Below are 55,603 nucleotides of genomic sequence, written 5' to 3'. Positions count from 1 at the left end.
CGAGAGGGTTGTCTTTTTGTTTTGGGATCAAAGAATCCTGTTTGAAGAGTCCCATAGACTCTTAAATGGGACAAAACGTTAACTCAAATGGCCGGAAATGTCTCATAGACCCCTACTATGGGACATAAATGCAGTTCAAATCAGACGAAATGTCCCATAGACTGCTTCTAAGGGACAAAAAGCCAGCTTAAATCAACGGAAATGTCCCATAGACCCCCCACTATGGGACAAAAAGCCAGTTCAAATCACACGAAATGTCCCATAGTCCAAACCCGACAGTCAAACCCGCTGATCTTGTTAAATCTTCTTAATATCTCAAACACCATCAACCTTTATCGATTCCCGATACCCATTCCCTCATATAAATCCAAAACCTCATCCCAATGCCACTTCTCGTAATACCAGGTTCCTAAAGTAATATCTCTAATCCATAATTCCTCTCCCGAGTTCCTAGAAACGAATACATTAGCCTTTTCCCTATCCGTCCTAACCCAAATAAGAGAACGGTCCAAAAACTGCGGTGCAAAGTCGCCTTCTTTTTTAGAAGGAAAGGTCACTTGCCTTTGTTTTTTAGAAACCTCAAATATACTCGGCAATGGCCGTTCATTAACATCCACTAACTCACTTTCCTTGGAACGTGAAGCATACAAAATATCGTTATTCTTCCATGCGAAATCCCGATCAGCATACCCCTTTGGAGTATGAACTACCCTATGAAAATCTGGCACACAAACTGTCTTCAATTGCTTATTCTTCAATGCCTCTCTGCCTATCCCGCTTATATATCCAAGAGTATGCTTAGCAGGTCCCCATTGAAACCACTCCTCATAATTTAACATCTCATCAACTCTTTTAAAGGCCTGTCCATTTGAAGAAAGAATACAAAGCATATTACTATCAGCAGATAGGGACGCTGTTGGCACCATTAAAAAACTAATCCACTTACGATCATGAGACCATTTAAACTGACTTGTACTAATATAGAGCTCATTTTCCCCAACAGGGACTGTAAAAAAGTGCTTTACCAACGGCTTCTGCCGTCCTAATAAAACCTTGGATAATATGATATCAGAATTTAACTTTTCGCTTTCCTTAGAAGAGGTAAGTAAACCCTTTCCATCAGGCTGCCAAGAAAAATTTTCAATATTCGCGGCTACTTGACTACCCAGAAAAGAGGTAGCTGTATTTAAGACAAATAAGTCTTTCCCCTTAAGAAAACCGATCTTATTTTCCCGAGGGGACCATTGAAAGTCTCTAGTAATATTCGATTTTACCTTAAAGTGTTTGTTTATTTTAATATTGTAAAGCCACAAATCGCCATTATAGGGAGACTCCCCGCCCTTTAGGTAAGCTACCCAGTGACCATCATACGACCACTTTGGATATCTAACATAATTACCGGCAGTAATCCTCTTTTCTTTATCCCCGACCTTAATCCAAAGGTCATTCCCCCGAATGAAAGCTGCCTTTAAAGAGTTTTCAGCATTTACAGGAGAATTGAACGAAATGATAGAAAAAACCAGAAACAAAATTAGAAGAACTTTTTTTAACATAAAAATACCCCCCATTTTATTCATTTAGTATGCCCTCAATGGTAAAGACTAAAGATGAACGGAATGGAAGCAGGTGACATGATGGACAGACTGGATTTTCTGCATCAGTATAAATTAACAAGCATTATATTAGCTGTTGCAATCGCGTGGTTAATTGTTTTTATCATAAATAAAGTGATTCATAATTTTTTTCAAAAAACAAATTTTCTTGAGGAGCGGAAAGAGCAAACGATTGAAAGCATGATTCGTTCCTTTACTAAATACACGGCAACGCTAACGGTCATATTTTTTGCCATATCGCAGTATGTGAATAATTTTGGCAGAGTATTGGCAGGTGCTGGGATTGTCGGGGTTATCGTCGGGTTTGGGGCGCAAAGCCTGATAAAGGATATCTTGTCAGGAATTTTTTTAATTTATGAAAAGCAGCTTCATAAAGGTGATTTTATTACCGTCAATAATACCTTTAATGGGATAGTCGAAGAGATTGGCCTGCGGTTTTTAAAGGTCAGGGAGTGGAGCGGAAAGCTGCTGACAATAAGCAATGGGGAAGTAAAGCAAATTCAAAATTATAATATTGATCAAATGCGTGTTATTGAAAGAGTGGTTGTGAGTTACCGGGAGGACCCAGCCCGAGTAATGGGAATCCTGGAAATTGCTTGTGAAAAAATAAATGAAACAAACGGGCCCTGTTTAAAAAAGGATTCGTCCGATTGTATTGTCGAGCCATTTCAAGTTTATGGGATGACGTCAATCAACGCTAATTTTAGAGGGATTGAATATACGATTACCGGCCTTGTGGATGATACTTTATATTGGAATGCAGCGAAGGAAGCAAGGCGGATCATCGCTCAAACTCTATATGATTTTCAAATCCAACTTGCCGAAGATACGATGGTAGTAAAATCTCAAGTTTCTCCCGCATCAGTGCAAAGGGCTGACCGTTTATAAATTATGTGCTAAAGTATAGTGTGTAAAATGCAAGGGGGGACATCTTATGTTGGAAAATAGTTTACTTATGGTTGCCATTATCCTCGTGATTAATATTGTTTATGTTTCTTTTTTTACAATAAGAATGATTCTGACCTTAAAGGGCCAGCGTTACTTAGCTGCGTTTCTAAGTATGATTGAGGTGGTTATATATGTACTGGGACTCGGCCTTGTCTTAAATAATCTGAATGAAATCCAAAACCTGATTGCCTATGCTGTTGGATATGGCATTGGTGTCATTGTTGGGATGAAAATTGAAGAGAAACTGGCATTGGGGTATATTACTGTTAATGTCATTACAAAGGAATATGATAAAGATTTGCCTAAAATTTTAAGAGAAAAAGGGTACGGTGTGACAAACTGGGAGGCAAATGGTCTTGAGGGCGATCGCATGGCTATGCAAATTCTCACCCCTAGAAAATTTGAATTAAAGCTATATGATACGATTAAAAGCTTGGATCCGAAAGCATTCATTATCTCGTATGAACCGAAAGCGATTCACGGCGGGTTCTGGGTGAAATCTGTGAAAAGAGGGAAATTGTTTTCATGAGTAAAAAGAAGATGCAATTTGAAGTGCAGGAAAATGAAAGTATTGAGGAATGCCTGAATAGAATAAAGCAGCAAGGATACTTTCCTGTCCGGAGAACAGAAAAACCCATTTTTCAAGAAGTAAAAAAAGGAAATGAGACGATTTATGAGCCAATAGGCCGTCAAATAGTCTTTGAAGCGAAAATAATAGAGTAAAACACGAACGTTGTAGAGTCATTTAAAAATAATGTTCGATTTATTGGTTGACAGTCTTAAGGTTGATTGGTAAGATAAAGGCAGATAATCTAACAAAACAACTTATCTTTACCCTCGTATATCCATGGGAATATGGCCCATAAGTTTCTACCCAATAACCGTAAATTATTGGACTATGAGGGAAAGTCAATATGTTCGGCACACAAAATGGGGCTAGTACTTCCGTTTTGTTGACCTTAAATGCTCATGCCCGGACAAATGGCTTTCTCTTCTAGAGATGCCATTTGTGCCGGGTTTTTATTTTGAATCAATGGGGGAATCGGAATGGAAAAGCGCGTCGGTGTCATCATGGGAAGCAAGTCAGATTGGGAAACGATGAAGAACGCTTGTGAAATATTAGATCAATTAGAGATTCCGTATGAAAAAAAGGTTGTTTCAGCCCATCGAACACCGGATTTGATGTTTACATATGCCGAAAAAGCTAGAGAAAGAGGATTAAAGGTTATTATAGCCGGTGCGGGAGGAGCAGCTCATCTGCCTGGTATGGTGGCAGCAAAAACCACGCTGCCAGTTATCGGGGTGCCGGTTCAATCAAAAGCGTTAAATGGCTTAGATTCCTTGCTATCAATCGTGCAGATGCCGGGCGGTGTTCCAGTGGCAACCGTGGCCATTGGAAAAGCCGGAGCTGTAAATGCCGGCCTGCTGGCTGCACAAATTTTAGCAACGGAAGACATAGAACTGGCTAATAGATTAGAAGCTAGACGTGAAACTATGAAACTAGAAGCACTAGAAAGTAGTGATCAACTTGTCTAACAAAACCATTTTACCTGGAGCAACAATTGGAATCATCGGCGGAGGACAGCTTGGCAGAATGATGGCATTGTCCGCTAAAGCACAAGGCTTCCGGATTGCAGTTTTAGAGCCTGCAACCGACTCTCCTTGCGGCCAAGTGGCGGACCTTGAAATCATTGGAGCTTACAATGACCGCGAAGCAATCAGCAGACTAGCCGAGGTCAGCGATGTGATTACTTACGAATTTGAAAATATTGATGCTGAAACATTAGAGTGGATTTGTGAGAAGGCTTATGTCCCGCAAGGTCCAAAGCTCTTAACGATAACGCAGGATCGAATTAAAGAAAAAGCAGCCATCCGAGAGGCTGGAGTAGAGGTTGCCCCTTATGAGGTCATCAACAGCTTAGAAGATCTTTTTTCAAACATAAAACGGATTGGTTACCCAGCTGTATTGAAAACGGCACGAGGCGGCTATGACGGCAAGGGACAACTTGTTTTGAAAAGCGATAAAGATTTACAAAAAGCAGATGCACTCATTAATCATGGAGCGTGTGTACTAGAAAAATGGATTCCTTTTGAAAAAGAAATCTCCGTAATTGTGACGAGGAAACTTGATGGTGAAACGGCATTTTTTCCAGTAGCAGAAAACATTCATCATGAAAATATTTTGCATACAACGATTGCTCCGGCAAGGATATCAGAAACTTTACGAGGCCGTGCCATGGAAAAGGCTAAGCTAATCGCTGATTCACTCGGATTGGTCGGTACACTGGCTGTTGAGATGTTTTTGACGGAGGAAGGAACCATTTACATTAATGAACTGGCTCCAAGACCGCATAATTCCGGGCATTACACGATTGAAGCCTGTGAGACGTCACAATTTGAACAGCATATACGAGCGATTTGTAATTGGCCGTTAGGCAGCACAGAGCTATTAAAACCGGCCGTAATGGTCAATCTATTAGGAGAGCATCTTGAAAAGTTATATCAAGAAATTCCGGCAATGACAGACTGGAAGGTTCATTTATACGGCAAAAAGGAACCAAAATTGAAAAGGAAAATGGGGCATGTTACCATTTTACGAGATGACGTTTCAGCAGCACTTTCAGAAATTGAAGAAAGCAGCATCTGGCGCACAGCAAAAGAACTGATTGGAGGATAAAACATGATTGATCGTTATACTAGACCTGAAATGGGAGCTATTTGGACGGAGGAAAATCGCTTTAATGCCTGGCTGGAGGTTGAAATCCTCGCATGTGAAGCATGGTCCGAGCTTGGAGACATACCAAAGGAAGATGTAAAGAAGTTACGTGAAAATGCTTCTTTCAATATTGACCGTATTAAAGAAATCGAAGAAGAAACAAGACACGACGTTGTGGCCTTTACTCGCGCTGTTTCCGAAACATTAGGCGAGGAGCGCAAGTGGGTCCATTACGGCTTAACTTCTACAGACGTAGTCGATACCGCATTATCGTATGTCTTAAAGCAGGCAAATGCAATTTTACAAAAAGATCTTGAAAACTTTATTGAGATTCTAAAAAACAAAGCACAAGAACATAAATACACGGTCATGATGGGGCGGACGCACGGAGTACATGCTGAACCGACGACATTTGGCTTAAAGCTTGCACTTTGGTATGAAGAGATGAAGCGCAACTTAGAACGGTTTAAGCAGGCTGCAGAAGGAATTGAGTTTGGCAAAATTTCCGGTGCTGTAGGTACTTATGCCAATATCGATCCGTTCGTGGAACAGTACGTGTGTGAAAAGTTAGGGCTGCAAAGAGCGCCAATTTCAACGCAAACCCTGCAGCGCGATCGACATGCTCACTACATGTCTACCATCGCTTTAATCGCAACGTCGATTGAAAAATTTGCCGTTGAAGTACGTGGATTGCAAAAGAGTGAAACGCGTGAGGTTGAGGAATTTTTTGCAAAAGGACAAAAGGGCTCATCAGCAATGCCGCATAAACGCAATCCAATTGGCTCTGAAAACATGACGGGAATTGCCCGCGTGATTCGCGGCTACATGCTGACCGCTTATGAAAATGTACCGCTTTGGCATGAACGCGATATTTCCCATTCATCAGCAGAAAGAATTATTTTGCCGGATGCGACCATCGGCTTGAATTACATGCTGAACCGTTTCGGAAATATTGTGAAAAACTTGACGGTCTATCCAGAAAACATGAAACGCAACATGGATCGTACGCTTGGGTTGATTTACTCACAGCGCGTGCTGCTTGCCTTGATTGACAAGGGATTATCCCGTGAGGAAGCATATGACACGGTACAGCCAAAAGCGATGGAAGCGTGGGAAAAGCAAGTTCCTTTCCGCGGCTTAATTGAAGCAGAAGAAAAAATTACTTCCTTGCTTTCACCGTCCGAAATTGCGGATTGCTTTGATTACAACTACCATCTCCAACATGTTGATACGATTTTTGATCGATTAGGGTTGAACTAAAAAAATAGAGGGGCATTGAAAGTGCCCCTCTTCATATTGAAGATTCCCAATATTGCGAACACAAGGAGTGACCATAATGAGTGAACTACTATACGAGGGCAAAGCTAAACGAATTTACGCAACTAACGATGAACAAGTTGTTTTAGTCGAATACAAGGACTCCGCTACTGCTTTCAACGGGCAAAAGAAGGCAGACATCAATGGCAAGGGCCGTTTAAATAACGAGATTACGAGTTTGCTATTTTTAAAGCTTAAAGAACATGGAATTGACTCACACTTTATCAAAAAGACTTCGGAAACCGAACAGCTAGTGAAAAAAGTCACCATCATCCCGCTCGAAGTGGTCGTTCGCAATGTGGCTGCAGGAAGTCTATCCAAAAGATTGGGAATCGAAGAGGGCAAACAGCTGACAACGCCATTAGTTGAGTTCTACCTCAAAAATGACGAGCTTGGCGACCCGCTAGTAACAGTTGATCACATTCTTGAACTAAAGGCAGCAACAACAGATGAACTCACAGTATTAAAAGAAAAAGCACTTCAAATTAATACAGTTTTATCAAGCTTTTTTAAAGAACTAGGGATTCGCCTTATTGATTTCAAACTAGAGTTTGGGAAAGACAGTGAGGGTCAAATCCTGCTGGCTGATGAAATTTCTCCTGACACCTGCAGACTGTGGGATCAAGAGACAAATGAAAAGCTCGATAAGGATGTATTCCGCCGCGATTTAGGAAGTTTAACAGAAGCCTATGAAAATATCTTAACAAGACTTGGAGGACGTCAGCATGTATAAAGTAAAGGTGTTTGTTACATTAAGAGAAAGTGTCTTAGATCCGCAAGGGAAAGCAGTTACACATTCCTTAAATTCCTTAAACTATAACGAAGTAAAAGACGTCCGCATCGGAAAATATATGGAATTGACTTTAGAAAAATCAGAACGTGATATTCATGAGGTAATCAATGAAATTTGCACAAGTTTACTTGCCAATCCGGTTATCGAAGATTACCGATATGAAGTAGAGGAGTGTGTCGCACAGTGAAGTTTGCGGTCATCGTCTTTCCGGGATCCAATTGTGATGTCGACATGTACCATGCCATCAAAGATGAGCTTGGTGAAGAGGTCGAATATGTGTGGCATGATACTGAGAGCTTAGAAGGATTTGACGGAATTCTTCTTCCTGGCGGCTTTTCCTATGGAGACTACCTCCGCACGGGCGCTATTGCCCGCTTCAGCAAGGTCATGAAAGAAGTCGTCAAAGCGGCTGAAGCTGGCAAGCCTGTTCTCGGCGTGTGCAACGGTTTTCAAATTCTTCTAGAAGCAGGCTTGCTTCCAGGGGCTATGCGCCGCAACGAAAGCCTTTCGTTTATTTGTAAACCAGTGGAATTAAAGGTCGAAACCAATCAATCGATTTTTACTGCCGCATACGAAGAAGGGCAAACGATAACGATTCCTGTTGCCCATGGTGAAGGAAATTATTACTGTGATGAAGAAACGCTGGAAAATTTAAAGGCGAATAACCAAATCGTCTTTACCTATAAGCAAAATCCAAACGGTAGTTTAGAAGATATAGCTGGAATCACCAACGAAAAAGGAAACGTTCTAGGCATGATGCCGCACCCTGAAAGAGCCGTAGATGAACTTTTGGGCGGAGCAGACGGATTAAAGTTATTTCAATCAATTGTAAAGTCATGGAGGGAAGCAAATGTTGTTAAAGCTTGAGCCAAATCCAGAACAAGTGAAAGCAGAGAAATTATATCAGCAAATGGGTTTGTCCGATGAGGAATTTACAATGATTGAAAACATCCTTGGCCGGACTCCGAATTATACGGAAACAGGCTTGTTTTCGGTCATGTGGTCCGAGCACTGCAGCTACAAAAACTCCAAGCCGGTCCTCAGAAAGTTTCCTGTAACGGGTGAGAAAGTCCTTCAAGGCCCTGGAGAGGGTGCGGGAATTGTCGACATTGGTGACGGCCAGGCGGTCGTATTCAAAATTGAAAGCCACAACCATCCATCCGCTATCGAGCCTTATCAAGGCGCAGCTACCGGTGTTGGCGGCATCATCCGCGATGTATTTTCGATGGGTGCCCGTCCAATCGCTCTATTAAACTCACTTCGTTTCGGTGAACTTGATACAGCACGGGTCCGCTACCTATTTAAAGAAGTTGTAGCCGGAATTGCCGGTTACGGAAACTGTATCGGAATTCCAACTGTTGGCGGCGAAATCCAATTTGAACCATGCTATGAAGGGAACCCGCTTGTTAATGCGATGTGTGTCGGTCTCATCGACCATAAAGATATTAAAAAAGGCCAAGCGCACGGAGAAGGAAATACGGTCATGTATGTTGGCGCCAAAACGGGCCGTGATGGCATTCATGGTGCAACCTTTGCTTCCGAAGAATTGACAGAAAACTCAAATGAAGATCGTCCAGCTGTTCAGGTCGGCGACCCGTTTATGGAAAAGCTGCTTTTAGAAGCCTGTCTTGAGTTAATTCACTTCGATGCCCTTGTCGGCATTCAGGATATGGGAGCAGCCGGTCTTACCAGCTCTTCAGCAGAAATGGCGAGCAAGGCCGGAATGGGAATCGAAATGAATCTTGACCTCGTCCCGCAGCGTGAAACGGGAATGACAGCCTATGAAATGATGCTGTCAGAATCACAGGAACGGATGCTGATTGTTGTTAAAAAAGGAAGAGAACAAGAGATCAAGGATCTTTTTGATAAATATGATTTAGAAGCGGTTGCCATCGGTAAGGTTACAGATGATAAAAAGCTGCGCTTAATCCATCAAGGTGAAATCGTTGCCGATGTTCCGGTTGATGCCTTGGCCGAGGATGCGCCGGTTTATCAAAAGCCATCGCAGGAGCCGGCTTATTTCCAAGAGTTCCAAGCGATGGAGAATGAAATTCCGCCAGTTGCTGATTTGAAAGAAACATTAGTGAATATCCTAGCTCAGCCTACCGTTGCCAGCAAAGAATGGGTATATGAGCAATATGACCACATGGTCCGAACAAATACAGTTGTGGCACCAGGGTCGGATGCTTCTGTAGTCAGAATTCGCGGCACCCGCAAGGCCTTAGCGATGACAACTGATTGCAATTCCCGCTATGTGTACTTAGACCCGGAAACCGGCGGAAAAATTGCCGTTGCAGAAGCAGCTCGTAATATTGTCTGCTCTGGTGCAGAACCATTAGCAATTACTGACAACCTTAACTTTGGAAGCCCGGAGAAGCCGGAAGTATTTTGGCAGATTGAAAAAGCAGCCGATGGAATCAGTGAAGCCTGCCGCGTCCTTGAAACACCTGTCATTGGCGGAAACGTATCCCTCTATAATGAAACAAGCGGGACTGCGATTTACCCAACACCGGTGATTGGGATGGTAGGACTTGTTACGGATTTAGACCATATTACGACTCAACACTTCAAAAATGATGGCGACCTTATTTACCTCCTAGGGGAAACAAAAGAAGAGTTCGGGGGCAGCGAATTACAAAAGCTAGTTTACGGCAAGGTATTTGGCAAAGCCCCAGCATTAAATACGACCTTGGAAAAAGAAAGACAAAATCAAGTTTTGGCTGCGATTCGTGCCGGGGTAGTTCAGTCTGCCCATGACCTATCAGAAGGCGGTCTAGCTGTAGCATTAGCAGAATCCTTATTTAACGGTAACGGACTTGGTGCACAAGTGAAAATCGCCGAAAATCCAGTTTCTGCCCTATTTAGTGAAACACAATCACGCTTTTTGTTATCTGTTAAAAAAGAGCACCAAGTAGAGTTTGAAAGTTTAGTTAATGCTCAATTGATCGGAGAAGTAAATCTTTCAGGTACAGTAAAAGTCAAAACGGATAGCGAAACAGTACTTGAGAGCACAGTTGAAGAATTAAAAGCTGCCTGGAAAGGAGCCATCCCATGCTTGCTGAAATCAAGGGATTAAACGAAGAGTGCGGTATCTTTGGCGTTTGGGGTCATCCAGACGCCGCCCAGCTTACTTATTACGGGCTACACAGCCTTCAGCACCGCGGGCAAGAAGGGACGGGTATTGTTGTCTCTGATGGCAAAACCTTAAAAGGGGTTAAGGGCGAAGGGCTGGTAACGGAGATTTTTACAGCAGATGCGATGAAAGAATTAACGGGTACGGCAGCCATCGGCCATGTCCGTTATGCGACAGCAGGGGGCGGCGGTTACGAAAACGTCCAGCCGCTCCTGTTCCATTCGCAAAGCGGCAGTCTGGCGCTTGCACACAATGGGAACCTCGTTAATGCGAATTCCTTAAAACATCAGCTTGAGACCCAGGGAAGTATTTTTCAAACAAGTTCGGATACAGAGGTACTGGCGCATTTAATCAGAAGAAGCGGCTTTGCCAATATGAACGACCGCGTGAAAAATGCCCTTTCAATGTTAAAGGGTGCGTATGCCTATTTAATAATGACGGAAAACGAGTTAATGGTGGCGCTTGACCCTCATGGACTTAGGCCGCTTTCACTCGGGTGTCTCGGCGATGCTTATGTTGTTGCTTCAGAAACATGTGCCTTTGATGTAGTCGGAGTTGAATACATCCGTGATATCATGCCTGGAGAGTTACTAATCATTAACGAGAAGGGGCTGACATCCGAACAATTTGCTGTTAGTTCCACTAAAGCCATGTGCATGATGGAATATGTTTATTTTTCAAGGCCGGATAGTAATATCCAGGGGATTAATGTCCATACGGCCCGTAAAAACATGGGTAAAAGACTAGCAGTAGAAGCGCCGATTGAAGCTGACGTTGTCACAGGTGTTCCTGATTCCAGCATTTCAGCAGCGATCGGTTATGCCGAAGCAGCTGGCATTCCTTATGAAATGGGCTTAGTTAAAAATAAATATGTTGGCAGGACGTTTATCCAGCCTTCACAAGCATTACGTGAGCAGGGAGTAAAAATGAAACTTTCGGCTGTCCGAGGTGTCGTTGAGGGTAAGCGGGTTGTTATGGTAGATGATTCCATTGTCCGCGGTACGACGAGTCGAAGAATTGTTTCACTTCTTAAAGATGCGGGAGCGACAGAGGTACATGTAGTCATCAGTTCTCCACCGATTAAAAACCCGTGTTTTTATGGGATTGATACGGCAACTAAAGAAGAATTAATTGCTTCGGATAAATCGGTAGAGGAAATTAGAGAGCTGATTGGGGCGGATTCATTAACCTTTTTAAGCTTAGATGGTATGGTAAAAGCGCTTGGGCAGGACGGTAATGGTGGTTTTTGTCTTGGCTGCTTTACTGGAAATTATCCGACAGAAATATATCCTGATACACTTCAGTACTATTATCAAAGGGGCTGACGACTTTTGGCAAATGCATACAAACAAGCAGGAGTAAATATCGAAGCAGGCTATGAAGCAGTCGATCGGATGAAAAAGCATGTTCAAAGAACAGCAAGAAACGGTGTATTGGGCAGTCTCGGCGGTTTTGGCGGCATGTTTGATCTTTCTTCGTTAAATTTGAAAGAACCAGTACTGGTGTCAGGCACCGATGGAGTCGGCACGAAACTGAAGATTGCTTTTATGATGGATCAGCACGATACGATTGGTATCGATGCGGTGGCTATGTGTGTGAATGATATTGTGGTGCAAGGGGCAGAACCGTTATACTTCCTCGATTATATCGCTTGCGGGAAAGCTGTTCCTGAAAAAATCGAGGCCATTGTGAAAGGAATCGCGGATGGCTGTGAACAGGCAGGCTGCGCTCTGATTGGAGGGGAAACGGCGGAAATGCCGGGACTTTACCGTGAGGATGAATATGACCTGGCTGGATTTACAGTCGGTGCATGTGAGAAATCACGTCTAATCAACGGAGAAACGATTAAGCCGGGAGATGTGCTGATCGGGCTACCTTCTAGCGGGATCCACAGCAATGGCTACTCTCTCGTCAGGAAAGTGTTTAACAATTGGTCATTAATCGAATTCGTCGACGAACTCGGGTGTACATTAGGGGAAGAATTATTAAAACCAACAAAAATTTATGTAAAGCCGATTTTGTCTGCGCTTGAAAAGTTTAACCTAAAAGGAATGGCCCATATTACGGGGGGCGGATTTATCGAGAACATTCCAAGAATGCTGCCTGCTGGTTTAGGTGCGGAGTTGGATGAAAAACGCTGGCAGATCCCGAATATCTTCAAATTGATTTCTGAGGTTGGACAAATCGATTATAAAGAGATGTATAATATTTTTAACATGGGAATTGGCATGGTCGTTGCTGTGGATCAAGATGATGCGGGGGAACTGTTGGAATATTTCCGTCAATGTGGTGAAACAGCTTATGAAATAGGCGTCGTGACCGATCAAGAAGGTATAGCCATTAAAGGTTTAGGTGGCCGTCGATGAAGAAAATCGCCGTGTTTGCATCAGGAAGCGGAAGCAATTTTCAAACGATCGTTGACGCTGTTCAATCCGGGGTGCTTACTGCAAACCTAGCACTTTTGGTTTGTGATAAGCCAGGTGCTTACGTCATTGAAAGAGCAAAAGCATCAGGGATACCTTGTTTTATTTTTAATCCTAAAGACTATCTTGAAAAGGCAGACTATGAAAAAGTAATATCTGTACTGCTGAAGGAAAATAAAGTGGACTTGATTGTACTTGCCGGGTACATGCGTCTGATTGGACCGACCTTATTAAAAGAGTACGAAGGGCGAATCGTGAACATTCACCCTTCCCTTTTGCCAGACTTTCCAGGTAAAGATGCGATAGGCCAGGCATTAGCAGCGAAAGCGAAATGGAGCGGCGTAACCATTCATTTTGTCGATGCTGGAATGGATACAGGCCCGATTATTGTCAGGGAACGAGTGCGAATTGAAGAAAACGAGACAAGAGAAAGTTTAACCACGAAGATTCAGGCGATTGAGCATAAGCTATATCCATCGATTCTACAAATGCTTATTACACAAGGAGAGGTTTTATATGCAGAAAAAGCGAGCGTTAATTAGCGTATCTGACAAAAGTGGAGTTAGCGAATTTACTAGAGAATTAGATCGTTTAGGCTTTGAAATCATCTCAACCGGCGGGACAAAGAAAATGCTTCAGGAGCAGGGGATTCCGGTTTTCGGTGTCAGTGATGTTACCGGGTTTCCAGAAATTTTAGAAGGCCGTGTTAAAACATTAAATCCATATATTCATGGCGGTTTACTTGCAAAGCATGATGAGAAGGACCATCAAAAACAGCTTGATGAGCATGGCATTACACCAATTCAGCTTGTTTGCGTGAATCTTTATCCATTCCAGCAAACGATTGAAAAACCGGATGTAACGGTGGCGGATGCGATTGAGAATATTGATATCGGCGGACCGACGATGCTCCGCGCTTCTGCAAAAAACCATCAATATGTCACAGTAGTTGTAGACCCTGCTGATTATGAAAAGGTTCTGGCTGAATTAAATGCAGATGGTTCAACGAAGCTTGAAACGAGAAGAAAGCTTGCGGCGAAAGTATTCCGCCATACCGCTGCCTATGATGCTTTAATCGCAGAATATATGACCGATCTTGCTCAGGAAGAAACTCCTGAAAAATTGACGGTTACATATGAATTAAAGCAGACACTCAGGTACGGAGAAAATCCGCATCAACAAGCTGCTTTTTATAAAAAGCCATTAGGCTCTACGTTCTCGATTGCAAATGCCGAACAGCTTCATGGCAAAGAGCTTTCTTATAATAATATCAATGATGCCGATGCCGCCCTGCAAATTGTTAAAGAATTTACAGAGCCTGCAGCTGTTGCTGTTAAGCACATGAATCCGTGCGGTGTTGGGACAGGGAAAACTGGTTTTGAGGCGTTTGAAAAAGCGTTCGCAGCGGACCCAGTATCGATTTTTGGGGGAATCATTGCATTTAATCGTGAAGTCGACGGACAAACGGCTGGGAAACTTCATGAGATTTTCTTAGAAATTATCATTGCTCCTTCTTTCACTAAGGAAGCATTAGAGATTTTAACTGCGAAAAAGAATTTACGATTATTAACGATTCCGTTCGAGCAAGCACCAAAAGCAGAAATGAAGATGACAACGATCGAAGGCGGGTTACTCGTCCAAGAACAGGATCGCTTCACATTAGAGCATGCCGAAATCACCATTCCAACTAAAAGACAGCCGACAGAGGCGGAATGGGCGGCATTGAAGCTTAGCTGGAAGGTAGTAAAACATGTGAAATCAAATGCTATCGTTGTTTCAAGTGAAGACATGACACTTGGAATTGGTGCCGGTCAAATGAACCGCGTGGGCTCAGCAGAAATTGCGCTGAAACAGGCAGGCAGTAAAGCGGAAGGCGCCGCACTTGCCTCGGATGCGTTTTTCCCAATGGATGATACCGTTGAAGCTGCTGCGAAAGCAGGAATTACCGCAATTATTCAGCCTGGCGGATCCATTCGCGATGCCGATTCCATCAAAAAAGCAGACGAATACGGAATTGCGATGGTATTTACAGGAGTTAGACATTTTAAACACTAAGGGGGAAATATGGTGAAGGTTCTAATCATTGGCCGCGGCGGAAGAGAGCATGCCATATGTCGTAAAGTAAATGAAAGCCCGCTTGTAGAAAAAGTGTATGCAGCTCCTGGTAATGACGGCATGGTTGATGTGGCGGAGCTTATTGCAATCCAAGAATCTAACTGCGAGCAGCTCCTGCAATTTGCGAAAGAAGAGAACATAGGCCTAACGATTATCGGCCCTGAAGTTCCACTTTTGGAAGGGTTGGCTGATACGTTCGAAGCAGCAGGCTTAAAGGTGTTTGGACCACGCCAAGCCGCTGCCGAAATTGAAGGAAGCAAATCGTTTGCGAAAGAATTAATGAAGAAGTACCAGATTCCAACAGCTGATTACGAAGTGTTTACTTCTATTGAGAATGCGCGTCAGTATGTAGAGGAAAAGGGTGCACCGATTGTCATTAAAGCAGACGGCTTAGCGGCAGGTAAAGGTGTAACGGTGGCAATGACCAAAGAGGAAGCCTTAGCAAGCTTGGAGGACATGCTTGTTGGAGCGAAATTTGGTGCCGCATCCTCAAGAGTGGTTATTGAAGAATTTTTAAGCGGGGAAGAGTTTTCGTTAATGGCTCTTGTGAATGGAGAAGTGGTTATTCCGCTTGAGATTGCACAGGACCATAAGCGAGCCTTTGATGGAGACCAGGGGCCCAATACCGGTGGGATGGGTGCCTATTCACCAGTTCCGCAAATTGGTGCGGAAATGGTTCAAACGGCTGTTGAAACAGTTCTTCGTCCTGCGGCCAAAGCGATGGTTGAGGAAGGCAGAAGCTTTTGCGGTATTTTGTATGCGGGCTTAATTGCTACACCTGAAGGTCCAAAGGTGATAGAATTTAATGCTCGCTTCGGTGATCCGGAGACACAGGTAATTTTACCGAGACTGTCGTCAGATTTAGTGGCTGTGATCCTAGAACTTCTAGATGGCGGTGTTCCGGTCCTTGAATGGGATTCCCAGTCCATGGTCGGTGTGGTGGTCGCTTCGAAGGGTTATCCGGATGAATACCAAAAGGGTGCTGTTTTACATGGATTGGGTGAAATTGATAAAAGTTTATTCACCTTCCATGCGGGAACGAGGAAAAATGCTGCAGGAGATTTCACTACAGCTGGGGGCAGAGTCCTATTAGTAGGAGCAAAAGCTGAAAACTTAATTGAAGCGCAGAAAAAGGTTTATGCTGAGCTTGAAAAATTAAATTGTGACGGTGTCTTTTATCGAAAAGATATCGGTACAAAGGCTATTGAGAACGTTTTTTGAGTTGTACTTAACTACAATTAAAGGGCTGACCGTTCGCGGCCGCCCTTTTTTGATTTCAGGTCGGATTATAAGGAACCTCAATTCCTTCCATCCCATCCATTGAATCATCCGCATGATTGTGTTCCTCAATCATCCCTTGGCATTTTTCACAAAGTGCTGTTATAGGACAATAGCGTACAATCCCTTCAGCCACCTTCATCGCTCCGCATAAAGCCACGAATAAATAGGAATCCCGCCACGGATGCTTCACCAATTTAGAGGTACTCCATGCAAGAACAGTTAGACCAAGGGTAATCCGAATTAATGCGTTTAATAGGCCGATATTTGGTCTGATATTCATTTTGTTCACTCCTTCACAATATTTTTACAATATTTATCATTTCTTTACTGCTTTAAACTGTAAAGTATGATAGTATAGTATCTAAAGAAATTTTGTAAGGGCTTTCTTTATTGATAAATCAAGATTTTATTATATAAATAGTTTTTTAAAAAGGGAGGGATTTTGTATGCTGGAACAACGCTATCGCTGGAAAAATAAACACTTACGCATGCATGTGTCCGTTTTGGATGGGAAAACGTCTCCCACCATATTATTGAAAAATGCTTTGTATTTAAATCAGACCTTTCGCAAATGGATGCGTGCTAATATTTGGATCTGCGAAGATCGGATTGTGTATATTGGCGAGAATCTGCCAGCTAATGTAAAAAACTGTGAAATCATTGATTGTACGGACAAAATCCTTGTACCAGGATACATTGAACCACATGCTCATCCATTTAATTTATATAATCCCCATACATTTGCAGCCTATGCATCACAGTTTGGAACCACGACGTTAATTAATGACAATATGGCCCTGATTTTAAATATGAAAAAAAAGGAAGCGTTCTCATTATTAAAGGACCTTCGTTCGATTCCAACAACGATGTTTTGGTGGTGCCGTTTTGATTCGCAAACTGAGGTTTTGCATGAAGAAGAAATTTTTTCACACAGTAATATTAAGTCCTGGCTTGAGCACGACGCTGTCCTTCAGGGAGGCGAGCTGACCGGCTGGCCGAAGCTGCTTGATGGCGATGATATGATGCTGCATTGGATTCAAGAAGCAAAGCGGATGCGCAAGCAAATCGAAGGTCATTTTCCAGGTGCTTCTGAAAAAACATTAGCAAAAATGATGCTTTTAGGCGCTGATTGTGACCATGAAGCGATGACAGGTGAGGACGTTTACAATCGCCTGATGCAGGGATATATGGTGTCGCTCAGGTACTCTTCCCTGCGCCCAGATCTTCCGCAAATATTGGATGACATGAAACGATTAGGCATCGAGGCATATGATAGACTATTATTTAATACGGATGGTTCTTCATCGATTTTTTACGAAGAGGGAATCACCGATCAAATGATTCGGATTGCGATTGAAAAGGGAGTTCCTGTTATTGATGCCTATAATATGGCAACTGTAAATATCGCTAGATACTACAATATTGATCATTTACATGGTAATATTGCTACTGGCCGTGTTGCCAATATTAACTTTTTATCAAGTATCGAAAATCCAACACCTGTTTCCGTTCTTGCTAAGGGGAAATGGGTGAAGCGTGATGGTGTGAAGGTAGAAGACGCTTATCCTTCCATCAATTGGGCTCCATATGGATTAAAGCCAATGGAGCTGGATTGGGAATTAACAATGGATGATTTGCAATTCTCGATGCCCTTTGGAGTGAAAATGGAGAATTCCGTTATCACAAAACCCTATTCGATCGCGATTGATGTTTCCGGTGATGAACTGCCAACCAATCATGATGAATGCTTTTTTACATTAATTGACCGGCAAGGAAAATGGCGGATTAATACTATCTTAAAAGGCTTTGCAACCAAGCTTTCTGCTTTAGCAAGCTCGTTTTCGAATACAGGAGATATTATTTTAATAGGAAAAAATAAACAAGATATGCTTCATGCTTTTAATAGAATGAAAGAGCAGGGCGGCGGGATAGTAGTGATGGAGAACGCCGAGATTGTCTGCGAGCTGCCGCTGAAGTTAAGCGGAATCATGTCTGAGGCGTCGGTAGAAGAATTAATGATTCAGGAAAAAAGATTGTTTGAAGAGCTAGCGGCCAGAGGTTATTCTTTTTCCGATCTGATGTACAGTTTATTGTTCTTTTCTTCTACTCATTTACCATACATTCGCGTTACACAGCAAGGGATGTATGATGTAATGAATAAAACAGTTCTCTTTCCTTCGATAATGCGTTAAACTGTAATTAGGTAAAGGGTTAAAGTGTGAAAGCGTTTAACATCAAGGATGGAATTCGGGGTGTTGCATAGATGAAAAAGTGGGCTGTTGCCATGGCAGCTGTCCTTTTACTGTTCTCTGGCTGCAGTAACAAGGAAAAGGTTAAGGAGCCGGAAAAAAAGCACGAAGTAGTTGACAAAGTAGTGGAAAAAGATGAACAGAAGCAAGAGGACCCTTATTTTTTCCCGCTGACTGGTATTAGGTCTAAGACCGCTGTCGATGGAAGAGCTGTAGCAGTAATGGTTAATAATCATCCAAAAGCAAGACCGCAGTCGGGATTGAACAAGGCTGATATCGTCTATGAAGTGCTGGCAGAGGGGGATATCACCCGTTTCCTGGCCGTTTTTCAAAGTGAAAAGCCGGCGAATATCGGTCCTGTCCGAAGTGCAAGGGATTATTATATCGAACTTGCTAAAGGGTTGAATGCTCTGTATGTTGCACACGGCTGGAGTGAGGAAGCAAAGAAAATGCTTGAAGGGAATTATATCGATAATTTGAATGGAATGGTCTACGATGGGACGCTATTTAAACGATCAAGCACACGGAAAGCACCTCATAACTCCTATATAACCTATGACAATATTTTAAAGGGCGCCGAACAAAAACATTACTCAATGGAAAAAAGTCCACCGGCTTTTAAGTTTTATACAGAGGAAGAAAGCAAAAATATTACAGGAAATGATGCCAAATCCGTCATGATTTCCTACTCAAAAAGTGCGATTTCTGATTCAACCTACGAGTATGACAGTACACTAGGCAAATATAAGCGCTTCTCAGGCGGAGAACAAACGGTTGATTTAGATACGGAGGAACCGGTGCTACTCGATAATATTTTTATCATTGAAGCCGTTCATCAAGTGATTGATTCGTATGGACGCCGGGATATTGATCTTAAATCTGGCGGAAAAGGTAATTTGCTGCAAAAAGGGAAAGTAATCGAGGTAGAATGGAAGAATAAGAACGGTTTAATTGTTCCAATCAAGGATGGGGAAGAGGTTCGTTTAGTACCGGGGAAAACATGGGTCAATGTTGTTCCAACCAATCCTGGACTACAAAAAAGTGTTTCATTTAATGTAAATTAACTAAAAGGGGTAAAGTATATGCAAATAAATAAATTACGGGGAAAAGAGCTCGATCAATTATTTAAAGCAGTGCTTTCATTAAAGGATTTAGAAGAATGTTACCGATTTTTTGATGATTTGTGCACAATCAATGAAATTCAGTCTCTTGCCCAGCGTTTAGATGTTGCCCGAATGCTCCGTGAGGGAAATACGTACCACAAAATTGAAACTGAAACTGGCGCAAGTACCGCTACGATTTCACGGGTTAAACGCTGCTTGAATTTTGGAAATGATACGTATGAAATGGTTTTGGAACGAATTAAAGAAGAAAACAGCAAAGCGGAAGAAGTATAAACAAACCGGAGAGAGACTCTTCGGTTTTTCTTTTTGTCCAGCCCATGGTCAAGGCGCTTCCGCTTTTCTTTTTGATTGGTTATCATTTCTAAAACTAGTTTCATTGTTTTATTTTTTTATCGAATGGGCTAATGATATAATGGTGTAATGGACTTATGTAATGGAGGAATCCTTTAATGTATGATTTTCGCGAGTGGCGCCACGTGTTTAAACTCGATCCAAATAAAGAAATTTCAGACGACCAGTTAGAAAAAATATGTGAATCAGGCACCGATGCCGTGATGGTCGGCGGAACAGATGGAGTGACCCTTGAAAATGTCCTTGATTTAATGGCAAGAATCCGAAGGTATACCGTTCCGTGCGTCTTGGAAGTTTCCAACATTGAAACCGTAACACCGGGTTTTGACCTGTATTTTATCCCAACAATCTTAAATAGCAGTGATACGAAGTGGATCACAGGGCTTCATCATCAAGCTGTAAAGGAATTCGGTGAGATTATGGACTGGGATGAAATAGTCATGGAGGGCTATTGCATCTTGAATGAAGCTTGCAAAGCTGCCCAACTAACCGCGTCCAATTCCAGCGTAACCAACGAAGATGTAAAGGCCTATGCGATGATGGCAGAAAAAATGTTTCAGCTGCCGATTTTTTATCTTGAATACAGTGGCAAATATGGAAATGTGAATCTCGTAGCAGACGTGAAAAAGGTTCTTGAAAAAACAACTCTTTTTTATGGAGGCGGTATTTCTACAAAGGAACAAGCTGCAGAAATGGCCAAGCATGCCGACGTGATTGTCGTTGGCAACGCACTTTATGACAACTTTGAAAATGCCTTAGAAACGGTGAAAAGCGTTCGGTAGAAATTTGCGCTTGAATGCAAGGAACGATAAAATAAAAATAAGAACAAATGTTTGTAATGGTGGTGGAATTATGCAATATTTAACGGATAAGCTTTTGAATGGCCTGAATCCAGAGCAGCAGAGTGCAGTAAAAGCAACGGATGGTCCGCTTTTATTAATGGCAGGAGCAGGCAGTGGAAAAACAAGAGTATTAACGCATCGCATTGCGTATCTAATAGTTGAAAAACGAGTAAACCCATATAACATTTTAGCAATTACCTTTACCAACAAAGCTGCACGCGAAATGAAAGAAAGAATCGGGAAAATGATGGGGGGAGCAGCGGAAGAAATCTGGATTTCGACCTTCCACTCGATGTGCGTACGTATTTTACGCAGGGATATCGACCGGATGGGCTTTAACCGCAATTTTACAATCCTTGATACAACTGATCAGCAATCAGTCATTAAAGGGATTCTTAAAGAAAAAAATCTTGACCCGAAGAAGTTTGACCCGCGGGCGCTATTAGGCGCGATTAGTTCTGCAAAAAATGAATTGATTGACCCAGAAGAATATGCGAAAACTGCAGGCGGGTTCTTTGAACAAACCGTAAGTGAGGTCTACACAGAATACCAAAAGCGGCTGCGCAAAAATCAGGCGCTCGATTTTGATGATCTGATTATGACGACGATTCAGTTATTTCAAAGGGTTCCAGAGGTGCTTGAATATTATCAGCGAAAGTTCCAATACATCCATGTCGATGAGTATCAGGATACCAATAGAGCCCAATATATGCTCGTAAAAATGCTCGCGATGCGCTTCAAAAACCTATGTGTTGTCGGGGACTCCGATCAGTCCATCTATCGCTGGCGCGGGGCGGATATTGCCAATATCCTTTCCTTTGAAAAAGATTATCCGAACGCTGCCGTCATCCTGCTTGAGCAAAACTACCGCTCGACCAAAAGGATTCTCATGGCGGCTAATAAGGTTATTGAAAATAACCTGAACCGAAAAGCGAAGAATCTTTGGACCGAAAACCCGGAAGGTAATAAAATTGTTTATTACCGTGCTGATAGTGAACAGTCTGAGGCTCAATTCGTTGCAGGAAAAATAAAGGAACTAACCCGTGATGACAAAAATAAACTAACAGACATTGCCATTCTTTATCGTACAAACGCTCAGTCCCGTGTTATGGAGGAAGTGCTGCTTAAATCGAACATCGGATATTCGATTGTGGGCGGTACAAAATTCTATGACAGAAAAGAAATTAAAGACATGCTGGCATATTTGCGTTTGATTTCCAATCCGGATGATGACATCAGCCTGCAGCGGATTATCAATGTACCGAAAAGGGGAATTGGCTCAACCTCATTTGATAAGATTGCTAATTTTGCAGCGATGCATGATATCTCCATCTATCAGGCACTCGATTCCATTGAATTGATTGGTGTAAGTCCTAAGATTACGAAAGCCGCAAGTGAATTCCGCGACTTAGTTCGCAATTATACAAATATGCAGGAGTTCTTATCCGTTACAGAGCTTGTTGAAGAAGTTCTTGATAAGACTGGTTACAAGGAAATGCTCAAAGCAGAAAAATCATTGGAAGCACAAAGCCGCTTAGAAAACCTTGAGGAATTATTATCTGTAACCAAAAACTTTGAAGATACGAACGAGGATAAGAGTCTGATTGCCTTTTTAACAGATTTAGCCTTGGTAGCCGACATTGATGCATTGGATGAAGAGGGCGAAAAAGCGGATTCGATTACGCTAATGACACTGCACTCAGCCAAGGGCTTAGAATTCCCGATTGTCTTCTTGATTGGCATGGAGGAAGGTGTGTTTCCACACAGCCGCTCGCTTATGGAAGAAGTAGAAATGGAAGAGGAACGCCGCCTTGCCTATGTGGGTATTACACGTGCAGAGCAAAGCTTGTTCTTAACCAATGCCCAAATGAGAACCTTGTTCGGACGAACCAATATGAACCCAGCATCTAGATTTATCAGCGAAATTCCGGAAGACCTTTTAGAGGGTGTAGAACCAGAAAAACGCCAGTCGTCCCCATTTGGCAGCTCAAGGTCATTTGGATCATCAGGCACTTCATTTGGCGGCCGAGGAAGCACATTTGGCACCCCATCCGCACCTCGAAAACCCGTCATGCGCCCAGTTTCAGCCTCTTCCGGAGGAGATGAACTTGGCTGGAAGGTTGGCGATAAAGCCGAGCATGGTAAATGGGGTATAGGGACTGTCGTAAGTGTAAAAGGCCAAGGAGAAGGGACGGAGCTTGATATTGCCTTCCCAAGTCCAGTGGGCATCAAGCGCCTTCTCGCCAAATTCGCACCAATTAAAAAAGCGTAAGATTGAAATGTTAATGAAAGGGCTGGGTATATGGACCTTCAAATCGCTGAGCAGAAAATTAATGAACTTAGAACCCTATTAAATCAATACGGTTATGAATATTATGTGCTGGATGAGCCGACCGTTCCTGATTCTGAATATGATCGGCTGATGCAGGAATTACAGGAGCTTGAAGAAAAGTTTCCGCAGTATAAAACACCAGATTCACCTACGGTGCGAGTGGGCGGTGCCGTTCTGGATGTATTTGAAAAAGTCGAGCACCGGACGCCGATGCTCAGCCTTGGGAATGCTTTTAATGAGCAGGACTTAAGGGATTTTGACCGCCGCATCCGACAGGCAGTAGGCGATGATTTTTCCTATGTTTGTGAACTGAAAATTGACGGACTTGCCGTTTCGTTAAGATATGAAGAAGGGCTGTTTGTTCAAGGGGCGACCCGTGGGGATGGAACGATTGGCGAAGATATTACCTCGAATCTGAAAACCATTAAATCGATTCCGCTCCGTTTACGGGAAAATGTATCGCTAGAGGTACGAGGTGAAGCCTACATGCCAAAACGCTCCTTTGAAGCCTTGAACAAGGTTCGCGAAGAGCGCGGCGAGGAGCTGTTTGCTAATCCTCGTAATGCCGCTGCCGGTTCACTAAGACAGCTAGATCCGAAGATTGCTGCTTCGAGAAAACTGGATGTCTTTTTATACGGCATTGGCAATACCGGAGAAAGCGGCGTTGTTTCGCATAGTGAAGGTCTTGATTACTTAGACCATCTTGGATTTAAAACGAATAAAGAAAGAAGAAAGTGCTTGGTGATTGATGATGTCATTGATTTCGTCAATAGCTGGGTGGAAAAGCGCCCGGGGCTTCCATATGAAATCGACGGTATCGTCATAAAAGTTGATTCTTTAGAGCAGCAAGGTGCACTCGGAACAACGGCTAAAAGCCCGCGCTGGGCGATTGCTTATAAGTTTCCGGCCGAGGAAGTGGTAACAATGCTTTTGGATATCGAGTTAAGTGTTGGAAGAACAGGTGTAGTTACACCAACAGCCATTCTAGAGCCTGTTAAAGTAGCAGGAACAACCGTGCAGCGTGCTTCCTTGCATAATGAAGATTTAATCCGTGAAAAAGATATTAAAATTGGCGATAAGGTTGTCGTGAAAAAAGCAGGCGATATCATTCCAGAGGTGGTCAATGTATTGGCTGACCAAAGGACAGGTGAGGAAAGGGATTTCCAAATGCCGACCCATTGTCCAGAATGTGAAAGCGACCTTGTCCGGCTTGAAGGGGAAGTAGCCCTTAGGTGCATTAACCCGAAATGTCCGGCCCAAATTCGCGAGGGCTTGATTCATTTTGTTTCAAGAGATGCGATGAATATCGATGGACTTGGCGAAAAGGTGATCAGCCAGCTTTTTGCCGAAAAGTTAATCAGTGATGTTGCTGATATTTATAAGCTTACCCGCGATCAGCTATTAGCCCTTGAACGAATGGGTGAAAAGTCTGTTTCTAATTTATTAAAGGCCATTGAGGCTTCGAAAAGTAATTCCCTCGAAAAGCTGCTTTTTGGGTTAGGAATTCGTCATGTTGGGGCGAAAGCAGCCAAGACGCTGGCAATAAGCTTTGGTACTATGAATGTGCTGGCATCTGCTACGAAGGATGAATTAATCGCCATTAACGAAATCGGTGATAAAATGGCCGATTCGATTGTAGCCTTTTTTGAACAAGAGGAGGCTGGTGAGCTCATCCAAGGATTAATCACTGCCGGAGTCAATATGGAATACAAAGGAGCAAAACCTGTTTCCGCTGAAGAATCGGATTCTATTTTTGCGGGAAAAACGGTTGTTTTAACAGGAAAGCTTGAGCAATTATCGCGAAATGAAGCGAAGGAAAAAATTGAAGCGCTTGGCGGCAATGTGGCGGGCAGCGTAAGTAAGAAAACCCACCTCGTCATCGCGGGTGAAGATGCCGGCTCTAAGTTAGCCAAGGCGCAAGAACTGGGAATTGAAGTTTGGGATGAGGAGAAGCTTTTAGTAGAATTAAATAAGTAGTAAGAGGTGTTATCGACGTGAGAAAGCTCTCATTGCTTGCTCTCTCCTTTGTTTTTTTGCTGAGTGCCTGTGCACCGAATTTTCAGAAGCAAAATGAAGTGGTTCAATCAAAGGAGAAAGTAAAAGGGAAGGCGATTATTCCTAAATATAATATATCAGACAATTATTACCGGACCATCCTGCCATTTGAGCCTGGGGAAGCGCGCGGGTTGGTCGTGAATAATATTAATACTCGCTATGACCTGAACGAATTTGAAACGGGACTAATGCGAATCGCCCAAAATAGTTTCAGTACTGATAAGTATTATTTTCGTGAAGGTCAGGAAATTAAAGGAAAGACGATACGACTTTGGTTAAACCGTAAATTTACGGATCCACAATTAAAGGATGAAGGCCTTAAAGCCACAGAAAATATCGGGCTAAACCCTGTAAATACAGCGGCGTCTGGTGCTGAACCAACATCACCGGTTTATTTGGCTCATATCTTAGAACATGATTATTTAACGAAAGACGATAAGGGAAATGTGTCTCTTGGCGGTGTTTCGATTGGACTTGCCCTCAATTCCATCTACTACTATCAAACCGTAAAAGATGGTCCTGTTTATGAGAAAAAAATTGATTATGCTGAAATGGAAAGGGAAGGCAAGAAGATGGCTGAGGAAGTCGTAAAGCGGATGCGGGCGATGAAAAATTTAGCCGATGTACCGATTACGATTGGTTTATTTATGCAGCAGAGCAAATCTTCTGTTATTCCTGGCAGATATATTGCTTACTCAACCGTTGACAAAGGCAGCCAGACATTAAATGATTGGGAAAAAGGAAATGAAAAATACTATTTATTCCCTTCAACAGATGCCCAGGAAGATCATCGTGATGATGTGATTGCCTTCTTAAACTTTAAGCAGGATGTTGAAGAATATTTTCCTAATTTTAATGGTGTCATTGGCAAAGCATTTTACGTTGGAGATCAGCTCCAGGAATTAAATATAACCATTCCTATTCAATTTTATGGGAAAACAGAAGGAATTGGTTTTACCCAGTATTTGACAGGTTTGGTGATGGAACATTTCCCTAAATATATTTCTGTTTCTGTAAGTATTACGTCAGTCGACGGGCCTGAAGCGTTAATTGTCCGCAAGGCAAACGAAGATGAACCATTTGTTTATATTTACCAGTAGAAGACCGGCTTTTGCGCCGGTCTTTTTTTAAAATTTTATCATTTGATACTGATAAATGAATCATGTAGAATGAACATTGGGTGTAAACGTTTTATACATAGGAGGGTTTTAGAATAATGGTACAACCATACAAACACGAACCATTCACAGATTTTACAACAGAAGAAAACCGTCAGGCCTATCTTAATGCGTTAAAAACAGTAGAAGGTTATTTAGGACAGGATTATCCTCTTGTTATCGGCGGAGAGAAGGTTACGACAGAAGATAAAATTGTTTCTTACAATCCTGCTAATAAAGAAGAAGTGATTGGCCGCGTTTCAAAAGCGAACAAAGAGCTTGCTGAAAAAGCAATGCAGGCGGCGGTAGAAGCATTTAAAACTTGGAAAAAGACAAAGGCAGAGGTTCGAGCGGATGTGCTTTTCAAAGCAGCAACAATCATTCGCCGACGTAAAAACGAATTCTCTGCACTTTTAACAAAAGAAGCAGGAAAGCCGTGGAGAGAAGCGGATGCTGATACTGCAGAAGCAATTGACTTTCTAGAATATTATGGGCGCCAAATGCTTGCAATGAAAAATGGAGTACCGGTTAATAGCCGTCCAAACGAATTTAACCGCTATGACTATATTCCATTAGGAGTAGGCATCATCATTTCTCCATGGAACTTCCCATTAGCGATTATGGCTGGAACAACTGTTGCGGCAATCGTTTCTGGTAATACAGTTCTTTTAAAACCAGCTTCTACAACGCCAATTGTGGCTGCTAAATTCGTGGAAGTTATGGAAGAAGCCGGTCTTCCTAAAGGCGTACTAAACTTTGTGCCAGGAAGCGGCGCTGAAGTAGGCGACTACTTAGTTGACCATAAGGATACTCGTTTCATCAGCTTCACAGGTTCACGTGATGTAGGACTTCGTATTTTCGATCGTTCTTCAAAAGTGAATCCTGGTCAAGTGTGGATGAAGCGTCTAATTGCTGAAATGGGCGGTAAAGATACGATCGTTGTTGATTCTGAAGCTGATTTAGAGCTTGCAGCACAATCTATCGTTGCTGGCGCATTTGGTTTTTCCGGCCAAAAATGTTCTGCATGTTCTCGTGCAGTTATCGTTGAAGATGTTTACGATACAGTTTTAAATCGCGTTGTTGAGTTAACGAACCAATTAACTATGGGAGATCCAACTGAGCAGGGCTCTTACATGGGTCCAGTTATCGACAATAGTGCGTTCAAAAAGATTATGGAATATGTTGAAATTGGTAAGCAGGAAGGTAAGTTAATGGCCGGCGGCGAAGGAGATGACTCTAAAGGTTACTTCATCAAGCCAACTGTTATTGCGGACCTTGCTCCAGATGCCCGCATTATGCAGGAAGAAATCTTTGGCCCAGTTGTTGGTTTCACTAAAGCGAAGGATTTCACTGAAGCAATTGAAATTGCCAATAACACTGAGTATGGCTTAACAGGTGCCGTTATCACGAAAAATCGTGCCCACTTAGAGCAAGCTCGTGAAGATTTCCATGTTGGTAACCTGTACTTCAACCGTTCATGTACAGGCGCAATCGTTGGCTACCAGCCATTCGGCGGCTTCAACATGTCAGGAACTGACTCAAAAGCAGGCGGCCCTGACTACCTATTGCTTCACATGCAAGCGAAAACTACTTCTGAAATGTATTAAGAAATATGAAACCTCTTCTCAAGATTTGAGAAGAGGTTTTTTGCTTAGGTGTCAATGAAGGACAAAACCTTTAAAGAAAGCTGGCGAAATGTCCTTCATAATACGGATGAAGGACAAAAACTAACAAAAAAACTAGTGAAATGTCTTTCATAAGCTGTATGGAGGAACATATCCTCCAAATAAACTATAGAAAAGTCCTTCATTCAAAATCAAGGAACCTTCACCACAAATGGTACCGTGAAAACTTTCCCGTCTTGTTGAAATTGTCCCCAGATTTTATAGATTCCCTTTTCAGGAAAAATGGTCATAAACGTAACCTTTGGTCCATTCCCTTTCATCGTCATCGGATGAATGTGTAAGTATTTTTGGGCATCGCCGCTTATCGCAACAGCATGTCCCATTGCCCCTAAATAGGGCTCAAGAGTTTTAATCGGTTTATTGTTTTGGGCATCACGAATGGTGAAAGTCATATGCGAAGTTTTTCCAGCGGTCAGATTTTCAAACGAAAGGGATACTTTTTTATCTTCCACCACCTTTGTTAGCTTTTTATCAGCGACGAGAGGCACTTCCTTTGCTGCTGAACCCTCAATCTGCAGCCAGTGGCTTTCCATACTTGGGTCACCACCGCCTTTAGGGGTAAATTCGGAGATGAGTTTGTAATCTCCTCCAGCCGGAAAATCCGTTTTAAAAAAGAATTCCCCATTTCCTTTATATTCAGGATGAATATGTGAAAAATAAGATAAATCCTTGCTAACAATAAATAAATGCATTTTTTTCTCATGAACAGTATCAAAGGATTTAAACGGTGTATTGGTCTTGTCCATGATTAATATTGAAACTGGTGTATCTTCGTTTGCTTTCGGATGGTCCGAGATTTTCCATTCAGAATTTGTCGGCACCACGTCTGTTGGCACAGCACTCATTTGATGGCCCGTCGTGGACTTTGGTACTTTTAAGGGATTACATGCCGATAAAAGAATCGTAGATAAGAGACAGAATGCAATCATATAATATCTCAAGGTCATTCTCCTTTCGCAGTTTCCATTCTACTAAATATACATTCCCTATTTCCACCAATGCAAGGACTTTTTGACAACAACAAGTCGACCATAGCAAAAATAATGTTAATATAAAGAAGTCACAATAAAATTGAAACAATTTAAAGGAATAATTCGTCATTAAATTAAGAAGTAATTATTATTGGAGGAACTGGCCAGGTGATACCGTTCTATTTGTTACATGTTACAGCGGTTGCACATAGTGAAAATTTACTTTGGACCTTTTTACTATGCAATGTTTTTGTTGTCAGCTCTGGAATTATCTTTATGTATAGACTATTTACACAAAAGAAGGTGCGGATCGCGGGAATTACGTTTGGAATTGCCATAGTGATTAATTATGTCCTCATCGCGATATACGGGGACATATTTGATTTACTTGGCTAGGCGAAGGGAGAAGGTATATATGAAATATTATCGTTTGTGGGTAATTGCCTTTTTATTAAAATTCATTGGTTCCGCATGGGATGCATCCTATCATTTTAAATATTTATTCGAAGAATACTCCATACCCCATATTGTTAATACATTAGGTTTTGCTCTAGGAGCAATTTTGCTCTTCCAAGAGTGGCGGCAGACTAAGCACATGGATCGCTTTTCTAGAAACCTGATTACCATTGGCTATGCGTTATTTTTAATTGGGATTCCCTTAGATTTTACTTATCATATTGCCTACGGCATTGATTTAACAACATGGAGTCCGACCCATTTTATTTATTACATTGCCACCGATATAATGATCTTTGGAGTTTGGCGGGGATATTTTATATTTAGCCGGGACGTGAAACCGACATGGAAGTCGATGCACACGTGGTTTGCGATGTTTCTCCTTGAATGTTTTATGTTTCCGAACATGCAGCAGGAAAATGGGGCTATTTCCTATAATCAGTACATCCATGGAAAATCGATTGCCTCAAAAGAAATATTAGATTTAATATCGGATCCAGCCTCCCAAATTTTTGGCGGCATTCCGGAATGGGTGTATCCGATTTATTCTGTGATAATGGTAGCTGCCTTAACGGTTATCATTATTAGGATTTACCGCGATTTTTCCATTCCTGTTGCGGCTGCAGCACTGTATATCCTGCTCAGATTTGTGGGGAAAACGATCTTTTTCGCCGTCGGCTACCCAACTTCGTATGTCCCGATTACGATTATATTAATTCCGCTTTGCTTTTTCATTTTTAAAAAGACCAACTGGGTTGCAGGGCTAACGGGCAGTTTAGCTTACTTTCTTGTCTTGTTTGCGATAAATAGATCCGGCATTCTGATCACCCCGCCATTGGTAATATGGGAACTTGTCCCGGTTGCTATAATTGGTACACTTGTCCCGGTTCTTAATTCCCAAATAAAGCGAATACAACTTTGGCATAAAAATAAACAACCGGCTTAAAAAAGGGTGCCCCAATGGGCACCCTCTTCTAGTTTAGCGGGACGCTCGAAGGCTTGGGTTTTTGACAATTATGTGAAATCATTCACAAAGATGATTGGGAAGTGACGAACATCACAAATTTAAAGCAGTAATGAAATTACAATATAGCTATAGAGAAAACGTAATTAATAAATAGGGAGAGACCCAACATGAAAAAATTAGTGATGATCGGTAACGGAATGGCAGGAGTCAGGACAATTGAAGAAATTCTCAAACTGGCACCAGAACAATTTGAGATTACGATTTTTGGAAAAGAACCACATCCAAACTATAACCGTATTAAATTATCAAACATCCTTCAGGGCGACACCAGCTTTGATGAAATCATTATCAATCCGTTTGATTGGTATAAGGAAAATAATATTCAATTATTTACGGATGAAGAGATAGTCAAAATCGATGTGGACGGAAAACGAGTCATCAGCGACCAGAGCCATGAAGTGGACTATGATGAATTAATTATTGCCACGGGTTCGAATTCTTTTATTCTGCCAATCCCAGGTGCTGACAAAATCGGCGTGACCGGTTTCCGTGATATCCATGATTGTGAAATGATGATCAAATCAGCCGAGCATTATAAAAAGGCTGTGGTAATTGGCGGTGGATTGCTTGGCCTTGAAGCGGCAAGGGGATTGTTGAACCTGGGCATGAAGGTCGATGTGGTACACCTTATGCCAAATTTAATGGAACGCCAATTAGATTCAATTGCTTCATCACTACTGAAATCAGAACTAGAATCACAGGGCATGAACTTTTTAATGGAAAAGGAAACCGTCGAAATCCTTGGCGACGAACGCGTAACAGGTCTGCGCTTTAAGGATGGATCAGAAGTGGAAGCGGATCTCGTTGTCATGGCTATTGGGATTAAATCCAATAATGACGTAGCAAAAAGCAGTGGGATTTATGTTAACCGCGGCATCGTCGTAAATGATTTTATGGAAACAAGTGTGCCAAGTGTTTACACTGTTGGTGAATGTGCAGAACATAGAGAAATTGTTTATGGCATGGTTGCGCCATTATACGAACAAGGCAAGGTGCTTGCAAACCGTATTTGTGGGCTAAATGCAGAACCTTACACAGGATCGGTTACCGGAACACAGCTGAAGGTTGCCGGAGTCGACCTGTTCTCAGCTGGAGAAATCTTTGATGATGGCCAAACCAAATCCATTATGGTTTACAACGAATTTGAGGGAATTTATAAACGTGTTTTAACAAGAAATAATCGAATTGTTGGGATTGTGATGTACGGCGACACAAAAGAAAGTACAAAACTATTCCGCATGCTGACGAAAAAAGATGATGTCAGCGGTGTTTCGATTTTTCAAACTGAATGCAGCGCTGAGGCAGGCGGCGATGTAGCCTCCATGCCAAATGATGAACTTGTGTGCGGCTGTAACGGAGTCACAAAGGGTGCGATTGTAGAGGCGATTCAAACACAAGGCTTGACAACACTTGATCAAGTAAGCCATTGCACGAATGCTGGACGTTCTTGCGGCCGCTGTAAACCGATGGTCAGCCAAATTCTTGCCCATACGATTGGTCATCAATTTGATGCAGCAATGGCCGGAAAGACTAGTATTTGTGGCTGTACAACCTTAAGCCGCGAGGAATTGCTCGAAGAAATCAAAGTCAAGGGCTTAACAAGCGTGAAAGAAGTTATGAACGTGCTTGAATGGAACAATGAAGAAGGCTGTACAAAATGCCGTCCGGCGATTAACTACTATCTTGGCATGATTTACATGGATGAGTATAAGGATGACCGTGATTCCCGTCTTGTTAATGAAAAAATGCATGCAAATATCCAAAAGGATGGAACTTATTCTGTTGTTCCAAGAATGTATGGCGGGGTGACTACCGCAGCAGATTTGAAAAAAATTGCCGAAGTTGCTGAAAAATATAACGTTCCTCTAGTAAAATTAACAGGAGGACAACGAATTGGATTATTCGGTGTCATAAAGGAAGACCTGCCAGGTATGTGGGAAGAGCTCGATATGCCGTCAGGATATGCCTATGGAAAAACACTTCGTACGGTCAAAACCTGTGTCGGCGCCCAGTTCTGCCGCTATGGTACACAGGATTCTATGGCTCTAGGCATTGAGCTTGAAAAGAAATTTGAACGTCTCGATACACCTCATAAAGTAAAAATGGGGGTATCAGCTTGCCCTAGAAACTGTTCAGAAGCAGGCATCAAGGACATCGGCTTTGTCGGCATTGATGGCGGCTGGGAGATTTATGTAGCCGGTAACGGCGGTGTTGACCTTCGCCCTGGCGATTTGCTATGCACAGTCAAAACGACAGAAGAAGTAATGGAAGTGACTGGTGCCTATTTGCAATACTATAGGGAAACGGCTAATTACTTGGAGCGGACTTCTAAGTGGATGGAGCGCGTTGGCCTTGATCATGTAAAAGAAGTTCTAGCAAACGAAGAAACTCGTAAGGCTTTGAATGAGCGAATGGATAAAACATTGAAAAAATACAGTGAACCATGGAATGAAGCGATTCAAAGTGAAGAAATTAAAGATAAGTATTATACTAAACACACTGTCAAGGTGGGGGAGTGAGTCGACATGCTGCAAACAATAACTCGTATACCAGTTGCCCATTATTCAAATGTAAAGATGAGATCCGGCTATTCCATCAAAATTGATAACAAGGAAATTGCTATATTTAAATTAACAAATGGCAAGGTGTATGCCATTGAAGACCGCAGCCCCCATCCAAAGGGGGGCGTCCTTTCCGAAGGGTTAGTTAGTGGTGAATACGTATATTGTCCTGTTTATGATTGGAAAATTTCATTAGCAGATGGAAAAGTGCAGGCACCAGATGAAGGACAAGTTAGGACGTTTAAGGTAGAATTAGAAAATGATATTATTTTTATTATACTAGAGTAAGCAATATTCGCGGGGGAGGCTGAACGATGGAAAAAGGTAAGGTATTTTTAGTAGGCGCAGGGCCAGGGGACATCGGATTAATTACCGTAAAAGGATTGGATGCAATCAAGCAAGCCGATGTCATTCTTTATGACCGTCTAGCCAACCCGAAGCTGTTGGAATTTGCCCCAAACAAGTGCGAACTGGTTTATGGAGGCAAGCTGCCGGAGCGCCACTTTATGCGCCAGGAAAATATAAATGATTTTCTGGTAGAAAAAGCCTTACAAGGCAAAATAGTTGTTCGTTTGAAAGGCGGCGACCCAGGTGTTTTCGGCCGGGTGGGTGAAGAGGCGGAAGCCCTGGCGCAGCATCAAATTCCTTATGAAATCGTCCCAGGCATAACCTCAGGGATTGCAGCACCCCTATATGCCGGGATTCCGGTAACCCATCGGGAGCACGCAGAATCCTTTGCAGTCGTTACTGCCCATGATAAATCCAAGGATGGAAAACCAAATTTGGACTGGGAAAGCCTAGCCCGCGGTGTGGATACCATCGCTTTTTACATGGGTGTCGGAAATTTACCGTTTATATGTGAAAACCTTATTCGTAATGGAAAGCCTTCAACCACTCCTGTGATCTTAATTCAATGGGGCACTTTTGGCCGTCAAAAAACCTTGCAAGGTACATTGGCTGACATATCAGCTAAAGTGTTGGAAGCAAAGTTCAGCAATCCATCTATTATTCTTGTCGGCGAGGTCATTTCCATCCGTGAAAAAATTAGCTGGTTTGAAAAAAAACCACTACATGGCCGGCAGATTTTGCTCGCTCGCACAGGTACTAGCCCTAGCGTACTGGCAAAGGAATTAATGGCACTTGGAGCCGATGTAATTGAATTTCCAAAATGGAAGAAGACTCCTTTACCAATAGATGTTTTAAAAGCGGCTGCCTTTGAAAAAATTCTGTTTGCCTCACCTGAAAGTGTGGAAGAATTTTTCACAGCCGTGTTAGAGCAGCAATTAGATATCAGAACGATTAAAGCGGACTTTTATGGAGCATCAATTAAAACCATTAAAGCACTAAACAGCCGTGGATTTAAGGCTCATCTAGCAGAACTACCTGGAGATTATCTTGTTGTCGGCGATGATAGCATTTTGATAAAAGGCTATGAAAACGTGATGGTTACAGGTAAGAAAGAAATCGACCAGCAGTTCATGCCTATTTTTAAAAGAATGTTAGGAGAAGCAGCATTGAATACCATGGTATTCCCAAGCAGCGCCGCAGTTGAACCATTTATCAAAGCATTAAGTGAATGCGGCATTTCCGCTGCAGAGCTTTTGAAAGATTTACAAGTAATCAGTATGGGGAAACAAACATTGGATGCAGTTGAGGCAGTGGGGCTTCGGTCGGATGGTATGCCGGAACAAGCAACGAAGGAAGCCTTGATTAATTATTTAGAGGGTCGTCAATGAACTCATTCTATCCCATTATATTACGGCTTGAGGGCAAAAAAGTGGTAGTCGTGGGCGGTGGTAAAGTTGCCGAGCGAAAGGTGAACGGTTTACTTGGGACTGGAGCAGATATTATCGTAATAAGTCCGGAGATAACGGAAACGATTCAAAAACTTGCGGACGAGGGTAAGTTTGTTTGGCAGCAAAGGCCTTTTTCTGAAGAAGATGTTTATGGTGCTTTTATGATTTTTGCAGCGACAAATGATCAAACATTAAATCAAATGGTGAAAGATTTGGCAGATTCTCACCAGCTCGTAACCATTGCCGATAATCCAGATGAATCGAATTTTCATATTCCCGCACACTTGCAGCGTGGCCGGTTAAGCATTTCTGTTTCAACTGGCGGTGCAAGTCCAACTCTTGCAAGGAAAATTCGTGAACAGCTTGAACAGCAGTTTAATGAGTCCTATGAAGCTTATTTGGAATTTCTATTTTTAAAGCGACAATGGATTTTGAAAGAGGTGGAGGATGCAACTTTAAAAAGAAAACTATTGGAAGCCATTGTAAGTACGAATTTTTTATCAAGTGAAAATCGCGAGCAGGATTTTCAAAGATTATATAATGAGCAAGCAGGTACCTTAGATTAGGGTACCTGCTTTTTTTATATGGTGCTAGTACGAAAGTATTAATCAGTATGACTTAAGGATTATTTTACCTATTTTTATAAAATTTTCAGAAAAGTAGTTCCATTTTTGAAAAGTGTGTTATATAATACAAAACGAGGATAGTTACTGTATTATAACAAAGAGGTGATCTAGTTCGTGTCGACGCAAAAGTCTCGTATTGAGGTGTCCAGGGCTTCGAAAGCCCAGTATGATGAGATTTTAACACCAGAAGCATTAAATTTTACTGAAGAGTTTGAGTGTAAATTCGGAAGCAGGCTGATTGAACTGTTACAATGCAGGGTTAAATTCCAACGGGAAATAGGTGCACAAGCCTATACCGACGGCAGTTAACTGTTTGAAGGCTATTTTAAACGTTAGCTGGATATGAAAGTTTATAAAAAAATAAAATTAATAGATTAATAGGAGGAATTTAAAATGACAAATTCAAGAGTAGCGGGGTTGCAAGAAAGCTGGGAGTTAGATAAGCGCTGGAACGGGATTACTAGACCATATACGGCGGAGGATGTTATCAAGCTTCGAGGCTCGATTGATATCGAACATACATTAGCAAAAAAGGGCTCAGAAAAGCTTTGGAAGCTTTTGAATGAAGAGGATTACATCAATGCCCTTGGCGCCTTGACAGGAAATCAGGCTGTTCAGCAAGTAAAAGCAGGACTGAAAGCCATTTACTTAAGCGGCTGGCAGGTTGCAGCAGACGCCAACCTTTCCGGACATATGTACCCGGACCAAAGTTTATACCCAGCAAACAGTGTACCAAGCGTTGTAAAACGAATTAACCAAGCCTTACAGCGTGCCGACCAAATCACTCACTCTGAGGGTGACAACTCTATTGACTGGTTCGCACCAATCGTCGCCGATGCTGAAGCCGGCTTTGGCGGACAGTTAAACTGCTTCGAATTAATGAAAGGGATGATTGAAGCAGGTGCTTCAGGCGTTCACTTTGAAGACCAGCTATCTTCCGAGAAAAAATGCGGCCACTTAGGCGGTAAGGTGTTGCTGCCAACCCAAACGGCGGTTCGAAACTTAATTGCTGCTCGTTTAGCAGCAGACGTTATGGGCGTTCCTACAGTTTTAGTAGCTCGTACGGATGCCAACGCTGCGGATTTAATCACTAGTGATATCGATATGAATGACGCCCCATTCATTACAGGAGAGCGGACACCAGAAGGCTTTTTCCGTACAAAGGCAGGGATTGATCAAGCGATTGCCCGCGGCTTAGCTTATGCGCCATATGCAGACCTAATCTGGTGTGAAACTTCAGAGCCAAACATTGAAGAAGCAAGACAATTTGCGGAAGCCATCCATGAGCAATTCCCTGGCAAACTATTAGCCTACAACTGCTCACCTTCCTTCAACTGGAAAAAGAAACTGGACGAAGAAACGATTGCAAAATTCCAGCAAGAGCTCGGCAAAATGGGCTACAAGTTCCAGTTCGTAACACTAGCAGGTTTCCATGCGCTAAATCACAGCATGTTCGAGCTTGCCCGCGGCTACAAAGAGCGCGGTATGGCAGCTTACTCCGAATTACAGCAGGCTGAGTTCGGCAGCGAGCAACACGGCTACACTGCAACACGTCACCAGCGTGAGGTTGGTACTGGTTACTTCGACCAAGTATCCATGGTCATCTCTGGTGGAACCTCATCCACAACAGCATTGAAAGGTTCTACCGAAGAAGAACAATTCTCAGCGAAAAAATAAATGCAGATTTGAATCCTTCTCTCCGTATGGAGAGGGGGATTTTTTTATAGGGGTAGTTTACTCTTGGATAGTGGGTGAATACTCTCGGAGGAGCTGCGATTACTATCGGATAGTGGGTGAATACTCTCGGATGAGCAATGATTATTCTCAACAAGTTGAATTGCTCTCGCATAAGACGGTTTTACTCTCGGATAACCTTGTTTTACTCTCGATTTGGTCGTAACCCCATTTTTTTTGAAAAGGCACATTTTTTAAGTTATTATCATACAAAATAATAGCCTTTTATATGGAGTTGATTTTTTTGAAAAAACAAACCGTGGAAGAGGTATTGCAGCAAGGAATCCATGGGCCTCTGGAAACAAAGCCTGATGAGCGGCGTAAATACTTAGGGACATTGCGTGAACGGATTATTGTGGCACTGTTGAAAAGCCAGGTAGCAGAAACAAAGGTTTATCCCCAAATTGAACGGCACATGAAGGAAAACCCTAGAGCGCATCTTTTTTTAAACGGCAGTATGAGCTATGAGAACCTATCCAAGTATGTAAAAGTTGCCACCAAAAATAAAATTGAACACACCATTGTAACGAATAAAGGCCATGATACGGAGTTTGGCTTAATCTTGGCGATGAACTATGCCATTGATAAAGAGGAAATCCTTATTACGAAAAATGTCCCGATTAATCAGCCAGACAAAAAGAAAAAGGGGCTGTTCGCTAGAATTTTTAAAAATTAAAATAAGAAAAAGGCGTAATCCAAACGGATTGACGCCTTTTATTCGGCAGCCGCAACTTCAACAGTCGCCTGCAACTCCATTTCAACATTCCCTTGGACAGCGCGGCTGATCATGCAGGAGGCTTCCGCTTTTTTGGCAAGACGATGTGCCAATTCAATCTCTTTTTCGGCAGCATTCCTTTTCAAGACAATATGTGGCTGATGAATAATTTTTTTATAAGTAATAACCCCTTTGGTGACATCCACAATTCCCTCGGATTCCATCGTTAAGCTTTCCTTCTCAAGCCCGCTTCTCTCCATGATGGCAGCAAGAGTAATGATATAGCAGGTTGCGGCAGCCCCAAGCAGCATTTCATCAGGATTGGTGCCAACTCCCGGACCCTTCATTTCAGGGGGGATTGACACTTTCGTCTTCAAGTTCGCGGTTTCAATTTCTCCAACATCATTCCTTAATCCCGGCCAATTAGCTTTTAAATGAAAGTGATGTTCAGCCATCTTAAATTCCTCCTTTTTATCTAGTGCAAGATTGAAAATATATGGTATTTTTATAGGAGCGCTGTAAATTATTTTGGAGTAGTGTAAGGATGAAAATATTAAAAAAATTTGCTTTAACCATAGTTCTGTTTCTTTATTTAGCCATACTGACAAAACTTATTTTATTCAAATATATTCCGTTATCAGAGATTATTCATCATTTTAATTTTACCTACAATGAATACCACTGGCGTTCCAACAATTTCGTGCCATTTAAAACGATTTACTTTTACCTTTACTTAGCTGATATCAATTTTAGTATTATAATTGAGAATTTAGTCGGGAACGTTATCGGTTTTGCCCCATTAGGGTTTATTTTACCATTATTATCGAAAAAGTTCTTAAAATTGAAACCTGTCATTCTTGCCGCATTCAGTCTTAGTTTAACCTACGAAGTTCTGCAGCTGTTATTTGAATTTGGCAGCTTCGATGTCGATGATTTAATTTTAAACACCCTTGGAGGGTTTCTGGGGTTCTTACCTATTAAAATCATTCACTTTTTCTCCAAGTTTAAGAAAAAGCAATTTACAAAAAGAAAGAAAGTTAGCTAATTGGAGGGGGATTTATGTCTGTAAAAGGTATAAACCATCTGCTTTTTTCTGTTACCAATTTAGAGAAATCGATTGAATTTTATCAGCAGGTTTTTGATGCTAAGCTACTGGTAAAAGGAAGAAGTACTGCTTATTTTGACCTTAATGGAAACTGGCTTGCTCTTAATGAAGAAAGAGATATCCCTCGAAATGAAATTTATCAATCTTATACACATATTGCTTTTTCAATCGATGAAGCAGACTTTAATAAAATAACCGAGAAACTTAAGGGATTGAACGTCAATATCCTTCCCGGTCGTCAAAGGGATGAAAGGGATAAAAAGTCGATCTATTTCACGGATCCTGATGGCCATAAGTTTGAATTTCATACAGGGACATTGCAGGACAGATTGGACTACTATAAGCAGGAAAAAACACATATGGAGTTCTACGAAAAATAAGGGGGCAATGCTCCTTTTTTTCATGCTAGTAATCTAAAACACCTCAGAATTGTTAATACTGATGTAGGAATCATTGCAGTAAAGCGCAAAAGTTTGATATTATCAATATTAAAATAAAACTGAAAAAAGGGATTGGGGGGTTATGGAACATGTCACGAATTTCCACTGATCAGGTTAAGCACGTGGCCAATCTGGCTCGTTTAGCAGTATCTGAAGAAGAAGTTGAAAAATTCACCAAGCAGCTGGATGCAATTATCACATTTGCAGAACAGTTAAATGAATTGGATACAGAAAATGTAGAACCTACATACCACGTACTTGATTTGAAAAACGTATTGCGGGAGGACATTTCGAAACAAGGCTTGCCGCGTGAAGAGGTACTAAAAAATGCGCCGGAGCATCAGGCTGGCCAAATAAAAGTACCATCGATTTTGGGAGAGTAAGGAGTGAAAAGAATGAGTTTATTTGATTATAAAGTTTCAGATCTGCACGAGCTTTTACATAAAAAAGAACTAAAGGTTTCAGACCTCGTTGATGAATCGTATAAACGAATTGCCCAGGTCGAGGACAAAGTCCAGGCTTTTTTAACGTTGGACGAAGAACGGGCGCGCCTTACAGCGAAATCGCTTGATGAGAAGCTAAACACGGATGTGACAAAGGGCTTGCTTTTCGGCATGCCGATTGGATTAAAGGATAACATGGTGACAAAGGGCTTACGGACAACCTGTGCGAGTAAGATACTTGAAAACTTTGATCCCATCTATGATGCGACTGTTGTGCAGAAGCTTCAACAGGCAGAAACAGTTACCATTGGTAAGCTTAACATGGACGAGTTTGCCATGGGTTCATCAAACGAAAATTCACGTTTCCAAAAAACACGCAATCCATGGAATCTTGAAACGGTTCCAGGTGGTTCTTCAGGTGGTTCAGCAGCATCCGTTGCAGCAGGGGAAGTCCTGTTTTCATTAGGTTCCGACACAGGCGGTTCCATCCGTCAGCCGGCAGCGTTTTGTGGTGTGGTTGGATTAAAGCCAACCTATGGTCGTGTTTCCCGCTTTGGCCTTGTTGCATTTGCCTCATCACTTGATCAAATCGGACCGATTACGAGAACAGTAGAGGATAATGCCTATCTGCTGCAGGCGATTTCTGGTTTAGATCCAATGGATTCAACCTCTGCGCCTGTAGAGGTTCCAAACTTCGCCAGTGCTCTGACAGGAGATGTGAAGGGTTTAAAAATTGCTGTCCCGAAAGAGTATTTAGGCGAGGGTGTCAGTGAATCAGTCCGTCAATCTGTGTTAGATGCTTTAAAAGTGCTTGAGGGACTGGGGGCAGTTTGGGAAGAAGTATCACTGCCGCATTCAAAGTATGCTCTTGCAACCTACTATTTGCTTTCATCCTCTGAGGCATCAGCGAACTTGGCCCGCTTTGATGGCGTACGTTACGGCTATCGTGCCCCTGATGCCGAAAGTTTAATGGATTTATATAAAAAGACAAGAGCTGAAGGCTTTGGAGAAGAAGTAAAACGCAGGATTATGCTTGGAACCTTTGCGCTTAGCTCTGGTTATTATGATGCTTATTATAAAAAGGCACAGCAGGCACGTACGTTGATCAAAAAAGACTTTGAAGATGTTTTTGAAAAATATGATGTTATCGTCGGCCCAACAACGCCAACACCAGCCTTTAAAATTGGCGAAAAAATCGATGATCCATTGACTATGTATGTCAATGATATTTTAACGATTCCATTAAACTTGGCCGGTTTACCAGGAATCTCAGTTCCATGTGGCTTTGATGGCGGCCTGCCGCTGGGCTTGCAAATCATTGGCAAACATTTTGATGAAACAACGGTTTATCGCACAGCACATGCGTTTGAACAGGCAACAGATTTTCATAAACAGAAGCCAGGATTGTAGGGGGTGGAGAAAGTGGAATTTGAAACAGTGATTGGACTTGAGGTCCATGTTGAGTTGAAAACCGAATCAAAAATCTTTTCGGCCAGCCCAAACCATTTTGGTGCTGAGCCAAATACGAATACAAGTGTCATTGACCTTGGCTACCCGGGAGTATTGCCGGTCCTGAATAAAAAAGCAGTTGAATTCGGGATGAAAGCGGCAATGGCCTTGAACTGCGAGGTGGCGACACACACGAAGTTCGACCGGAAAAACTACTTTTATCCAGACAATCCTAAGGCCTATCAGATCTCGCAATTTGACAAGCCGATTGGCGAGCACGGCTGGATTGAAATCGAAGTAAATGGCTATACGAAGAAAATTGGGATTACCCGGATTCATTTAGAAGAGGATGCTGGAAAGCTGAACCATGAAAAAGGCTACTCCTTATGCGATTACAACCGTCAGGGAACTCCGCTTGTTGAAATCGTTTCGGAGCCGGATATCCGCACCCCTGATGAAGCCTATGCTTATTTGGAAAAATTAAAATCAATCATTCAATATACCGGTGTTTCCGATTGTAAAATGGAAGAAGGCTCACTTCGCTGTGATGCCAACATCTCCATTCGTCCAGTAGGGCAAGAAGAATTTGGAACAAAAACTGAGTTGAAGAACTTGAACTCGTTTAACTTTGTCCGCAAGGGTCTTGAATTTGAAGAAAAGCGCCAAAGAGAAGTGGTTTCTTCAGGTGGAAAAATCGATCAGGAGACACGCCGCTTTGATGAAGCTACCGGTGCAACATTGCTGATGCGCGTAAAGGAAGGTTCGGATGATTACCGCTATTTCCCAGAACCAGACTTGATGGATATATATATTGATGAAGATTGGAAGGCACGAATTCGCGCTGAAATTCCCGAACTGCCTGACCAGCGTCAAAAGCGCTATGTGGAAGAGCTTGGGCTGCCAGTTTACGATGCAAAGGTTTTGACAGTTACAATAGAAACAGCTAATTTCTTTGAAGCAACGGTTAACGCCGGTGCAGACGCAAAGATGGCTTCCAACTGGGTAATGGGTGAAGTGTCTGGGTATTTGAATGCTGAAGGGAAAGAGCTGCATGAAGTTGCCTTGACCCCTGAAGGCTTAGCAAGCATGATCAAGTTGATTGATAACGGAACAATTTCCTCAAAGATTGCGAAAACCGTTTTTAAAGAGTTAATCGAAAACGGCGGGGATGCCGAGCAAATTGTGAAAGACAAAGGTCTTGTTCAAATTTCAGATGAGGGAACGCTGCTTAAAATTATTGAAGAAGTTCTTGATGCGAACCCTAAATCTGTGGAAGATTTCAAGGATGGAAAAGCAAAAGCAGTGGGCTTCCTTGTTGGACAGCTGATGAAAGCGACCAAAGGACAGGCCAACCCGCAATTGGTCAATCAATTGCTGCAGCAAGAATTACAAAAACGATAAATTGGTAAGCTGGCAGAACGACTCTGCCAGCTTTTTTAGTGAGAAAAAGGTCGAACATGGTTCGACATTGTTTTTTTCAATTTCCCGGGAAAAATCCAAATAAAATAAGGAATTGCAACCTTACTAAATAAACGTTTGATTAATATAGAAATAATGGATAACTTGTCGAAATGTGTAATTTTAGTGGATAATAGAAGCTTTTCGACATGTATTTTATAGTATTTGAGGACAATGAACCAAATTTTCGGCATAATTCTCACCTATTTTAAGAGAAAAACCTACTATTTATAGGGGCAAATACCATTTTTAATCAAACGTTTAATTAGTCGCTTTCGATGCTAATCAAACGTTTGATTGAAATGACCAATTTCCTTCATATGATCGACTTTTCCTCACAAATCTATCAAGAAGTTTGTCGAAAAAAAAGAGCTGCCTAGGCAGCTCAATAGGTTAATTAAAAAAGGTTTTAAAAAGAAATCATCGCCCCGCGCTCATCAAATACAGAGGTGGGATTCCAAGCTACTTCCCAAAGATTGTTTTCGGGATCTGCAAAATAGGCTGTCCTGCCGCCCCAAAAGGCATCACTTGGTTTCCTTAATATTTTTCCCCCTGCCTGACGGATTTCCTCAATGGTCACGTCGACTTGCTCTGGCTGCTCAACATTAATAGCAAAGCTTACACCGTGATAAGTTTCTGTTGAGCGGGAGAGCTCAATGCCAGCATCCTTCGCCAATTCTTCAATTGGAAACAATGATAGCAGAACCCCAGCCGTTTTGAAAACAGCATATTGGTCAGAACTAATTTCCGTTTCTTCCCAGCCCAATGATTGATAAAACGAACGCAAAATAGGTAAATTGTTTGCTCCTATTGTAATTAAAGTTACTCTTTGCAGAACCATATTTCCTTCCTCCCAATGTGTTAATGTTCACTATTTTCTCCAAACCCAAACAAATATCCTTCAACTTATGTAGTTTAATTTGCTCCACAGATGTTAAGATTTAAGGAGGGGAACCAATTAAATAAGCGAAGTACATAAATGACTATTTATATTGCATTACTCCGGGGGATCAATGTTGGAGGGCATAATAAGATTAAAATGGCAGACCTCAAAAGTCTATTAGAGGACATGGGTTTACAAAAAGTGAAAACATATATTCAAAGTGGAAATGTGTTGTTTGAATCAGATGTGGAAACAGAAAGGCTTAGCGGGCAGCTGGAGGAAGAAATAAAGAAAACTTTTGGGTTTCCAGTCCCGGTTATATTAAGAACAGCGGAGGAATACGAACGGATAATTCACGACTGCCCTTATTCGACGGAAGTCTTAAAAGTAGGGGAAAGCATTCAAATAGCCTTTTTAGGGGGCGAACCTTCTCAGGGTGGGATTGACCATTTGCAAAACTTTGAAAGTGAAAAGGATGAATGCAAAGTAATCGGAAAAGAAGTATATCTCTTTTTCCGCCAAAGCATCCGGGATTCTAAATTGGCAACCCAGCTTCCAAAACTTGGCGTACCTTCAACAGTGCGGAACTGGAATACGGTAATGAAGCTGGACATTATGGCTAAAGCAATTGCGGAATAAAAAAAGCTCGGATTAAGTTCCGAGCTTTTTTTGAATCACTATGAAGCATCATTAAGTAAGCGGACGCTTTCATCAAATTCTTTTTCGATTTCTTCATTCTTTTTATACGTAACTAAGCTGACAACAACAGATACAACAAAGTTAAGGACAAACCCTGGAACGATTTCATATAGAGTATCGCCAAGTCCAACGTTTTTCCAAACGATAACGGTAACTGCACCCACAATCATTCCGAAAAGGGCTCCCCATTTGTTCATCTTTTTCCAGAATAAGCTTAATAAAATGATTGGACCGAATGAAGCTCCGAATCCTGCCCAAGCATAGGCAACAAGGCTTAAAATCGTGCTGTTTTGCTTAAAAGCAAGCGCTCCAGCAACAACGGACACAAGGAGTACAGCCATTCTACCTAAGAAAACAAGGCGTTTATCACTAGCGTTTTTGTTCATGACTACTTTGTATAAATCCTCAACCAATGCACTTGAAGTTACGATTAACTGAGAAGAAATTGTGCTCATAATGGCGGCAAGAATTGCTGCCAAGGCAAAACCAGCGAAAAGCGGGTGGAAGAAAATCTGGCTTAAAGAAATGAATACTGCTTCCGGATTATCAAGTTTATGAGCAGTATTATTATGGAAAAAAGCAATACCAATTAGTCCAGTAAAGATCGTCCCGATTAAAGAAATAATCATCCAGCCCATACCAATGCGGCGAGCACTCTTTGTTTCTTTAATGGTTTTAATCGCCATAAAGCGGACAACGATATGCGGCTGTCCGAAATATCCAAGGCCCCAAGCCATTGCCGATACAATACCGATGAATGTAGTGCCTTTAAACCAATCAAGCCTTGTTGGGTCGATGGCGCGAATCGTATCAAACGTTTCAGTAGGTCCTCCAGTAATGAAGATACCCAACGCTGGAACTAAGAATAAGGCAATCAGCATCATTAAGCCTTGTATGAAATCTGTATAACTTACTGCCAAGAATCCGCCGAATAAAGTGTAGGCAATTGTAACACCGCCGACAATATAAAGACCTGTAAGATAGTCAGTACCAAAAGAACTCTGGAAGAAGACCGCTCCAGAAACCAGCCCCGAAGAAACATAGAAAGTAAAGAAAACAAGAATAACGATACCAGAAACAATACGGAGCATGTTTGATTTATCCTTAAACCTGTTTTCAAGATAACTAGGAATTGTAATAGAATCATTCGCCACTTGAGTGTAAGAACGTAGTCGCGGTGCCACCAGTAACCAGTTCAGATAAGCACCAATCGTTAAACCAATCGCGATCCAAGCGCTCGCTAAACCCGTTACATATACGCCGCCAGGCAATCCCATTAACAGCCAGCCGCTCATATCGGCAGCACCGGCACTCAAGGCGGTTACAGCAGGTCCTAACGACCTTCCCCCAAGCATGTAGTCCGTCAGATTGCTAGTTTTTCGATAAGAATACCAACCTATTAAAAGCATACCGGCTAAGTAGATTCCAATCGAAATCAGCTGTAGTGTTTGATGAGACATACTTTTTCCCCCTTTGTTATATTGGAAATAAATTTAAATAATATTTCCTATTTATAAAATATTCTACCAACTTATGATGACTATTTCTACTGTATATTTATTACTTTTTTGAAATAAGGAAAAATTGTCTTAATATAGCTTTTGAATGGATTGTAAGCAGTTCTGTTGTAAGGAATGCGTGGGATGGCTATCATAAAAGTAAATGTATGGGGGTGCTAGCAAAGTGGAATTAAATGGATGGTTTCAAAAAGGAATGACACTGGATGAGTATACCAATTCTATGACTCGAAATAAAGAGGAAATGCTTTCGATTTACGAGCGATTTACGCTAACTGCTGAGGACCAAAGGAAACTAGAGGCGTTAAAGCCTCAGGGGCTGAAGGCAATTGTTTTAACAGAGGATTGGTGCGGGGATGCATTGCTTAATAACCCAATTTTAATGAGGGTTTCTGAGGCTGCGGATATGGAAGTGCGATTTGTTCTGCGTGACCAGAATCTTGAACTGATGGATCAATATTTAACAAACGGCACATCTAGAGCGATCCCGATTTTTATTTTTATCAATCAAGAAGGTAAGGAAGTCGGAGTTTGGGGTCCGAGGGCGCCTGAAATGCAGGCTTTAGTAGAAGAGGGACGCGCCTCCCTTCCAGAAAAAGATTCCCCGGAATTTCAAGAGAAGCAAATGGAATTGTACAAGCGCCTGGGTAAAGCTTATCAAACAGATTCCTCGATTTGGCAGACTGTGGCAAATAGCATAATTAGTAATCTTTTATAAAAAAATCCCCGGTAGAAATTTTTCTGCCGGGGATTTTTTTACAATTTAATGTTCTTAGGGGGAATGCGGTCATTCGCTAAATTTTTATCATTAATTTTTGGTTCGATACCTAAGATGAAGTTTCGGATATTTGAGCGGTGGAGGAAAATTAAAAAGAAAGTGAAAAATAGAAAGATAAGTTCATATTCAAGGTTAGGTGAAAGAAAAGCATATAAGAGCATACTGAGGCCTACAGTAATAGAGCCAATAAACACGTATTTCGTTAAAAAAATGACCAAAAAGAAGGTAATATAAGCAATTACTAACAAAGGGATATTAGCAATCAAAAGTGCCCCTGCTGTTGTCGCGATGGCCTTACCGCCTCTAAAACCAGCAAAAATAGGAAAACAATGACCGATGACGGCAGCTAGTCCGAAGTAAAGAGGTTCGGCATCTAGGTTGACAAAATTAGGAAGTGATGCGGCCAGGGCGCCTTTGCCAAGGTCAATAAAAAGGACAACTATGGCTGATTTTTTACCAAGAACCCTCAGCGTGTTAGTTGCACCGGGGTTTTTGCTGCCAAGATCCCGGATGTCGACCCCAAAAACCAGTTTGCCGATTATGAGGGCAGTGGGAACGCTTCCGATTAAATAGGACAAAAGAAGCAATAACCAGAACATAAGAATCTCCCCCGTCAAAGAATTTTCTGTTTCTAATAGCATTCTATCATAATTAAATGGTATTATTTTGTAGAATTATCACAATTCTGAATTAAAAAGAGGATGAACGATTTGAGTCGGAAACAAAAAATTTTACAGCCTATTATTCCTAAAGAGTTAATGCCAATGAATTTTGAGGACCGGGATGATACATATGTTTCGGTGGCTTTGATTAGTGATTGTTCCATTATAGGAGAAGAAATTGAAAGATTAAAGTTTGAACAAGTGGTATTTCAGAATGTTACGTTCATTGATGTCTCATTTCGCTACGTTGAACTAATTGATGTTATTTTTGAACGATGCGATTTATCCAATTCCAACTTTGGTGATGCCAGTATTCACCGAGTTGAGTTTAAAGAATCTAAACTTGTTGGCCTGAATCTTTCAGATGCCACACTCCGCAATGTGTCATTTAGCCATTGCAATGCCAACCTTTGCTCATTTGGTTATGCTGATTTAAAACAAGTGAGTTTTGATACATGCTCCCTCCGTCATGCTGACTTTTATGAATCGAAATTTCACCATATTGATTTTAAAGAAAGTGACTTATATGAAGTGAATTTTACTGGAACCGCGCTTAAAGGGATAGATTTTAGCAGCTGTACCTTAAATCAGCTAATTTTATCGCCTGAAAGTTTAGACGGCTGCATTGTTACTTCTGAACAGGCTATTGGCTTTGCCAAGTTGCTGGGATTGATAATTAAAGATTGATTCTATAGAACCGTGCGGAAACCAATCGTGCGGTTTTTATTTTTTGGGCTCTGTTAAACGATAGTGTTGTTTTTTTATACTCTGTTGATTGGAGCGGAAAGGCACTCGACTCCTGCGGGAGTACGGGGCTGGGGAGACCCCACAGGCGCAAAGCGCCGAGGAGGCTGCCCGGCACGCCCGCGGAAAGCGAGCGCCTGGAGCGGAAATCAACAGCCAAATAATTTTTTTAAAAGTGTAGGGGTTTACCAAATTACCTTCGTCTATTAATATGACAGATTGAAAGAAAGGGGGAGAGTTCGATTAACGACACGGTTTTAATAGAAAAAGTGCTGCAAGGCCATGATCATGCCTTTCGTCTTTTGGTTGAGAAGTACCGCAATGATGTGTTCCGGACGGTCTTTGCTGTACTTCGTGATCAAAAGGAAGCGGAAGATGCGGCACAGGAAGTGTTTATGAAGATTTATACTTCTCTCCCCCAATATGAAAACCAAGGTTTTAAAACGTGGATGACGCGCATTGCCGTCAATCATGCGATAGATGTAAAAAGAAAACAGGCAAGGCGAAGAGAGGAAGTAGTCGAGGCACTCGAGCAGGGGGCAATAGGAACGCCGAGGGACAGTGTGGAAAAAGAGATTATTGAACTAGATCAGCGCAGGCTTGTCAGAAATAGGCTGAATGAATTACCGGAGAATTACCGGGATGTCATCTACGGATTTTACATTGCGGAAAAAAGCTACCAGCAAATGGCCGATGAACAGCAGGTGCAGGTGAAAACAATCGAAACCAAACTTTACCGGGCTCGAAATTGGATGAAAAAGAATTGGAAGGAGGACGATTTTTCATGAAGCATTACAGTTATGTTGAGTGGCTCCAATACGTTAAAGAGGAAATCAGTGAACAAGACCGTGAAACATATGAAAGACATCTGTATACATGCGACCAATGTCTAGACGTTTATATACAGGCTGTTACAGCAAATGAATCATCACTCCCAATTCTATCAAATGAAGGCAATTTTACCGATTTAGTAATGGCGGAGGTTTCGAAACAAAAACAAGAATCTGCTGCACCAAAAACAAATAAAAAGCCAATTTACCAGCAGGCTATGTTCCATTATCTGCTGGCCGCGGCAGCAACAATTTTATTAATGTTAACAGGGGCCTTTCAATCTTTGGCAAGTTATGCGAACTCGCTTGAAAGTCCGCAAAAAATTCAGGAGAAAAAGCCTTCAGTTACGGAAGGCGTGATTAATAAAACATTTGCATGGATGGATTCACTAGAAAACAAGGAGGCAAATAAGAAATGAAAAGTTCGACAAAGGCATTAACATTATCACTTTTTCCGGGCCTCGGACATATTTATTTTGGGAAAATGTTTCGCGGTGCCGTCTATTTACTTGCCGTATTTGGCTGTGCAATGGTTACTGTGATTGCAATCGCCAATCAAGGTGGGGAAGTAGTGGTTGTCCCATTTATGGTGGGTATTTTCATCTATCTGGTTAGCTTTATTGATATGGGTGTACAGATTTCCAAACAGAAAAAAGCTCTTATCGCCGGAAATTCAGACGGTCCACATGAACAGGTTACTCAGGATTCGGAACGTTTCTATACGATTGTCTTGTCGTTTGTTCCAGGGCTTGGTCATTTCCAGCTCGGCTTGATGAACAGGGGCTTAACCCTATTGGCGACCTTCCTAGGTCTTGGCGTCATGGTAATCTTTGTGACGGCTCTTTCCAGCCGCGAAGAATTTCTCGTTTTCTTGCTCGGGCTGCCGGTGATCTGGGTATATGGATTTTTTGACGCCGTGCAGCAGGTCAACAAAAAGCAGCGCGGTGAGGAGTTAGTAGACAGAACGATATTTGAAGACTTTGAAGCGCGCCGGGAAGACGGCAAGAAGAGCAAATCAATTGCCACCTTTCTCTCGATTTTCCCTGGAGCCGGTCATTTATATCTCGGCCTGCAGCGACGCGGTATTCAGTTGATGGCAGCATTCTTATTCTCGGTCTATATATTGGACGTTTTGCGTCTCGGTATTTTCTTATTTTTAATCCCGATCATCTGGTTTTACAGCTTTTTTGACGGTCTCCAGAAGGCATCAAGGTACGGGGAAGAAACGGTTGAAGATGTGCCAATCATCGCTTATTTCCTTAATCATCAAAAATGGGTCGGCATCGGACTTATCTTATTAGGGCTCTACTATTTAGTGATGAACATCTTGCTGCCTGCACTTTCACCAATTTTAACAAGAATTATCAACTTCGATCTTCAGTATTGGATACAAGGCTATTTCCAAACCGGACTTGTCTGCCTGTTGCTGATCGGCGGGGGTATTAAGCTTTTATCTGGCAGCAAACAGAAGCGGGAGGTAAAGAATCATGATTAAGTGGAAAAAAACGATAGCAGGCGCAGTCCTAATTGGGGCCGGGTTTGGGTTGCTTTTTAGAAAAAGAAAAGGGGGGCGGGGCGCATGAGGACATGGCGTGTTGGAACGTTTTCGATGGGGACCTCGCTCGTTTTCCTTGGCATCTTCCTCTTTCTATCGAAGTTTTTGGGGCTAAATCTCATTCAGGTGATGACTGGCTGGTGGCCTATTTTATTAATTGTTTTGGGAATTGAAATCTTACTATATTTGTTTTTATCCCGGCAGGAACAACCGGTGCTGCGATATGACTTTTTGAGTATTTTCTTTGTTGGATTGATTGGAACAGTGGGCATTGTGTTTGCGATTATGAGCTCAACTGGCCTCATGGGAAAGGTCGAGGAAGTGATGGCGAGAGAGGAACGGTCGTTTGAACTGCCTGCCTTTTCCTATAAAGTGGATGATAGCATCAAACGGGTGGTAGTTAGAACGGTTGGCTCTGATATGACAGTTGAGGCGACCGACGCAAAAGAAGTCAGTATGTTTGGCACATACCGGGTGCAGACAGCTGGTAAAGCAAAGCTTCTTAAGAGTGCGGATGATATCATCGCAGCCAATCAAAAAGGCGATACGCTTTATTTAAACTTAAAAGGCATGCCAAACCAAGTTGGTCCGTTTGATTCGCCGGGAATAGTCGCTGGGACAATACTGGTGCCGAATGATGTGAAGTTGGAAGTGTTAGGGAATGGTGATTCGCTTACCCTTAAGCCGAGGAATCTGGCAAATGATTGGAGTATTGCGAGTACCTCATCTGTTGTGGTCGATGTACCGGAAAACAGCAATTTGAAGGTGGGAGTAGTGGGTGCCCAGGAATTAAGAGGGAAAGAGACTGAATGGAAGATAGAAGAGAAAAAAGAATCCAATGTTCCGGAAGATACCTTGGAGAAAAACGCTTTTTATCAAACCGGGGAAGGCAAATACCATATTAATATTGCAGATGCATACAGTGTTAATTTAAATACGAATCAGTAGATTTTTGCAAATTGAAAAAAAAACGTTATGATAGGAGATGGACGTTTGGCATTGCAATATAATTGTAAGCCTTGATGATAATTGGTAGAATATAGAAAACCAATTGTGATTTCAAAAAATAGGATGATGAAATGATGAAAAGAGCAAGACTGATTTATAATCCTACTTCAGGACGTGAAATGATAAAGCGCCATCTTCCGGAAATTCTTGAAAAGTTAGAGGTTGCAGGATACGAGGCATCTTGTCATGCGACGACCGGTGCGGGGGATGCGACGAATGCGGCAAAAATTGCCGTTGAGCGAAAGTATGATGTCGTGATTGCAGCAGGCGGCGATGGCACAATCCATGAAGTGGTAAACGGCCTAGCCGAGCAGGAGTATCGTCCGAAAATGGGAATTATTCCAGCTGGAACAACGAATGATTTCGCCCGGGCTTTGCATATTCCTAGGGATGTTTCCAGTGCTGTGGATATTATCACAAAAGGAGAATTGATTCCTGTCGACATTGGACGCATCAATGAAAAATATTTTATTAATATTGCAGGCGGCGGCAAAATGACCGAACTTACATATGAGGTACCGAGCAAATTAAAAACGATGCTGGGCCAGCTTGCCTACTATTTAAAAGGGATGGAAATGCTTCCTTCGATTAAAGCTTCCGATATTAAGATAGAGTATGATGGAAAGCTTTTTGAAGGGGAAGCGATGATGTTTCTTGTTGGTTTGACTAATTCCATTGGCGGATTTGAAAAACTAGCACCTGACGCTTCCATTAATGATGGTTTGTTTTCTCTTTTAATTTTGAAAAAAGTTAATTTGGCTGAGTTTATTCGGATTGCGACGCTTGCGATTCGCGGTGAACACGTGAATGACCCGAACGTTATTTACACGCAGGCCAACCGAATCAAAGTCTATTCTTCTGAAAAAGTACAGTTAAATTTGGACGGAGAATTTGGCGGCTTGCTGCCGGCAGAGTTTGAGAACCTTTACCGTCATTTAGAGGTTTTCGTACCGCTCGAGAATATCCGCCCGCTTGATAGGCCGAAGGATTGGGTCTCTGGACAAAGATATAGTTAACAAAAGTTCGTTCCTGCGGGAGCGGGCTTTTTGTTTGTAATAAGCATACTTGCCTGTAACAGATTAGCGAAGTGGATTGTGGTAAAGGGGTCTACGTGACCATAGAGGGTATGGAAAGGGAAATTGGGTAACGTAGAGGAGGTCTATGTGACCGAAAAGAGTAAGAAAGGTTGAAAAAGGTAACGAAGAGGAGGTCTATGTGACCGAAAAGAGTAAGGAAGGTTGAAAAAGGTAACGAAGAGGAGGTCTACGTGACCAAAAAGAGTCAAGAAAAGGAACCGGATAACGTAAAAAAAGTTTACACATTGAGAAATAATAAAGGTGAAAGGAAATTCGATTAACGTCACGAATAAATTTAATAATGAAGAAAGAAAATGGAAGGAGCGATGGATATGAAAGCATTAATCAATATCGATTACACGTATGACTTTGTAGCGGATGCCGGGGCACTAACATGCGGTGAGCCTGGTCAGGCGATAGAGGAAAGAATCACCCGGCTGACAAAAGAGTTTATTGAGAGAGGAGATTACGTGGTATTTGCCATCGATGTCCATGATCAAGGAGATGAATTCCATCCCGAAACGAGGTTGTTTCCACCGCATAATCTTAGAGGAACGGCAGGCCGTGACCTATTCGGCGAACTTCAAGAGGTTTATGACCAGAATAAACATCGTGAAAATGTTACCTATATGGATAAGACCAGATACTCCGCTTTTGCAGGAACAGACCTGGAAATCAAAGTGCGCGAACGAGGAATTACAGAGGTTCACTTGGTGGGCGTTTGCACAGATATTTGCATTCTTCATACCGCGGTAGATGCCTATAATAAGGGCTTCAAAATAGTAGTGTACAAGGATGCTGTGGCGTCATTTAATCCAGCCGGCCATGAATGGGCGCTCGGCCACTTTGAACAATCCCTTGGTGCTATGGTGAAATAAACTTTTTAGTGTTATTATTGGATATAATGTTGAAAAGCTGTAATAGTATCCGGAGGTCTTATTATGAAACACTTTTATCATGATGATAGTTTAACTCTGCATACCGATCTATACCAGATTAATATGGCAGAAACATATTGGAGAGATGGAATCCATAATAAACGTGCAGTCTTCGAACTATTTTTCCGCAAGCTTCCTTTTGGGAATGGCTACGCTGTTTTTGCTGGTTTAGAAAAAGTCATTCAGTTTATCCAGAGCTTTCGATTTAGCGAAGACGACCTGGAGTATTTAAAAAATGAAGTAGGCTACCATGATGATTTCCTAGAATATCTTAAAAATATGCGTTTTACCGGAACCATCCGCTCGTTAAAAGAAGGCGAACTTGTCTTTGGCAATGAACCGATTATTCGCGTAGATGCCCCGTTGGCAGAAGCCCAGTTGGTTGAAACAGCGCTGCTAAACATTGTGAATTACCAAACATTGATTGCAACAAAAGCTTCAAGAATTAAGCAGGTTGTCGGTGATGAAGTAGCGATGGAATTTGGGACAAGACGGGCACAGGAAATGGATGCGGCCGTTTGGGGAACAAGAGCAGCGTATCTTGCAGGATTTGAAGCTACAAGTAATGTTCGTGCCGGGAAAATGTTTGGAATTCCTGTATCTGGTACACATGCGCATTCGATGGTTCAAGCCTATAAGGATGAATATACAGCCTTTATGAAATATGCCGAAACACATAAGGACTGCGTTTTTTTAGTTGATACATATGATACCTTGCGCCTGGGAGTGCCTAATGCTATTAAGGTAGCAAAAGAAATGGGTGACAAAATCAATTTTCTTGGAATTCGCCTTGATAGCGGTGATCTTGCCTATCTTTCAAAGGAAGCACGTAAACTTCTCGATGAAGCAGGCTTTAAGGATGCAAAAATTTATGCTTCCAGCGATTTGGATGAGCTTACCATAGTGAGTTTAAAAGGCCAGGGAGCCAAAATAGATAGCTGGGGAATCGGGACAAAGCTTATTACGGCCTACGATCAGGCTGCATTAGGTGCTGTTTATAAAATTGTTGCGATTGAGGACGACAACGGCAAGATGGAAGATACCATTAAAATCTCTTCCAACCCTGTAAAAGTAACGACTCCGGGGATGAAGAAAATCTACCGGATTATTAATAATAAGAACAACCATGCAGAAGGGGATTATATCGCGATGGAGGATGAAAAGCTGCCGGAGAAACGTCTGCGCATGTTCCATCCAACCCATACGTATATGAATAAAGTGGTAACCAACTTTACCGCGAAAGAGCTTCATGAAGATATTTTTGTAAACGGCGAGCTGGTTTTTGAAATACCTTGTTTGGAGGAGTCACGCGATTATCATAAACAAAATCTTAATGCGCTCTGGGACGAGTACAAGCGGACAATGAATCCGGAGGAATACCCAGTCGACTTAAGCCAAAAATGCTGGGATAACAAGATGAAGAATATTGAAGAAGTAAAAGAAAAAGTTGCAGCTATGAAGGAATAATGAGAAAGGCGCATGTTCGGCGCCTTTTTTTATGCTAATAGTGACTCTTTTTTCACTTTTCCTAGTAACTCTTCTTTGAAAAAAAGCTTTTTCATTAGGTAAAACATACAGACAAAAAAAGGAAACTTCGAATAACGTAAGATAGTAATTAAATAATATTTAAGGAGTGAAACTTTGTATGTCTTTTCCTAATATCCCTGAGGATATAAATCCAATCGAGGGATTAGATTCTGAACAAGTAGCCCTTTTGCTGCTTGTAAGCATCGCATTTGAAGAACTTGGACTAGCCCATTTAATAAATGCAGAAGCAGAAAAGCTTCAAGGAGCGATTGGTACCCTTGAACCAGCAAATACAGACATTCAAGCTAGAACTTTTGCTGAGTTATTAGCGGCTAACAGTGAAGTTGAAAAAATGCTGCAAACAATTATCAAAAAAGAAATGTTACTCCAATTTAAATTTGAAAATGTCCTTGAATTTCTATCAACGTCAACTTCAACAACATCAACCACTACTACAACCACTACAACCAC

At 42.0% G+C, this 55,603-nt stretch carries 56 protein-coding genes and 1 riboswitch; of the genes, 49 read left to right on the top strand and 7 right to left on the bottom strand.

Translation table 11 applies throughout. The features are described from left to right. Positions 1-332: 332 nt before the first annotated feature. Positions 333-1,553, bottom strand: a complete 1,221-nt coding sequence (locus ACIFOT_RS25280) for a TolB family protein (protein ID WP_430069473.1) — start codon at positions 1,551-1,553, stop codon at positions 333-335. 78 nt (positions 1,554-1,631) lie between these two features. Between ACIFOT_RS25280 and ACIFOT_RS25275 the strand changes: the two genes are divergently transcribed. The 15 genes from ACIFOT_RS25275 (at position 1,632) to purD (ending at position 16,279) form a co-directional block, all read left to right on the top strand. Continuing rightward, complete coding sequence (locus tag ACIFOT_RS25275; protein ID WP_430069482.1) at positions 1,632-2,501, top strand: mechanosensitive ion channel family protein; 870 nt, start codon at positions 1,632-1,634, stop codon at positions 2,499-2,501. Between the two features lie 46 nt (positions 2,502-2,547). Next, entirely contained in the window at positions 2,548-3,090 is a 543-nt protein-coding gene (locus ACIFOT_RS25270) for a DUF2179 domain-containing protein (protein WP_223596038.1), read from the top strand. Next, positions 3,087-3,284 carry an NETI motif-containing protein gene (locus ACIFOT_RS25265; RefSeq protein WP_223596039.1) on the top strand — a complete coding sequence of 66 codons (198 nt, stop codon included), beginning with the start codon at positions 3,087-3,089 and terminating at the stop codon, positions 3,282-3,284. Before ACIFOT_RS25270 ends, ACIFOT_RS25265 begins: the two co-directional genes overlap by 4 nt. Before the next feature lie 94 nt (positions 3,285-3,378). After that, positions 3,379-3,480: riboswitch (purine riboswitch) on the top strand. 128 nt (positions 3,481-3,608) lie between these two features. After that, a complete protein-coding gene (gene purE, locus ACIFOT_RS25260; protein WP_335713876.1) occupies positions 3,609-4,097 on the top strand; it encodes a 5-(carboxyamino)imidazole ribonucleotide mutase in 489 nt (162 codons plus the stop codon). After that, the gene (gene purK, locus ACIFOT_RS25255) at positions 4,090-5,238 is read left to right on the top strand and encodes a 5-(carboxyamino)imidazole ribonucleotide synthase (RefSeq protein ID WP_430069469.1); all 1,149 of its coding nucleotides are present in this window, start codon (positions 4,090-4,092) and stop codon (positions 5,236-5,238) included. The genes purE and purK overlap by 8 nt, the downstream gene beginning before the upstream one ends. 3 nt (positions 5,239-5,241) lie before the next feature. Next, positions 5,242-6,537: an adenylosuccinate lyase gene (gene purB, locus ACIFOT_RS25250; protein ID WP_430069466.1), complete on the top strand. Its 1,296-nt coding sequence runs from the start codon at positions 5,242-5,244 to the stop codon at positions 6,535-6,537. 76 nt (positions 6,538-6,613) lie between these two features. After that, positions 6,614-7,327, top strand: a complete 714-nt coding sequence (purC, locus tag ACIFOT_RS25245; RefSeq protein ID WP_430069463.1) for a phosphoribosylaminoimidazolesuccinocarboxamide synthase — start codon at positions 6,614-6,616, stop codon at positions 7,325-7,327. After that, positions 7,320-7,574, top strand: coding sequence for a phosphoribosylformylglycinamidine synthase subunit PurS (gene purS / locus ACIFOT_RS25240; protein WP_430069460.1), 255 nt, complete (start codon positions 7,320-7,322; stop codon positions 7,572-7,574). Before purC ends, purS begins: the two co-directional genes overlap by 8 nt. Continuing rightward, positions 7,571-8,254 (top strand): phosphoribosylformylglycinamidine synthase subunit PurQ, encoded by a 684-nt coding sequence (gene purQ, locus ACIFOT_RS25235; protein ID WP_430069457.1) that lies wholly within the window; start codon positions 7,571-7,573, stop codon positions 8,252-8,254. The genes purS and purQ overlap by 4 nt, the downstream gene beginning before the upstream one ends. Beyond that, positions 8,238-10,463, top strand: a complete 2,226-nt coding sequence (purL, locus tag ACIFOT_RS25230) for a phosphoribosylformylglycinamidine synthase subunit PurL (protein ID WP_430069454.1) — start codon at positions 8,238-8,240, stop codon at positions 10,461-10,463. The genes purQ and purL overlap by 17 nt, the downstream gene beginning before the upstream one ends. Then, positions 10,439-11,845, top strand: coding sequence for an amidophosphoribosyltransferase (purF, locus tag ACIFOT_RS25225; RefSeq protein WP_430069451.1), 1,407 nt, complete (start codon positions 10,439-10,441; stop codon positions 11,843-11,845). Before purL ends, purF begins: the two co-directional genes overlap by 25 nt. Positions 11,846-11,851: 6 nt before the next feature. Next, a complete protein-coding gene (gene purM, locus ACIFOT_RS25220) occupies positions 11,852-12,886 on the top strand; it encodes a phosphoribosylformylglycinamidine cyclo-ligase (protein ID WP_430069448.1) in 1,035 nt (344 codons plus the stop codon). Continuing rightward, positions 12,883-13,485: a phosphoribosylglycinamide formyltransferase gene (purN, locus tag ACIFOT_RS25215; protein WP_430069446.1), complete on the top strand. Its 603-nt coding sequence runs from the start codon at positions 12,883-12,885 to the stop codon at positions 13,483-13,485. The genes purM and purN overlap by 4 nt, the downstream gene beginning before the upstream one ends. Continuing rightward, a complete protein-coding gene (purH, locus tag ACIFOT_RS25210; RefSeq protein WP_430069443.1) occupies positions 13,460-14,998 on the top strand; it encodes a bifunctional phosphoribosylaminoimidazolecarboxamide formyltransferase/IMP cyclohydrolase in 1,539 nt (512 codons plus the stop codon). Before purN ends, purH begins: the two co-directional genes overlap by 26 nt. Positions 14,999-15,010: 12 nt before the next feature. After that, positions 15,011-16,279 carry a phosphoribosylamine--glycine ligase gene (purD, locus tag ACIFOT_RS25205; RefSeq protein WP_430069479.1) on the top strand — a complete coding sequence of 423 codons (1,269 nt, stop codon included), beginning with the start codon at positions 15,011-15,013 and terminating at the stop codon, positions 16,277-16,279. Between the two features lie 55 nt (positions 16,280-16,334). Here the strand turns inward: purD and ACIFOT_RS25200 are convergent, their stop codons facing one another. Continuing rightward, the gene (locus ACIFOT_RS25200) at positions 16,335-16,619 is read right to left on the bottom strand and encodes a YgaP family membrane protein (protein WP_430069441.1); all 285 of its coding nucleotides are present in this window, start codon (positions 16,617-16,619) and stop codon (positions 16,335-16,337) included. 166 nt (positions 16,620-16,785) lie between these two features. Between ACIFOT_RS25200 and ACIFOT_RS25195 the strand changes: the two genes are divergently transcribed. The 8 genes from ACIFOT_RS25195 to pruA all read left to right on the top strand — a co-directional run bounded on the left by ACIFOT_RS25195 (position 16,786) and on the right by pruA (position 28,056). Then, on the top strand, positions 16,786-18,531 hold the full coding sequence (locus tag ACIFOT_RS25195) for an adenine deaminase C-terminal domain-containing protein (protein ID WP_430069438.1): 1,746 nt from the start codon (positions 16,786-16,788) through the stop codon (positions 18,529-18,531). 71 nt (positions 18,532-18,602) lie between these two features. After that, positions 18,603-19,652, top strand: coding sequence for a DUF3048 domain-containing protein (locus ACIFOT_RS25190; protein ID WP_430069436.1), 1,050 nt, complete (start codon positions 18,603-18,605; stop codon positions 19,650-19,652). Between the two features lie 18 nt (positions 19,653-19,670). Then, positions 19,671-19,985 carry a YerC/YecD family TrpR-related protein gene (locus ACIFOT_RS25185; RefSeq protein ID WP_430069433.1) on the top strand — a complete coding sequence of 105 codons (315 nt, stop codon included), beginning with the start codon at positions 19,671-19,673 and terminating at the stop codon, positions 19,983-19,985. Between the two features lie 176 nt (positions 19,986-20,161). Continuing rightward, the gene (locus tag ACIFOT_RS25180; protein WP_430069430.1) at positions 20,162-20,845 is read left to right on the top strand and encodes a heptaprenylglyceryl phosphate synthase; all 684 of its coding nucleotides are present in this window, start codon (positions 20,162-20,164) and stop codon (positions 20,843-20,845) included. Positions 20,846-20,915: 70 nt separating this feature from the next. Further along, entirely contained in the window at positions 20,916-23,177 is a 2,262-nt protein-coding gene (pcrA, locus tag ACIFOT_RS25175; RefSeq protein ID WP_430069427.1) for a DNA helicase PcrA, read from the top strand. A gap of 30 nt (positions 23,178-23,207) precedes the next feature. Then, entirely contained in the window at positions 23,208-25,214 is a 2,007-nt protein-coding gene (ligA, locus tag ACIFOT_RS25170) for an NAD-dependent DNA ligase LigA (RefSeq protein ID WP_430069425.1), read from the top strand. Positions 25,215-25,231: 17 nt separating this feature from the next. Then, positions 25,232-26,392 carry a CamS family sex pheromone protein gene (locus tag ACIFOT_RS25165; protein WP_430069422.1) on the top strand — a complete coding sequence of 387 codons (1,161 nt, stop codon included), beginning with the start codon at positions 25,232-25,234 and terminating at the stop codon, positions 26,390-26,392. A gap of 116 nt (positions 26,393-26,508) precedes the next feature. Then, on the top strand, positions 26,509-28,056 hold the full coding sequence (gene pruA / locus ACIFOT_RS25160) for an L-glutamate gamma-semialdehyde dehydrogenase (RefSeq protein WP_430069420.1): 1,548 nt from the start codon (positions 26,509-26,511) through the stop codon (positions 28,054-28,056). Positions 28,057-28,265: 209 nt separating this feature from the next. Here the strand turns inward: pruA and ACIFOT_RS25155 are convergent, their stop codons facing one another. Further along, positions 28,266-29,075, bottom strand: a complete 810-nt coding sequence (locus tag ACIFOT_RS25155; RefSeq protein ID WP_430069418.1) for a hypothetical protein — start codon at positions 29,073-29,075, stop codon at positions 28,266-28,268. 198 nt (positions 29,076-29,273) lie between these two features. Here ACIFOT_RS25155 and ACIFOT_RS25150 point away from each other — a divergent pair, with 198 nt between their 5' ends. The 9 genes from ACIFOT_RS25150 (at position 29,274) to ACIFOT_RS25110 (ending at position 37,981) form a co-directional block, all read left to right on the top strand. Beyond that, a complete protein-coding gene (locus tag ACIFOT_RS25150; RefSeq protein WP_430069416.1) occupies positions 29,274-29,501 on the top strand; it encodes a hypothetical protein in 228 nt (75 codons plus the stop codon). 19 nt (positions 29,502-29,520) lie between these two features. Beyond that, complete coding sequence (locus ACIFOT_RS25145; RefSeq protein WP_430069413.1) at positions 29,521-30,507, top strand: hypothetical protein; 987 nt, start codon at positions 29,521-29,523, stop codon at positions 30,505-30,507. A gap of 188 nt (positions 30,508-30,695) precedes the next feature. After that, positions 30,696-33,107 carry a nitrite reductase large subunit NirB gene (gene nirB / locus ACIFOT_RS25140; protein WP_430069410.1) on the top strand — a complete coding sequence of 804 codons (2,412 nt, stop codon included), beginning with the start codon at positions 30,696-30,698 and terminating at the stop codon, positions 33,105-33,107. Positions 33,108-33,113: 6 nt separating this feature from the next. Continuing rightward, positions 33,114-33,437, top strand: coding sequence for a nitrite reductase small subunit NirD (nirD, locus tag ACIFOT_RS25135; protein WP_335713896.1), 324 nt, complete (start codon positions 33,114-33,116; stop codon positions 33,435-33,437). Positions 33,438-33,463: 26 nt separating this feature from the next. Further along, a complete protein-coding gene (gene cobA / locus ACIFOT_RS25130) occupies positions 33,464-34,885 on the top strand; it encodes a uroporphyrinogen-III C-methyltransferase (RefSeq protein ID WP_430069407.1) in 1,422 nt (473 codons plus the stop codon). Further along, positions 34,882-35,511 carry an NAD(P)-binding protein gene (locus tag ACIFOT_RS25125; protein ID WP_430069404.1) on the top strand — a complete coding sequence of 210 codons (630 nt, stop codon included), beginning with the start codon at positions 34,882-34,884 and terminating at the stop codon, positions 35,509-35,511. The genes cobA and ACIFOT_RS25125 overlap by 4 nt, the downstream gene beginning before the upstream one ends. A gap of 174 nt (positions 35,512-35,685) precedes the next feature. Continuing rightward, positions 35,686-35,880: a hypothetical protein gene (locus ACIFOT_RS25120; protein WP_430069401.1), complete on the top strand. Its 195-nt coding sequence runs from the start codon at positions 35,686-35,688 to the stop codon at positions 35,878-35,880. A gap of 84 nt (positions 35,881-35,964) precedes the next feature. Then, entirely contained in the window at positions 35,965-37,248 is a 1,284-nt protein-coding gene (aceA, locus tag ACIFOT_RS25115) for an isocitrate lyase (protein ID WP_430069397.1), read from the top strand. Positions 37,249-37,549: 301 nt separating this feature from the next. Then, the gene (locus ACIFOT_RS25110) at positions 37,550-37,981 is read left to right on the top strand and encodes a YueI family protein (protein ID WP_430069394.1); all 432 of its coding nucleotides are present in this window, start codon (positions 37,550-37,552) and stop codon (positions 37,979-37,981) included. A 38-nt stretch (positions 37,982-38,019) separates the two neighbouring features. On the opposite strand, the gene ACIFOT_RS25105 is transcribed toward ACIFOT_RS25110, so the two are convergent. Next, the gene (locus tag ACIFOT_RS25105; RefSeq protein WP_430069392.1) at positions 38,020-38,475 is read right to left on the bottom strand and encodes an OsmC family protein; all 456 of its coding nucleotides are present in this window, start codon (positions 38,473-38,475) and stop codon (positions 38,020-38,022) included. Positions 38,476-38,564: 89 nt separating this feature from the next. Here ACIFOT_RS25105 and ACIFOT_RS25100 point away from each other — a divergent pair, with 89 nt between their 5' ends. From ACIFOT_RS25100 to gatB, 5 genes are all read left to right on the top strand, one after another. After that, the gene (locus tag ACIFOT_RS25100; RefSeq protein WP_430069389.1) at positions 38,565-39,065 is read left to right on the top strand and encodes a VanZ family protein; all 501 of its coding nucleotides are present in this window, start codon (positions 38,565-38,567) and stop codon (positions 39,063-39,065) included. Between the two features lie 14 nt (positions 39,066-39,079). Next, positions 39,080-39,505, top strand: a complete 426-nt coding sequence (gene fosM / locus ACIFOT_RS25095) for a FosM family fosfomycin resistance protein (RefSeq protein ID WP_430069386.1) — start codon at positions 39,080-39,082, stop codon at positions 39,503-39,505. A gap of 149 nt (positions 39,506-39,654) precedes the next feature. Continuing rightward, positions 39,655-39,948, top strand: coding sequence for an Asp-tRNA(Asn)/Glu-tRNA(Gln) amidotransferase subunit GatC (gene gatC / locus ACIFOT_RS25090; RefSeq protein WP_430069382.1), 294 nt, complete (start codon positions 39,655-39,657; stop codon positions 39,946-39,948). A 12-nt stretch (positions 39,949-39,960) separates the two neighbouring features. After that, a complete protein-coding gene (gene gatA, locus ACIFOT_RS25085; RefSeq protein ID WP_430069379.1) occupies positions 39,961-41,418 on the top strand; it encodes an Asp-tRNA(Asn)/Glu-tRNA(Gln) amidotransferase subunit GatA in 1,458 nt (485 codons plus the stop codon). Positions 41,419-41,430: 12 nt separating this feature from the next. Beyond that, positions 41,431-42,858, top strand: coding sequence for an Asp-tRNA(Asn)/Glu-tRNA(Gln) amidotransferase subunit GatB (gene gatB, locus ACIFOT_RS25080; RefSeq protein ID WP_430069376.1), 1,428 nt, complete (start codon positions 41,431-41,433; stop codon positions 42,856-42,858). A gap of 466 nt (positions 42,859-43,324) precedes the next feature. Here the strand turns inward: gatB and ACIFOT_RS25075 are convergent, their stop codons facing one another. Further along, complete coding sequence (locus tag ACIFOT_RS25075; RefSeq protein ID WP_430069374.1) at positions 43,325-43,756, bottom strand: VOC family protein; 432 nt, start codon at positions 43,754-43,756, stop codon at positions 43,325-43,327. A 138-nt stretch (positions 43,757-43,894) separates the two neighbouring features. On the opposite strand from ACIFOT_RS25075, the gene ACIFOT_RS25070 reads away from it, so the two are divergent. Next, on the top strand, positions 43,895-44,437 hold the full coding sequence (locus ACIFOT_RS25070; RefSeq protein WP_430069371.1) for a DUF1697 domain-containing protein: 543 nt from the start codon (positions 43,895-43,897) through the stop codon (positions 44,435-44,437). Positions 44,438-44,475: 38 nt separating this feature from the next. On the opposite strand, the gene putP is transcribed toward ACIFOT_RS25070, so the two are convergent. Continuing rightward, the gene (gene putP, locus ACIFOT_RS25065) at positions 44,476-45,957 is read right to left on the bottom strand and encodes a sodium/proline symporter PutP (RefSeq protein WP_430069369.1); all 1,482 of its coding nucleotides are present in this window, start codon (positions 45,955-45,957) and stop codon (positions 44,476-44,478) included. A 223-nt stretch (positions 45,958-46,180) separates the two neighbouring features. Here putP and ACIFOT_RS25060 point away from each other — a divergent pair, with 223 nt between their 5' ends. Continuing rightward, positions 46,181-46,732 carry a thioredoxin family protein gene (locus ACIFOT_RS25060; protein WP_430069367.1) on the top strand — a complete coding sequence of 184 codons (552 nt, stop codon included), beginning with the start codon at positions 46,181-46,183 and terminating at the stop codon, positions 46,730-46,732. Between the two features lie 38 nt (positions 46,733-46,770). On the opposite strand, the gene plsY is transcribed toward ACIFOT_RS25060, so the two are convergent. Further along, positions 46,771-47,391, bottom strand: a complete 621-nt coding sequence (gene plsY, locus ACIFOT_RS25055) for a glycerol-3-phosphate 1-O-acyltransferase PlsY (RefSeq protein WP_430069364.1) — start codon at positions 47,389-47,391, stop codon at positions 46,771-46,773. 111 nt (positions 47,392-47,502) lie between these two features. On the opposite strand from plsY, the gene ACIFOT_RS25050 reads away from it, so the two are divergent. From ACIFOT_RS25050 to ACIFOT_RS25005, 10 genes are all read left to right on the top strand, one after another. Further along, a complete protein-coding gene (locus ACIFOT_RS25050) occupies positions 47,503-48,141 on the top strand; it encodes a pentapeptide repeat-containing protein (protein ID WP_430069361.1) in 639 nt (212 codons plus the stop codon). A 326-nt stretch (positions 48,142-48,467) separates the two neighbouring features. Next, a complete protein-coding gene (locus ACIFOT_RS25045) occupies positions 48,468-48,986 on the top strand; it encodes a sigma-70 family RNA polymerase sigma factor (protein WP_430069358.1) in 519 nt (172 codons plus the stop codon). Next, entirely contained in the window at positions 48,983-49,447 is a 465-nt protein-coding gene (locus ACIFOT_RS25040; protein ID WP_430069355.1) for a hypothetical protein, read from the top strand. The genes ACIFOT_RS25045 and ACIFOT_RS25040 overlap by 4 nt, the downstream gene beginning before the upstream one ends. Beyond that, the gene (locus ACIFOT_RS25035) at positions 49,444-50,523 is read left to right on the top strand and encodes a hypothetical protein (RefSeq protein ID WP_430069353.1); all 1,080 of its coding nucleotides are present in this window, start codon (positions 49,444-49,446) and stop codon (positions 50,521-50,523) included. Before ACIFOT_RS25040 ends, ACIFOT_RS25035 begins: the two co-directional genes overlap by 4 nt. After that, a complete protein-coding gene (locus ACIFOT_RS25030; RefSeq protein ID WP_430069350.1) occupies positions 50,516-50,611 on the top strand; it encodes an LPXTG cell wall anchor domain-containing protein in 96 nt (31 codons plus the stop codon). Before ACIFOT_RS25035 ends, ACIFOT_RS25030 begins: the two co-directional genes overlap by 8 nt. Continuing rightward, positions 50,608-51,531, top strand: coding sequence for a LiaF transmembrane domain-containing protein (locus ACIFOT_RS25025; protein WP_430069347.1), 924 nt, complete (start codon positions 50,608-50,610; stop codon positions 51,529-51,531). Before ACIFOT_RS25030 ends, ACIFOT_RS25025 begins: the two co-directional genes overlap by 4 nt. A gap of 134 nt (positions 51,532-51,665) precedes the next feature. Beyond that, complete coding sequence (locus ACIFOT_RS25020) at positions 51,666-52,607, top strand: diacylglycerol kinase (RefSeq protein WP_430069476.1); 942 nt, start codon at positions 51,666-51,668, stop codon at positions 52,605-52,607. Between the two features lie 392 nt (positions 52,608-52,999). After that, entirely contained in the window at positions 53,000-53,545 is a 546-nt protein-coding gene (locus tag ACIFOT_RS25015; protein WP_430069345.1) for a cysteine hydrolase family protein, read from the top strand. Between the two features lie 63 nt (positions 53,546-53,608). Next, on the top strand, positions 53,609-55,072 hold the full coding sequence (locus ACIFOT_RS25010; RefSeq protein WP_430069343.1) for a nicotinate phosphoribosyltransferase: 1,464 nt from the start codon (positions 53,609-53,611) through the stop codon (positions 55,070-55,072). Between the two features lie 178 nt (positions 55,073-55,250). Further along, positions 55,251-55,603 (top strand): hypothetical protein (locus ACIFOT_RS25005; RefSeq protein ID WP_430069340.1); only part of this gene is annotated, 353 nt, incomplete at its 3' end.

It is taken from the genome of Neobacillus sp. NRS-1170, from assembly GCF_050468025.1.
This window is presented reverse-complemented; position numbering and strand designations above follow the sequence as displayed.

Excerpts from the sequence above, each read along its gene's own strand:
- purB (WP_430069466.1), top strand. The coding sequence starts at position 5,242 with ATGATTGATCGTTATACTAGACCTGAAATGGGAGCTATTTGGACGGAG.
- cobA (WP_430069407.1), top strand. The coding sequence starts at position 33,464 with ATGGAAAAAGGTAAGGTATTTTTAGTAGGCGCAGGGCCAGGGGACATC.
- ACIFOT_RS25010 (WP_430069343.1), top strand. The coding sequence starts at position 53,609 with ATGAAACACTTTTATCATGATGATAGTTTAACTCTGCATACCGATCTA.
- ACIFOT_RS25105 (WP_430069392.1), bottom strand. The coding sequence starts at position 38,475 with ATGGCTGAACATCACTTTCATTTAAAAGCTAATTGGCCGGGATTAAGG.
- ACIFOT_RS25145 (WP_430069413.1), top strand. The coding sequence starts at position 29,521 with ATGAAATATTATCGTTTGTGGGTAATTGCCTTTTTATTAAAATTCATT.
- plsY (WP_430069364.1), bottom strand. The coding sequence starts at position 47,391 with ATGTTCTGGTTATTGCTTCTTTTGTCCTATTTAATCGGAAGCGTTCCC.
- ACIFOT_RS25190 (WP_430069436.1), top strand. The coding sequence starts at position 18,603 with ATGAAAAAGTGGGCTGTTGCCATGGCAGCTGTCCTTTTACTGTTCTCT.
- ACIFOT_RS25200 (WP_430069441.1), bottom strand. The coding sequence starts at position 16,619 with ATGAATATCAGACCAAATATCGGCCTATTAAACGCATTAATTCGGATT.
- ACIFOT_RS25100 (WP_430069389.1), top strand. The coding sequence starts at position 38,565 with ATGAAAATATTAAAAAAATTTGCTTTAACCATAGTTCTGTTTCTTTAT.
- nirD (WP_335713896.1), top strand. The coding sequence starts at position 33,114 with ATGCTGCAAACAATAACTCGTATACCAGTTGCCCATTATTCAAATGTA.
- nirB (WP_430069410.1), top strand. The coding sequence starts at position 30,696 with ATGAAAAAATTAGTGATGATCGGTAACGGAATGGCAGGAGTCAGGACA.
- ACIFOT_RS25030 (WP_430069350.1), top strand. The coding sequence starts at position 50,516 with ATGATTAAGTGGAAAAAAACGATAGCAGGCGCAGTCCTAATTGGGGCC.
- purH (WP_430069443.1), top strand. The coding sequence starts at position 13,460 with ATGCAGAAAAAGCGAGCGTTAATTAGCGTATCTGACAAAAGTGGAGTT.
- gatA (WP_430069379.1), top strand. The coding sequence starts at position 39,961 with ATGAGTTTATTTGATTATAAAGTTTCAGATCTGCACGAGCTTTTACAT.
- ACIFOT_RS25125 (WP_430069404.1), top strand. The coding sequence starts at position 34,882 with ATGAACTCATTCTATCCCATTATATTACGGCTTGAGGGCAAAAAAGTG.
- purE (WP_335713876.1), top strand. The coding sequence starts at position 3,609 with ATGGAAAAGCGCGTCGGTGTCATCATGGGAAGCAAGTCAGATTGGGAA.
- purF (WP_430069451.1), top strand. The coding sequence starts at position 10,439 with ATGCTTGCTGAAATCAAGGGATTAAACGAAGAGTGCGGTATCTTTGGC.
- purL (WP_430069454.1), top strand. The coding sequence starts at position 8,238 with ATGTTGTTAAAGCTTGAGCCAAATCCAGAACAAGTGAAAGCAGAGAAA.
- ACIFOT_RS25075 (WP_430069374.1), bottom strand. The coding sequence starts at position 43,756 with ATGGTTCTGCAAAGAGTAACTTTAATTACAATAGGAGCAAACAATTTA.
- ACIFOT_RS25035 (WP_430069353.1), top strand. The coding sequence starts at position 49,444 with ATGAAAAGTTCGACAAAGGCATTAACATTATCACTTTTTCCGGGCCTC.
- ligA (WP_430069425.1), top strand. The coding sequence starts at position 23,208 with ATGGACCTTCAAATCGCTGAGCAGAAAATTAATGAACTTAGAACCCTA.
- ACIFOT_RS25180 (WP_430069430.1), top strand. The coding sequence starts at position 20,162 with ATGTATGATTTTCGCGAGTGGCGCCACGTGTTTAAACTCGATCCAAAT.
- ACIFOT_RS25070 (WP_430069371.1), top strand. The coding sequence starts at position 43,895 with ATGACTATTTATATTGCATTACTCCGGGGGATCAATGTTGGAGGGCAT.
- ACIFOT_RS25195 (WP_430069438.1), top strand. The coding sequence starts at position 16,786 with ATGCTGGAACAACGCTATCGCTGGAAAAATAAACACTTACGCATGCAT.
- ACIFOT_RS25025 (WP_430069347.1), top strand. The coding sequence starts at position 50,608 with ATGAGGACATGGCGTGTTGGAACGTTTTCGATGGGGACCTCGCTCGTT.
- ACIFOT_RS25020 (WP_430069476.1), top strand. The coding sequence starts at position 51,666 with ATGAAAAGAGCAAGACTGATTTATAATCCTACTTCAGGACGTGAAATG.
- ACIFOT_RS25270 (WP_223596038.1), top strand. The coding sequence starts at position 2,548 with ATGTTGGAAAATAGTTTACTTATGGTTGCCATTATCCTCGTGATTAAT.
- gatC (WP_430069382.1), top strand. The coding sequence starts at position 39,655 with ATGTCACGAATTTCCACTGATCAGGTTAAGCACGTGGCCAATCTGGCT.
- ACIFOT_RS25040 (WP_430069355.1), top strand. The coding sequence starts at position 48,983 with ATGAAGCATTACAGTTATGTTGAGTGGCTCCAATACGTTAAAGAGGAA.
- ACIFOT_RS25275 (WP_430069482.1), top strand. The coding sequence starts at position 1,632 with ATGATGGACAGACTGGATTTTCTGCATCAGTATAAATTAACAAGCATT.
- ACIFOT_RS25185 (WP_430069433.1), top strand. The coding sequence starts at position 19,671 with ATGCAAATAAATAAATTACGGGGAAAAGAGCTCGATCAATTATTTAAA.
- ACIFOT_RS25015 (WP_430069345.1), top strand. The coding sequence starts at position 53,000 with ATGAAAGCATTAATCAATATCGATTACACGTATGACTTTGTAGCGGAT.
- aceA (WP_430069397.1), top strand. The coding sequence starts at position 35,965 with ATGACAAATTCAAGAGTAGCGGGGTTGCAAGAAAGCTGGGAGTTAGAT.
- putP (WP_430069369.1), bottom strand. The coding sequence starts at position 45,957 with ATGTCTCATCAAACACTACAGCTGATTTCGATTGGAATCTACTTAGCC.
- purN (WP_430069446.1), top strand. The coding sequence starts at position 12,883 with ATGAAGAAAATCGCCGTGTTTGCATCAGGAAGCGGAAGCAATTTTCAA.
- pcrA (WP_430069427.1), top strand. The coding sequence starts at position 20,916 with ATGCAATATTTAACGGATAAGCTTTTGAATGGCCTGAATCCAGAGCAG.
- fosM (WP_430069386.1), top strand. The coding sequence starts at position 39,080 with ATGTCTGTAAAAGGTATAAACCATCTGCTTTTTTCTGTTACCAATTTA.
- pruA (WP_430069420.1), top strand. The coding sequence starts at position 26,509 with ATGGTACAACCATACAAACACGAACCATTCACAGATTTTACAACAGAA.
- purS (WP_430069460.1), top strand. The coding sequence starts at position 7,320 with ATGTATAAAGTAAAGGTGTTTGTTACATTAAGAGAAAGTGTCTTAGAT.
- ACIFOT_RS25280 (WP_430069473.1), bottom strand. The coding sequence starts at position 1,553 with ATGTTAAAAAAAGTTCTTCTAATTTTGTTTCTGGTTTTTTCTATCATT.
- purC (WP_430069463.1), top strand. The coding sequence starts at position 6,614 with ATGAGTGAACTACTATACGAGGGCAAAGCTAAACGAATTTACGCAACT.
- ACIFOT_RS25265 (WP_223596039.1), top strand. The coding sequence starts at position 3,087 with ATGAGTAAAAAGAAGATGCAATTTGAAGTGCAGGAAAATGAAAGTATT.